The organism is Prauserella rugosa (assembly GCF_000719975.1).
Lineage (GTDB): Bacteria > Actinomycetota > Actinomycetes > Mycobacteriales > Pseudonocardiaceae > Prauserella > Prauserella rugosa.
In genome coordinates this window covers 1-56,422 of sequence record NZ_JOIJ01000017.1, presented here as the reverse complement: position 1 = coordinate 56,422, position 56,422 = coordinate 1, and the positions used below count along the sequence as shown (strand labels likewise).

Sequence of the window (56,422 nt, the reverse complement as noted above, 5' to 3'; positions counted from 1 at the left end):
ATGACCGGCAAGGAGTTCGTGCAGACGGTCGGCACGGAGTTCGGCTGGAACCGCGTACCCACCGGGTGCCGGATGTCCACCTACGACATCCCCGAGTACCGCGAGGCCGCCGAGGCGTACGCACAGCCCACTCTGGACGCCATCAGCGTGGCCGATCAGGACCACACGATGACCAAACCCGTGCCGTACGAGGGGATCCAGTTCCTGAGCATCCCCGAGTTCCAGGACCTGGGGACCCGCGTTTCGCAGCAGCTGTCGGCGGCCATCGCCGGGCAGAAGTCGCCCGACGCGGCGCTGCAGCAGGCGCAGGAGTACGCAGCCACGGTGGGCAAGTCCTATCAGGAGAGTCAGTGATGACCACTCTGGCAGAGGCGCCGCAGGCGCCGGAGAAACCGCCCGCGCGGCCGCGAGCGCAGGAACGTTCGGCGGCGTGGAGGCGCCGCGCGCCGCTGCTGCCCGCGCTGATCTTCACGATCGCCGTCACCCAGATCCCGTTCCTGGTCACGGTGTTCAACTCGTTCCAGTCGTGGAACATGGTGCGGCCCGGGTCGCAGCACTTCGTCGGATTCGACAACTACGTCGACGTCTTCACCGACTCGGTGTTCCTGCAGGCACTGCTGAACACGGTGACGCTCACCGTGGTGTGCGTGTTCGTCGCGATGCTGCTCGGCCTGGGACTGGCGCTCCTGCTCGACCGCGCGTTCCTCGGCCGCGGCATCGTGCGCACCCTGCTGATCACGCCGTTCCTGATCCTTCCCGCCGCCGGTGCGCTGCTGTGGAAGACGACGATGTTCGACCCGTCCTACGGATTGCTGAACTGGGCGCTGGGTATCGAGGTCGACTGGTTGTCGGACTACCCGCTCGCCGCGGTGATGGCCCAGATCACCTGGCAGTGGACACCGTTCATGATGCTGCTGATCCTGGCCGGTCTGCAGGCGCAGTCGCGTGAGGTGCTCGAGGCGGCGCAGGTGGACGGTGCCGGCCGGTGGCGTACGTTCGTGTCGATCACATTGCCGCAACTGTCGCGGTATCTGCAGCTGGCGGTGCTGCTCGGCGCGATCTACATCGTCAACAGTTTCGACGCGATCTACCTCATGACCCAGGGTGGTCCCGGTACGGCGAGCACCAACCTGCCGTACTACATCTACCAACGCGCGTTCGAGGGTTTCGACGTCGGCCAGTCGTCCGCGATGGGTGTCGTCGTGGTGATCATGACGCTGATCGTGGCGACCTTCGCGCTGCGGCTGATGTTCCGGACCTTCGACGTCTCCCGCGGGGTGAAGTGACATGGCAGCCAAGACGAATCGGCTCGGCCGCGGTGCGCTGACCGCGCTCACGTGGGTCATCGCGCTGCTGTTCGTGTTCCCCGTGATCTGGATGGTCGTCACCTCGTTCAAGCACGAGGTGGACGCGGCCACCGATCCGCCGAAGTTCGCGTTCAGCCCCACGCTCGAGCAGTTCACGACGATCCTCGACCGCGGATTCCTGCCCTACCTGGCGAACTCGGCGTTCGTCACCGTGGTCTCGACGCTGCTCGTACTGCTGCTCGGTGTGCCCGCCGCGTATGCACTCTCGCTGGCGCCGATCAAGCAGACGTCCAACGCACTCGGGTTCTTCCTGTCGACGAAGATGCTGCCGATCGTCGCGGCGATCATCCCGCTGTACGTCATCTCGCAGAACCTCGGCATGCTCGACAACGTCTGGGCGCTCGTCGTGTTGTACGCGGGCATGAACCTGCCGCTGGCGGTGTGGATGATGCGCTCGTTCTTCCTCGAGGTGCCCACGGAGATGATCGAGGCGGCGCGGGTGGACGGCGCCACGCTGCCGACGCTGCTGTACCGGGTCGTGCTGCCCGTCGTGGCGCCCGGCATCGCCGCGACGGCGTTGATCTGCGTCATCTTCTCGTGGACCGAGTTCTTCTACGCGGTGAACCTGACCGCGGCCCAGGCCGGTACCGTCCCGGTCTTCCTCGTCGGGTTCATCACCAGCGAGGGCCTGTTCTGGGCGCAGCTGTCCGCCGCCGCCCTGCTCGCCTCACTGCCGGTGATGATCGTCGGCTGGATCGCACAGAACCACCTGGTACGCGGCCTTTCCATGGGCGCGGTCAAGTAAAGGAGTTACCGATGGCGCAAGTGGAGTACGCCGGCGCATCCCGTGTCTACCCGGGTGCGAACGCGGTACGCGCGGTCGACAGCCTGGATCTGTGCGTCGGCGACGGCGAGTTCCTCGTGCTCGTGGGACCGTCCGGGTCGGGCAAGTCGACGGCGTTGCGCATGGCCGCGGGCCTCGAGGACATCGACGAGGGCACGATCTCGATCGGCGACCGCGACGTCACGAACCTGCCCCCGAAGGACAGGGACATCGCCATGGTGTTCCAGTCGTACGCGCTGTACCCGCACATGACCGTCGCGGAAAACATGGCGTTCTCGCTGAAGTTGCGTGGCGTGTCCAAGTCGGACATCAAGGCGAAGGTCGACGAGGCCGCGGCGTTGCTGGACCTGACCAAGTACCTGGACCGCAAGCCCAAGGCGTTGTCCGGCGGCCAGCGTCAACGGGTCGCGATGGGCAGGGCGATCGTGCGCGAGCCCAGCGTGTTCCTCATGGACGAACCGCTGTCCAACCTGGATGCGAAACTGCGCGTCGAGACCCGCGCGGGCATCGCCGCGCTCCAGCAGCGGCTCGGCACGACCACGATCTACGTGACCCACGACCAGGTCGAGGCGATGACGATGGGCGACCGTGTCGCGGTGCTCCGAGACGGCGTCCTCCAGCAGTGCGCCTCCCCGCGCGAGCTCTACGACACGCCGGCGAACGTCTTCGTCGCCGGATTCATCGGTTCGCCCGCCATGAACCTGCTGAACCTTCCCGTCGACGGCGGCAACGTCAAACTCGGCGAGTTGAGCGTCCAGCTGCCGGTGCGCACCGACCTGCCCGAGGTCACGGCCGGTGTCCGCCCGGAGTCGCTGGCGCTCGTCGGACCCGGTGACGACGGTTTCGACCTGCGGGTGGAGCTCGTCGAGGAACTGGGGGCGGACGCCTACGTGCACGGGGCGCTGGCCGGCCACTCCGGTCGGGTGGTCGTTCGTGCCGACGGCCGGACTCCGCCCCGTTTGGGCGAGACGGTGCGGGTCGCCGTGCGGGACACTGGAGAGGTACACGTCTTCGACCCGGAGTCCGGCCTGCGGTTGTCCGGACAGTGAGCATCGGGTCGACGGCCGGAAAGACGAAGGGGCGTTCGACACCGTGAGCGAGCTGGTAGCCGGGGTGGACTCGTCGACACAGTCGACGAAGGTCGTCGTGGTCGATGCAGCCGACGGCCGGGTGGTCCGCACCGGCCAGGCAGCGCATCCCGACACGACCGAGGTCCACCCGTCGGAATGGTGGCGGGCGCTGCGCAGCGCGGGCGACGGGCTGCTCGACGACGTGCGCGCCGTCGCGGTCGCGGGCCAGCAGCACGGCATGGTCACGGTCGACGGGGACGGCGAGGTCGTGCGGGAGGCGTTGCTGTGGAACGACGTCCGCTCGGCGAGCGCCGCCGACGACCTGGTCAGCGAGCTGGGTGGTGGACAGGCGTGGGCCGACGCGGTCGGTTCGGTGCCGTTGATGAGCTTCACGGTCACGAAGCTGCGGTGGTTCGCCGAGCACGAACCGGAGCTGGCCAAGCGCGCCGAGCGCGTGCTGCTTCCGCACGACTGGCTCACGTGGCAGCTGCTCGGTGGGTCCGGCGTGCCCACGACCGACCGCGGTGACGCCTCGGGCACCGGTTACTACTCGGCGGTCGAGGGCCGGTACCGCACCGACCTGCTGGTCACGGCCTTCGGCAGGGAACTCGAACTGCCCACGGTGCTGGGGCCGGCCGAGGTTGCGGGCCACAGCGACGACGGCGTGCTCGTCGCGGCGGGCACGGGCGACAACATGGCGGCGGGCCTCGCACTCGAACTCGCCGACGGCGACGTGGCCGTGTCCCTCGGCACGAGCGGAACCGTCTTCGGTGTAAGCGAGAAGCCGACCGCCGACGGCACCGGCGTCGTCGCCGGATTCGCCGACGCGACCGGGCGGTTCCTGCCGTTGGCGTGCACGCTCAACGCCGCGCGGGTGCTGACGTCGACGGCGGCGATGCTCGGCACCGATCTGGAGGGATTGGACGCACTGGCGCTGTCGGCCGAACCCGGCGCGGGCGGGCTGACGCTGCTGCCCTACCTGGACGGCGAACGCACGCCGAACCTGCCGGACGCGTCCGGATCGCTCGTGGGCCTGCGCCGGTCCAACATGACCCCGGCCAACGTCGCGCGCGCCGCGGTGGAAGGCATGCTGTGCGGGCTGGCCGCGGGCCTCGACGCGCTGCGGGACCACGGCGTGCCCGTGCGCAGGGTGCTGTTGACCGGTGGTGCCTCGCGATCGGCTGCCGTGCGCGCGATCGCGCCGGGCGTGTTCGGCGTGCCCGTGCTGGTGCCGCCGGAGATGGAGCACGTCGCGGTGGGTGCGGCGCGTCAGGCCGCGTGGGCCTTGAGCGGGGCCGCCGAGCCGCCGAGCTGGCGCAGGCCCGACGACGGGATCCACCTCGCGGCCACCTCCGACGAACTCGAGGCGGGCGCAGTGGTGAACGACGCCCACCGTGCAGCGAGGCGGCACCTGCATCCGTAACCAGGCGAACCGGTAGGCCCGGTGCCGTAATTGTCCTTTCTGTACGGTTCGTACGGCGCGTATCACGTCGCGTGCCGCGCAGGACATCGTTGTCCATGCTTAGAATCCCCCGCGGCACGAACGACGTCGGCGTTCTCGGGAGGACTCGTCGTGAACTCGCAGGTGGTACGGCCCCGGTTACTGCGACCGGAGGGGCGTGAACGGTCGGAGGTTGCTCCGATCGAGCTGTTCTTCGACCTGGTGTACGTCTTCGCGATCATCCAGGTCTCGCACACCCTCCTGGACCACCTGACGTGGCTCGGGTTCGTCGAGGTCGCCGTGCTGTTCGGCGCGGTGTGGTGGGCGTGGAACTACTCGGCGTGGGCGATGAACTGGCTCGACCCGCGCAGTGGCCTCGTCCGGGTCCTCAACGGACTGCTCATGCTCGCCTCGCTGGGCATGGCGCTGGCCCTGCCACACGCGTTCACAGAGGACGGACTGCTGTTCGCCGCGTGCTACGTCGCCGCGCAGGTCGGCAGGGCGGCGTTCATGGCGGTCGCGATGCGCGGGCACGTGCTCGCGAAGAACTACACGAACCTGCTCGCGTGGAGCTCGTCCGCAGGCGTGCTGTTCCTCGCCGGTGCGTTCCTGGACACGGTGCCGCGGCTGATCGTCTGGGCGATCGCGTTGCTGATCGACGTCTCGGGGCCGCGGTTCGACTTCCGCTTCCCGGGGCTCGGATCCGCGCCCATGCACACGTGGCCGACCGATGCGGAACATCTCGCCGAGCGCAACCGGCTGGTGTTCATCATCGCGCTCGGCGAGTCGATCCTCATCATGGGCAACACGCTCTACGGCATGGAGGAGATCACTGTCCGCGCCGTGCTCGCCTCGCTGTTCGGGTTCGTGGGCCTGTTCGTCATGTGGTGGGCATACTTCGCGCTCGCCGGCCACGACACGCAGGCCAGCCACGGCGACGAGAGCACCAGTGCGCTGCGGTCGGCGTTCGCGTACGCCCACGCGCTGATGGTCGCGGGCGCGATCGTCGTCGCCGTGTCGATCGAGCTGCGGATCAGCCACGACCACACCGACGCCCCGCTGGTGCTGACCACGGTCGGCGGCCCGCTGATCTACCTGGCAGGCAACATCCTGTTCCTGCGGTCCCGTACCGGCGCGGTGGCGCGCGAACGGTATCTGGCCGCGACGGCACTGCTGATCATCGGCGTGGTGGGACTGGCGGTCGGGCATGCGCTGCCGCCGATCGTGATCGGGCTCGCCGTGGTCGTCGTGATGTCCACATTGGCCGTCGTCACGCAGCTGCGGTCGGAACGTCAGGCATGACGAAGGGGGCGCCTCGCACTACGGCGAGACGCCCCCTTTCTTCCGGGTCAGGTCACTTGGCCTCGTGGTAGGCCTTCTCGATCCGCTGCCCGATCTCGGCGTCGACGTTACGCCAGTACTCGAACGCACGGGACAGCACCGGCTCCTCGACCCCGCCGAGCAACGCACCCGTGACCGTCCGAACGAGACGGTCGCGCTGGGCGTCGTCGAACACCTCGCGCACGAGGTGGCCGGGCTGGGAGAAGTCGTCGTCCTCGGCGTGCAGCTCGTAGGCGCTGCGCACCAGTTCGCCGTCGGACTCCCAGCCGTCCTCGATCGGTCCGGTCTCGTCGGCGTACGGCCTGCCGTACGAGTTCGGTGCGTAGACCGGCGCGGCACCGCTGTGCTCGAACGTCATGTGCCCGTCGAACGTGTACGAGTTCGTCGGCACCACCGGCTTGTTGACCGGAAGCTGCAGGTAGTTCGTGCCGATCCGGGCGCGCTGGGCGTCGGCGTAGGCGAAGACCCGGCCGAGCAGCATCTTGTCCGGCGACACCCCGATGCCGGGGACCAGGTTGGACGGCGCGAACGCGGCCTGCTCGATCTCGGCGAAGAAGTTCTCCGGGTTGCGGTTGAGCGTCATCGTGCCGACCTTGATCAGCGGGTAGTCGGCGTGCGACCACGTCTTGGTCAGGTCGAACGGGTTGATCCGGTACGTCTTCGCGTCGGCGTAGGGCATCACCTGCACGTACAGCGTCCACGACGGGTACTCGCCGCGGGTGATCGCGTCGGCCAGGTCACGGCGGTGGAACTCCGCGTCGGCGCCCGCGAGCCGCTCGGCCTCGGCGTCGGACATGCACTCGATGCCCTGGTCGGTCTTGAAGTGGTACTTCACCCAGAACCGCTCGCCCTCGGCGTTGACCCACATGTAGGTGTGCGAGCCGTAGCCGTTCATGTGCCGCCACGTGCGCGGCAGTCCGCGGTCACCCATCAGGTAGGTGACCTGGTGGGCCGACTCCGGGTTCTGCGTCCAGAAGTCCCACTGCATGTTGTTGTCGCGCAGTCCCGTGTCGGGGGTGCGCTTCTGCGAGCGGATGAAGTGCGGGAACTTCATCGGGTCGCGCACGAAGAACACGGGGGTGTTGTTGCCGACGATGTCGTAGTTGCCCTCGGAGGTGTAGAACTTCAGCGCGAAACCGCGGACGTCGCGCCAGGTGTCGGGCGAGCCCTGCTCACCCGCGACCGTGGAGAACCGCGCGAGCATGTCGGTCCGCGCGCCCTTCTGGAACAGGGCGGCCTTGGTGTAGCGGGAGACGTCCTCGGTGGTCTCGAAGACGCCGAACGCCCCCGCTCCCTTGGCGTGCGGGTTGCGCTCGGGCACGCGCTCCCGGTTGAAGTGTGCGAGGGTCTCGACGAGGCGGACGTCGTGCAGCAGCAGCGGGCCGTTCGCGCCCACGCTCAGCGAGTTGCGGTCCGATGTGGCCGGTGCGCCGTTGTCGAGGGTCGAAGCGGTCTGCGGTTTCTCGGATGTGGTCACGTCGGTCTCCTTCGCGCTCGGGGTGGGCGCCGGAACGGACGTCGCGTCCCGTGGGGCGCCGGTCGCCGGGACGGGCGGCATCGATCGCCGCGGCCGTCCGCACCCTTCAAGGCTACGCCTAATCTTGACTGACTCAAGAAAATGACCCGGTTCGGGTGATGGAGACCTCAGCGGCGGTCACGCGCACAGGGCCGAACCGACCAGGACCAGGCGGAGGGTGCGTTCCGTCGCATCGGTGACCAGTTCGGCGGTGTGGGCCATGGCCTCGGCGAGCGCCACCGGGGCGGCGAGGATTCCCGCGTAGGCGTCGATGCCCGCCTCGTGGGTGGTGCGTGCGCCGCGGCCGATCGTGCCCGCCAACGCGATCACCGGCTTACCCGCGAGCTTCGCCCGCCGCGCGACCTCGGCGGGCACCTTGCCGCGGGGCGTCTGGAAGTCGATGGCCCCCTCCGCCGTCAGCACGAGATCCGCTCCGGCGAGCTTGGCGTCGAGGTCCACGTGGTCGAGCAGCACGTCGAACCGGGGCAGCAGCCGCGCACCCAGCACCCCGGCCAGCCCCGCACCCAGCCCGCCCGACGCGCCACTTCCGGGGGCGGTGCGCAGATCGCGGTCACAGCGGTACTCGACCAGCTTCGCCCACTGCGTGAGCGCCTTCTCGAGCAGACACACCTGCTCCGGCGTGGCTCCCTTCTGCGGGCCGAACACGCGCGCGACACCACGGTCGCCGGTCAGCACGTTGTGCGGGTTGCAGGCGATCAGCATCTCGGTGCCGGCGAGGCGCGGGTCCAGCCCGGACACGTCGAGATCCACGGCATCGGCGAGGGCGTAACCGCCGTCGGCGACCTGCGTCCCGTCCGGCCCGAGCACCCGTGCCCCCAATGCGCGCAGCGCACCGGCGCCGCCGTCGGAGGTACCGGAATCCCCGCAACCCACCAGGATCCGTTCACACCCGGCGTCGAGAGCCGCGCGGATCAGCTCACCCACGCCGTAGGTCGTGGTGAACCCGGGGTCGCGGTCGTCCTGCGGCACGAGGCGGAGCCCGGCCGCCGCGGCCATCTCCACGAACGCCGTGCGCGGGCCGTCTCCGCCGAGCACCGCGAAGTGGGCGTCGACCGGACGGCCCGTCGGGCCGGTCACCGTGGCCGGAACCAGTTCGCCGCCGGTCGCCGCCGCCAGGGTGCGCGCCGATCCCTCTCCACCGTCGACCAACGGCACCGTCTCGATGTGTGCGCCAGGCAGCACCCGGCGCACCCCCGCCGCCATCGCGGCCGCGACCGCCTCGGCCTCCAGCGACTCCTTGAACCCGCTCGGTGCGATGACGAAGCGCATCGGAATGGTCGTGGTCATGAGGGGACTCCCTTCTAGGGGGCCTGCAACGGCAGACCCAGTGCCGGCCACACGGCCAGCGCGAATGTCAGGACGAGGCCGACTGTCAGCGGCCCCAGATACAGCGAGATGCGCAGCAGATCGGACCTGCGGTAGGTCGGCGCCTCGGTGACCGCCGCGAACATCGCGACCGGCTTGGCCGACGACGGCAGCGTGTGGCAGAAGCCCGCGGCCACGGTCGAGGCGAACGCGACGGCGACGGGATCGAGGCCGGCGGCGGTCGCGAGCGGAATGAGCAACGGGATCAGCACCGACGAGCGCGCCGAGCGCGACTGCAGCACCAGGTGGGCCGCGGCACTCACGACGACGACCACGACCAGGAACGCGAGGCCGCCACCGGCCGGGCTCAACAGCGTGTGCCCCAGCCAGTCAGCGGCACCCGACGAGGACAGCGCTATACCCAGCACCGCCGTCGTCACCATGAACAGCAACAGCGACCACGGCACGGTCGACAACGCCTCCGGCAACCGGGTGAGCCCGACCCGTGGAGCCGTGGTGACCAGCGCGCCGAACAGGGCGACCAACGCGGGTGACAGACCGTGCCACGGCTCGGTGCACCACAGCGTCACGACGAAAGTCAGTGCCGCCACGGCGCGCAGCTGCGCCGCCGTCAGTGGGCCGTCGGTGGTGACGTCGACGTGGCCGGCGAGGCCGTGCAGTTCGAGCGGGCGCCTGCGGTCGTCACTGCGCGTCATGACGAGCAGCACCACCTCGGCGGCGAGATGCGAACTCACGACGGCGAACGGGAAACCCAGCAGCAGCCATTGCGCGTAACCGATGCCGTGGCCGGTGCTCTGTTGGAGGAGTTGGCTGGTGACCAGGTGCGCGCCCGCGCCGGTGATCGTCGCGACCGCGGAGAGCAGGATGACGGTGGGAAACAACAGCGCCAGCGCGCGCACGACGGCAGCGCGGTCGGCCAGCGCCGCGGCGAGTGCGAGGAAGACCGGCAAGGCGAGCGCCGCACGCCCCGACGTCGCCGGAACGGCCAGTGAGGTGATCACGAGCGCGGCCGTGATCCGGTGTGCCAGTCCCCGAACGGAGGAAGCCTTGCCGCACAACGCGATCGCGAAACGGGTCGGCAGGCCGGTCCGGGTGAGGGCCGCGGCGAGAACGAACGCGGCGATGAGCAGCCAGATGGTTTCCGAGCCGAGCGCGCCGAAGAACGCCTCGGAGGAAACGATTCCGCCGAACACGAGGAGGGCGGCAGCGGACAGCCCGACGAACGTGTCGTCCATCTTCCCGGTCATCCACGCGATGACCGCGGCCGCGAACACCGCGAGGGTGAACACGCCGCTGCCCGTCAACTCCGCCATGGCATCCAGCGTCTGGCTCAGCGCTGAATCACCGGTGAAGCCGTCGTGAGGGGATTTTCATCGAGTCGGCGGCGGACGGGAGATCGGGCCCGCATGGGAGATCGGCATGCCTGCCCCAGGCATGCCGATCCTTCGTCCCGGAAAAGTGTGGAGGTCCGGTGTTCGACCGCGGCGTGTGAACCCCGGACCTGAATCTAGGGAATGCCGACCGTCAGTGGCTGGCCGACTCGCCCCGGAACGGGGAGAAGCCGCGGCCAACGTCCTGAATCCTGTTCAGCTCGGCGACGTAGCGACGAATCGCGGTGTAGATCACTCGCATCCTGTGACACCTCCTTCCTGAACCGCGCTCGCCGTCCCATTGGCGAGGAACCTCAGCACCTCGGCGCATAACGCTGCCGCACTCGCGAGTTATGGGTGTGCCGGGAGAGGCCCTCGGCGCTGGGGGACGTGGCCCAACGCACTCCCGAATGTGCCACGTCCGCAGGTCGCGACGCCAGTCTCAAAAAGTGCGAAAAGTCGCAGGTCAAAGCTGTAATACGGAGGGGGTTCGCGGCGATTCTCATCCGAGCGTCTTTCCGACCTTCGAACGGCCGGTTCCCCTACCCGTTGGGCGCCACGGGAAACATATCGACATAGCCATCCTACGTTGTGAAACCGGTGCGTGGGGCGAGGCCCGTCGCGGCACGCCGTGGGGGAAGAACGGACGTGCCGCGACGGGCATGGGAGTGACGGGTGCGTGCCCAGGTCGTGTCTGACAATCCCGTCGCCTGCTGCGCGGTGCCAGCGCGGCCCCTCGCTGCGTTGTCGGAAAGCCCGAGTACGACCCGGTACGAGGGCTTCCCTCCGCCTTGCGAGGGACCACGCTGATCCCCGCTCGCGACGGCGGAGGATTATCAGACACGACCTAGTCGTCGCCCTGCCGGCGTCTGCGGGCGAGGACCGTCAGCGCTGCACCGGCCACCAGGAATGCCACCCCGAGTGCGAGCGGGACGCCGATGTCCGCGCCGGTGTCCGACAGTCCGTCGGCGCCGTTGTCGGTCCCGTGTGGACCGTCCCCGGAGCCCGGTCCACCATCACCGGGTCCACCATCACCCGGTCCGCCGTTCCCCGGGCTGCCGGGACCGCCACCACCGGGCGGTGACGGCTGCGGCGGCGCCGTGGGGTCCGTCGGTCCAGAGGACGTGGTCGGGCCCGTCGGCACCGGTGGGTCGGTGGGGTCGGTCGGACTCGGTGGTGTGGTCGGACTCGGGGGTGTGGTCGTACTCGGCGGTGTGGTCGGGTCCGTCGGATCCGGGGGAACCGGCGTTCGCGAGTCGGTGAACGTCGTGGTGTGCGGTTGTCCTGCGTTGCCCTCGTCGATGCTGATCAGCGCGCTCGTGCGGTCGGCAGGCAGGTCGTAACCGTCCGGTGCCGTCCGCTCGTACCAGTAGTAGTCGCCGAAATCGAGTTCGCCGACCTCGCACGTGCCTTCCCCGCTCGTGGTGCAGGTGCCGACCTGTTCGTCGTCGGGATCCGGGGCGCCGTCGGTCATGCCGTCCTCGCCGTCGCCGTCGGTGTCGCGATACAGCTCGAACTCGCCGCCCGCCAGCGGCCGCTCGTCCTCGGCGTCCAGTTTCTCGACCGTCAGCGTGGACAGCAGGCGGTTGACCGCCGTGCAGGTGCTGGTCGCTCCCGGTGGCAGTTGCAGGTTCTGCGGATCGACCTGTCTGGTGCTCCCTTCGCCTCCGGTCGTGCACGTCAGGTCGTGCAGCCGGTACCCGTTCGGGCCGTTGAGCTCGGTCAGCTCGTACGGCTGTTCCGGCCGGACGTGCTGGCTGCCACCGCCGGGGATGTCGTGGGAGTGTCCGCCCGGCGGCACCGGATCCTGCGGCGTGATGCGGAACGTGAAGTCCTCGGGCTGGGCGTCACCGCCCTGCACCTGTTTGTCGACGGTGACGGTCGCCGTCTGGTTCACCGCCGTGCATTCGACGTCCTCGCCGAGCGGGACCGCGATGGCTCCCTCGAGATCGGCCGAGAACGCCCCGCCGCCGGTGCCGCTGGTCTGCGTGCAGCCCCACGAGCCGGTCGACTGCGGGAACTGCAGTGGCGTGCTGCGGTGGTCCTGCTGCACGTAGTGCAGGACGTCGTGGGGTGCGGGCCCGTCCGGCTCGGTCGCGTCGGCCTGCTCGGCCAGTTGGTACACCGCGCCCGGTGTCACCTCGGCCCAGTCGGTCGTGACGCGGCCGCTCGGGCCGGGCAGTGCGTCCTCCGGGCCGCTGCCCTGCAGCTGCCACCACTCCGGGCTGACGTCGCCGCTGGCGACCTCCTTGGTCAGCCGGAGTCTGCTGTGGCACTCGACCTCGTTGGTGATCGTCCACTCGTTGGCTCCCGAGGCCAGCGGCACGCTCGTCGGGGCGCCGGGTGTGATGTCGGTGCCGTTGAGGGAACTGCCGGTGATCTCGCAGTTCGTCGGGTCGGCCGCGGCCTGCTCGGTGACGGCGACCGAGCCGTCGTCCTCGACGCTGTAACCGTCACGGGCCACACCCCACGGCTGGGTGGCCGACGGCGCGCCGCCCGGACCGCCGAGTTCCAGGGACGAGGTCAACCCCGGGGGCTGTTGCCCCTGGGGATAGGTCGTCGTGGTCGTCTCCCCATCGGGTCCGGTGGTGGTCGTGACCTGCCACTGCTTGTCGACGCGCACCGACGCCGAGTCGAAGTCGGGCGCTCTGTTGTAGACGGTGCAGGACAGGAAGGACTGCAGTCCGATGCCTTCGATCGTGAACCGTTCGGGGTTGTCCGGATCGGGGGTGACCTCGACGGGCACGTCCTCACCCGTCGCCTTGTCGACACACGTGGTCTCCTCGGGTAGGGATTCGTACCCGGACTGCTGGGTCTCCTCGATGGCCACGTCCACCGGACCCGGATCGAACTCGAGGTCGAAGTTGGTCGCACCGGTCTGCGGACTGGTCTGCGCCGATTCCGGGTCGACCGTGCCCGCCGTCGTCTCCGCGGAGAACTCCCACGGTGTCTGCGGGGTGTAGGCGTCCTCGGTCGTCCCGTCGTAGGGGACGAGCTGTTTGATCACCGACACCGACGGCGCACATCTGTCGAGAACGAGTCCGCGCAGCGCCTCGCCTGCCTGGGCGTAGTCCTGGGTCTGGAAGTAGTCGGCCTCCCGGATGTTCGTCCCGTCGTAGGCGTCGCGGCCCGAGATGGTGCGCAGGTTGAACGCCGCGCCCTCGCCGTCGACGCCGTCACCCACGCCGACCGCCATGATCCGCGTGCCCTGACTCTTGAGCAGGTTCGCCGAGGCGTTCGCGTTACCCAACTCGCGGAACCGGGTGTAGCCGCTGTTCCGGTCGACCGTGCCGAATCCGGACGTCGGGTTCGGGCCGTACACGGTCGGGTTGCCGTCGGTCAGCATGATCGCCATGTCGAAGCGCTGATCCTCCGGCGCGGCCGCGTTGGTGTCCGCCACGGACGCGAGACCCCGGTCCCACGTAGCCGTTGGCCGGGGAATCCGAGCCGAAGGTGAACAGTGCCGCCTGCGACGGCGTTCCGCGCAGCGACTGCACGAAGCTGTCCAGCGCTCCCTTGATCTCGTCGACGTAGCCCGACATTGAGCTGGACAGGTCGACCACGAGCGCCACCTTCAGCCCGCACGTGTCGGGCAGTTCGGGGTCGCGTCGTGAGATGGGAACGACGCCGCCCGAGGCGGTGCGCCGTTGGAAATCGGGAACGCTGCTGCGCGGACTGGTCTGCAGACCCGGGTCGGTGATCCAGGTACGGCCCTGTCCGTACGACGAGTAGGTCTGCCCCGCCACCAGTTCGGGGGTCTGGAAGACGTGCCGCAACGAGTACGTGTTCTCGGGCGTGGGCGACAACGGAGCGGTCTGCCACTCGGGATTCGCGTACCGCCCATCCGGGGCTCCGGTCGCGGCCATCCACAGCCTGCCGTTGGCCGGCAGCGTCGTGGTGTCCACCTGGAACGTGCACCAGCCGTCGGCCGTCGAGGTGCAGCTGTACATCGGTGTCTCGGCGGTGAAGCCGTCGTGGTTGTCGATCGTTGCGGCGGGGCTGGTGGCGAAGAGGCCGAACGTCGCACCTTCGAGTGGGCCGATCGTGTCCGGTCCGGTGCGGATGTCTCCGATGTAGGCGCGCACGGTCGCCGTCGTCTCCGTCTGGGCGATCGACGGACTCGGGGGTACGAGGAGCATGCCGATGCACGCCAGAACGCCGAAGAGCGCGAGTGGCCCGCGCCGCGTGGTGCGAACGGGATCCCGACCGGCAGATACCTCGCCCGACCCCTTTCCGAGACGAAAACGCCGCACGGAATTCGATTCCGCGAGTCGAATGGCTTGGACCGTTGTAGCACGCAGATGCGGCGCATGCTGGGCGAACATCGCGAGGTGGATCAGCGCCTTCGCATTTATAGGCCGTCCGGGTGAGATTGGTTTGAAACATTCTTCGACGTGTTCCTGGAATTGTCGATCTTCGCCGGAATTCGGGAGTGGTGATCGGCGCTGCGGGCCGCGGGTGCCGTCGTCGTTATCGTGGCGCGGTGCAGAAAGACGGATCGGTGCACGGCGCCTGGTCGATCGACACGCGCCCACCACGCGGCGATCTCCTCCGTGCAGGCGGATGGGCGCTGGCGGCGGTCGTGTTCGGGGTCGTGTTCATCGTGGCGGGCGTGCTGCCCTACGACGGACCGTGGTGGGCGCACGCGCTCGTGATCACGATCGGGGTGCTCATCCTGATCGGCGGCAGGCCGTCGCTGCGGCGGCTGCGACACGGCGTGAAGCCGGCGACGTTGTCGATCGGCCCCAGCGGCATCGAGTACGACGGGCCGCGTGGTAGCACCCTTCACGTCGCCTGGCCGCAGGTGCGGGCCGCGGAGTTGCGCACCGCCCAGCTGGTGTTCGTCACGAAGGGACGTCGGACGAACGGAGCCGTGCTGGCCGGACTCGACCTGCACGTCGACGACGCGGCGGCCGGTGAGCGTGCGCGGAGCCTGCGCCGCGAGGCCGGGGTGTACCAGGTGCGGGTCGGCGGCCGTCCCGAATCGGCCGAACAGGCGCACCAGGCGTTGCTCAGGTACGTCCCCGACCGCTACCGCGGCACTCGGCACGTCGGTGAGGTGCGCGAGTCACGCGAGGACCTGCCGTTGTGAGGACCGGCTGAGCGCCCGGCTCCTGGGGTTGGGCGGCCGGCTGTGTGGACGGCTGTGTGGACGGCTGTGGGGTGGTTTCGTCCCCGTTTTCCGGATTGCGCCGTTTCGGTGAAGAACCGCTGTGCCGGTTGGGTCGTCGCCACGGCTCTCCCATGATCGTCGACTGTCGATCTGGGGGAGGTGGACGTGAGCTGGAGGAATCAGCCACGAGACAGGCAGGGCCGGTGGACCAAGGGCGGAACCGCTGCGGTCGGCGTCGCCGTGGCGGGTGTCGTCCTGTACGGACCGGTGACCGGTGGGGTCTCGACCGGCGCGGGCGGCATGTCGATGCAGGCGGGCATGACGCAGGTGACGAGGCAGGCGTTCACCAAGAGCGTGCAGGCCGCCAAGAAAGGCCGTCCTGCGCAGGCATTGCGTCACCTGAAGTTGAAGCGCACCGGACGAACGGTCGACCGCGCGGTGCAGTGCGGCGCCCGGTCCTACGGCGAGGCGCAGCGGTTCCTGGTGCGCAACCCGTGCCGTTCGCTGAACCGCGTGCTGTTCACCGTCGACGACGAGCGCGGCAATCGCATCGCCGTGTCGGTCTCGTGGGTGCGGATGCCGACGACCGCGCAGGCGAACCGGCTCCGCAGGCTCGCCGACGTGCAGGGCGCCGGCAACGTCTCCCCACTTCCGGGCGCGCTCGTGGGCGCCGGCGACATCGCGTGGACCGGTCACCATTACGACTCGCGGCGCACGGGGCGGACCACGGTGATCGCCGAGACCGAACCCGTGCGCGGCAACGCCGATCCGGAGTACCTCGACAACGTCGCCGAACTCGCGGTCGGTTTCCCCGCCCCGAAACGCTGACCCGCTTCCTTGAGTGCGCAACACGCGCCCCCGAGAGCGCAACACGCGCCCCTGAGTGCGCAACACGCGGCCCCGGAGCCGCAACACGGGTTCAGAGGGTGGTCAGTTTTCTGCGGAGGATCGTGCGTTCGCGGTCGTTGGCGCAGAGTTCGACGGCGCGTTCCAGTTCCGTGCGGGCCTCCGCGGTTCTTCCGAGCCGGATGAGCAGTTCCCCGCGGACGCCGGCCAACTGGTGCGAGCGTGCCAGGCCGTCGACGTCGGCGAGCGTGTCGACGATGGCGAGCGCCTCGGCCGGACCGCGGGCCATCGACACCGCCACCGCCCGGTTCAGCTCGACCACCGGCGACGGCGCCAGCCTGCCGAGCGCCTCGTACAGCACGACGATCCGTTCCCAGTCGGTCTCGGCGACCGAAGGCGCGACCGCGTGGCATTCGGCGATCGCCGCCTGCAGGCCGTAGAAGCCCAGTCCCCTGCCGATCCGCGTCGCCGACGCCAGCGCAGCCCTTCCGCGCCGGATCGCCGAGGCGTCCCACAGCCTGCGGTCCTGGTCCTCGAGCAACACCGGTTCCCCGTCGGCGTCCGTGCGCGCGGGGAACCGGGCCGCGGTCAGTTCCATGAGGGCGAGCAGGCTGTGCACCTCGTGTTCGGCGGGCATGAGCCGTGCCAGTACGCGGCACAGCCGCCGCGCCTCGCGGGCCAGGTCGAAGCGGATCAGCGCATCGCCCGAGCTCGCCGACGATCCCTCGGTGAAGATCACGTAGACGACACTGAGCACGGATCCGAGACGGGTGCCGAGCTCGTCGGCCTGCGGGACCTCGAACGGCACCCGCGCGGCGGCGAGCGTCTTCTTGGCCCGCGTGATCCGTGCCTGGACGGTGGCGGTCGGGGTGAGGAACGCCCGTGCGATCTCGTCGCTCGTGAGCCCGCCGACCACGCGCAGCGTCAGCGCCACCTGCGCCTCGCGCGACAGCACCGGGTGGCACGCGGTGAACATCAGCGCGAGGACGTCGTCGTCGACCTCGCCGGCCTCGTCGGACGTCACGTCGGCGGGGGCGAGTCCGGGCAGGCGGTCGCGCTCGGCCGACCGCGTGCGGAACACGTCGATGGCCCTGCGCCTGCCGGTCGTGAGCAGCCATGCCACGGGATCGCGGGGGACGCCCTCGCGAGGCCAGTTGACCAATGCCTCCGCGAGGGCTTCCTGCGCGACGTCCTCGGCCAGCGCGAAGTCGCCGGTGTAGCGCGTGAGCGCGCCGACGATCCGCGCCGACTCGATCCGCCACAGCGCTTCGATGCTGCGCCGGACCTCGATCCCTTCGGTCACCCGCGGATCACTTCTGGCCGAGCTGTTCCCGCCAGCGGCGCTCCTTCTGCACCCATTCGTTGTCCTGCGGGAACTCGTCGATCTCGGTGACGCGGCGGATCTCCATCTTGCTGCCCGGCCCCTGCATCGGCGCGCGCTTGGCCCACTCGACGGCCTCTTCCTTGGAGCCGACCTCCAGCATCCAAAACCCGTTGAACAGTTCCTTCGTCTCGCCGTAGGGGCCGTCGGTGACGACCGGGGTGTCGGACGAGTAGTCGACGACCACACCGGGGTCCACCGGGTCGAGGCCCTCGCCTGCGAGCAGCACGCCCGCGTCGATCATCTCCTCGTTGAACTTGCCCATGACCGCGAGCATCTCGTCGAAGTCGACGTTCTCGTAGGCGGCGAACGTCTCGTCGGTGGCCCGCATGATCAGCATGAACTTCATCGTCAGCTCCTTCGCCGGTGAAGCCCCCTGGTGGAGCTTCTCACCTCTAGGTCGAACGGGCACCCGCAAGAATCGACACGGCCGCGAAAAACTTCGGAGAAAAGTCCGGAACCGGCCGAGACCTGCCGAGACGGGGCCTCGGCCCGGCGAGCGAGATGAGACCGGGGCGTTCCTTCGCGCGGTGTTCGCGGCATCGCGCTGTCGGTGTTTCGTGGCACTCTTGTCCGGTGACCACAGATGCAGGTGCGCGCATGCGTGAGCTGGCGCTGCTGCGCAGGGTGCGGGACCGGATCGACCGCGAGTACGCCCTGCCGCTCGACGTCGAGGCGCTCGCGCGGGGCGTCCACATGTCGGCGGGCCACCTCAGCAGGCGGTTCCGCGAGGCGTACGGCGAATCGCCCTACGCCTACCTGATGACGCGCCGGATCGAACGCGCGATGACGCTGCTGCGCCGCGGCGACCTGAGCGTCACCGAGATCTGCTTCGCCGTGGGCTGCTCGTCACTGGGCACGTTCAGCACGCGGTTCTCCGAGCTCGTCGGTATGTCGCCGAGCCGGTACCGCGCCGAACAGGCCGGCGCGACCCACGGCATGCCCGCGTGCGTGGCCAAGCAGGTCACCAGACCGATCAGGAATCGAGAAGCGCCCGCGGCGCGCGGGTCCTAGCGTGAAGCCATGACCAGCACAGACCTCACCATCGCCCAGGCCATGCTTCCGCTCACCGACCCCGACGAGGCGCTCGCGTTCTACCGTGACGTGCTCGGTTTCGAGGTCCGCAACCACGTCGAGTACGGCGACATGCACTGGATCACCGTCGGCCCGCCGGGCCAGCCGGAGACCTCCATCGTGCTGTATCCGCCCGCCGCGACGCCGGGACTCACCGACGACGAACGCCGCCTCATCGAGGAGATGATGGCCAAGGGCACGTTCGCCATGATCAATCTGTCGGCTCCGGACGTCGACGCGGCCTTCGCCAAGGTCCAGCAGGGCGACGTCGAGGTCGTCCAGGAACCCATCGACCAGCCGTACGGCATCCGCGACTGCGTGGTGCGCGACCCCGCGGGCACCATGATCCGCATCCAGCAGGCGGGGTGAGCGCGATGGCCACGTATCAGCGCAAGCACAGCAGGCAGTATCCGATCGTGCGGCTCACCCGCCGCTGAGACCGACAACCTGGAGACTCCGATGAGCCCGGAACGACCGGCCGCCGACAGTCATGACCTGATCCGCGTCCAGGGCGCGCGCGAGAACAATCTCGCCGACATCAGTATCGAACTGCCGAAACGGCGCCTGACGGTGTTCACCGGGGTGTCCGGGTCGGGCAAGAGCTCGCTCGTGTTCGCCACGATCGCCGCGGAGTCGCAGCGGCTGATCAACGAGACCTACAGCACCTTCGTCCAGGGGTTCATGCCCACGCTGGCCCGGCCGGACGTCGACGTGCTGGACGGGCTCACCACGGCGATCATCGTCGACCAGGAACGGATGGCCGCCGACCCGCGGTCGACCGTCGGCACCGCGACCGACACCGGCGCGATGCTGCGCATCCTGTTCAGCAAGCTCGGCGAGCCGCACATCGGTTCGCCGAAGGCGTTCTCGTTCAACGTGGCGTCCGTCAGCGGTGCGGGCGCGGTCACGATGGAGCGCGGCGGCAAGAAGGTCAAGGAGAAGCGCACCTTCAGCGTGCTCGGCGGGATGTGTTCGACGTGCGAGGGCACCGGGCGCGTCACCGACTTCGATCTGTCCGCGATGTACGACGACAGCAAGTCGCTGCGCGAGGGTCCGTTCACGATCCCCGGCTGGGGCGCGGAAGGCTGGTACGGGCGCATTTACATCGGCTGCGGATTCTTCGACCCGGACAAGCCGCTGCGCGAGTTCAGCAAGTCCGAACTGGACGACCTGCTGTACAAGGAGCCGACGAAGATCAAGGTGGACGGGATCAACCTCACCTACGAGGGGATCATCCCGAAGTTGCAGAAGTCGATGTTGTCGAAGGACCGCGAGGCGATGCAGCCCCACATCGGAGCGTTCGTCGACAAGGCCATCACGTTCACCGCCTGCCCGGACTGCGACGGCACGAGGCTGAACGAGACGGCGCGATCGTCGAAGATCGACGGGATCAACATCGCGGAGGCCTCGGCGATGCAGATCAGCGATCTCGCCGAATGGGTGCGCGGAATCGACGCGCCCAAGGTTCGTCCGTTGCTGGAGACCTTGCAGTCCACACTGGATTCCTTCGTCGAGATCGGCCTGGGCTATCTGTCCCTCGACCGTCCTTCCGGCACCCTGTCCGGCGGTGAGGCGCAACGCACCAAGCTGATCCGGCACCTCGGCTCGTCGCTCACCGACGTCACCTACGTCTTCGACGAGCCCACCATCGGGCTGCACCCGCACGACATCCAGCGCATGAACGACCTGCTGCTGCGGTTGCGGGACAAGGGAAACACGGTGCTGGTGGTGGAGCACAAACCCGAGACGATCGCGATCGCCGACCACGTCGTCGACCTCGGCCCCGGCGCGGGAAGCGACGGCGGCACGGTGTGTTTCGAGGGCACGGTCGAGGGCCTGCGCGCCAGCGAGACGCTCACCGGCAAACACCTCGACGACCGCGCGGCGCTGAAGCCGTCGGTGCGGACCGGGGACGGAGCGCTCGAGATCCGCGGCGCCGACCTGCACAACCTCACCGGCGTCGACGTCGACATCCCGCTCGGCGTGCTCACGGTCGTCACCGGGGTCGCCGGCTCGGGCAAGAGTTCGCTGATCCACGGTTCGCTCACCGGACGCGACGGCGTGGTGCTCGTGGACCAGGGAGCGATCAAGGGGTCACGACGTTCGAATCCGGCCACCTACACCGGGGCGCTCGAACCCATCCGCAAGGCGTTCGCGAAGGCCAACGGGGTCAAACCCGGGCTGTTCAGCGCCAACTCCGAGGGTGCGTGCCCGAACTGCAACGGCGCCGGGGTGATCTACCTCGACCTGGCGATCATGGCGGGCGTGCCCACCCCGTGCGAGGTGTGCGAGGGCAAGCGGTTCCAGGCCGAGGTGCTGGAGTACACCTTCGGCGGCAAGGACATCAGCCAGGTGCTCGCGATGTCGGTCGCCCACGCCGAGGCGTTCTTCTCCTCCGACGAGGCCAAGGTGCCCGCGGCGCACAAGATCCTCAAGCGGCTCGACGACGTCGGGCTGGGCTACCTGACGTTGGGACAGCCGCTGACGACGTTGTCGGGCGGTGAACGGCAGCGGCTGAAGCTGGCGACGCAGATGACCGACGGGGCCGGGGTGTACGTGCTCGACGAGCCGACGACCGGTCTGCACCTGGCCGACGTCGACCAGTTGCTCGGACTGCTCGACCGGCTCGTCGACTCGGGCAGGACCGTCATCGTCATCGAGCATCACCAGGCGGTGATGGCGCACGCCGACTGGATCATCGACCTCGGCCCCGGCGCGGGCCACGACGGCGGCCGGATCGTCTACGAGGGCACGCCGGCCGACCTGGTCGCCACCCGCGCCACGCTCACCGGCCAGCACCTGGCCGACTACGTAAGCTGAGCCGCCGTGTTGCGGTCTCCGGAGCCCGTGTTGCGGTTTCGGGAACGCGTGTTGCAACCCCAGGGGCCCGTGTTGCAGTTCCAGGGGCCCGTGTTGCAACTCTGGGGATGGACACGGAGCCGCCCCGGTTCGTCGCTCGGGGGTGGGACGAACCGGGGGCGGTATCGGCCGGGCCTCACGGCCGGGCCCGGTATGCACGGACAGCCGGGTTACAAGGGAGGAAGCCGCCCGTGCATACCCCCAGTGGGTCGGGCCCGCGGACGGTCAGTTGCTGCGGCGGTACTCCTCCCACGTCACCTTCTTGACCTTCGGACCGTCGTCCGGCGCGTGGTTGGCCAAGCCGTTCTTGCCGAGGTAGTAGTCGCCCACCTGTGCCTGCGCGGCGGGGGACATGTCGGTGTCGCTGATCGCGATGGCGTGGATGTGCGGCGACCAGTCGCCCTGGTCGGCGGTGCGGTGCCACGCGGCGAAACCGACCTGGCGCAGTGCCTTGGTCGCCTTCGTCGCGTCGATACCGCGGACCGAGATGTCCACGGCGCCGCCGCCGTCGTGCGTGCCTGCCGACCCGGGGTTCGAGCCCGTGTACGACCCCTGCGTGATGGTCATGTCGATGCCCGAACGCTTCTCGGCCTCTTCGAACATGTTCAGCGTGCGGCGGTTCAGCACGTCACCGGAACCGAGCGTCACCTTCCCGCCGACACCGATCTTGTGGTCGACGGCGAACCCGGCTGCCTTGCCGAGCTGGGTCAGCGACCCCTTGCCGGGAAGGCCGCTGGCGGCCAGACCGGAATGACCGAGGGAGCGCTGGTACTTCGCGTACGCGTCCACCGTGGACGTACCGAAGTGGCCGTCGACGTACTTGCCGGCGAGCATTCCCTTGTCCGCCAACGCCTTCTCGACCTTCTTCACCGAGTCGCCGGCACCGGGGGTGATCGACGAGTTCGGCTTGTACGGATCCCACATGGCGGCCTTGACGACCTTCTCCATGTTCACCGAGCCTGCCGCGGTCTGCGGCTGTTCTGCGTGTGCGACGGGGCCGAACGCGGCCGTGGCGACCGCCGCCAGCAGCGCCGTCGCTGCGATCTTGCGCATTGCTGATCTCCTCGTGGTCGGGTTCCCCTGCGTCTGTCGCGTGTGGACAGCCGCCGGTGCGAGCCGCGGTTCTCTTACGAGCCGCAGTGGCCGAACTTGCTGGTGAACGACTTGTCGCCGACCGAGCCGCCCCACTTGACGCACTTGTCGGCCGCGGCCTGCTTGACCGGACCCGCGTAGTAGCTGAACTCGCCCTTGTCGGTCTTGCGGTCACCGCCCTGGACCTCGAGGAAGGTCGAAGCCGGGCTCTTGGTGCCGATCTTCGTGTTCTTGACCGTGGTCACGCAGTTCTTGCCGGTGCCGGAGTTGTACAGCAGGTAGACCCTGCCGTTGCCGTCCAGGCCCTTCTCGTTGATGACCGAGAAGCCGGAACCGCAGATCTCCTTCGGGGTGTACGGGTTTCCGCCGCCGCCACCGCCGCCGCAGTTCTTGCTGGTGAAGTCGGTCTTGCCGTAGTAGGGCACGGCCTTGCCGTCGACGACGACCTTCTGGTCGGCACCGTTGAGGCGCTGTTCGTAGTGCAGGTGGGGTCCGGAGACTCCGCCCGTCGCGCCTGCCGCGCCGATCTTCGTTCCGGTGCTGACCTTCTGGCCCTGGCTGACCGACTGCGAGGACAGGTGCGCGTAGCGTGTGGTCCAGCCACCGCCGTGGTCAATCTCGATCCACTTGCCGTAGCTGGTGCCGCCGGTGTCGGCCACCCGGGTCACGGTGCCGCCCGCCGAAGCGACGACCGTGTCGCCGGTGATGCCGGACTTCTGCCAGTCGACGGACAGTTCGGGGCTGTGCCCCTGCCACGTGGCGGCCGTGGCCGTGTAGCCGCATTCGAACGGCATCTTGAACGCCGGGGCGGCCGAGGCCTGTCCGGCTCCCGCCGACAACAGGGCGGTACCTGCGGTGACCGCGACGGCTCCCACCGCGGCGGCGATCCTGCGGAATCTCATGGTTCTCCCTCTCTCGAAAAATGCGGTACTCGAAGAAATGTGGGTCCCGGAATCGTCCGGAACTCGGACGTGGTCAGAAGTCGATGCGTACGGTTCTGTTCGTCATGGCGATCGCTGGTATCCCTCCCAGGTCGTGATCGGTTCGACCTTCGGTCCGTCGTCGGGCAGATCGTTGGCGAGGCCGTTCTTGCCCAGGTAGTAGTCGCCGGTCTGGGCGCGGGCCGGTTCGGACAGGTCCGGGTCGGCGAGTGCGACGGCGTGGATGTGCGGTCCCCAGTCGCCCTGCGCGGGCGAGCGGTACCAGGCGGCGAAGCCGACCTTCCGCAGCTGGCGCACGACGTGGGTGCGCTTCTTCGGGCTGATGCCGTCGACGTAGAGGTCGACCGCGCCGCCACCGTCGTGCGTGCCGGCCGACGTCGGGTCGCCGCCCGGGTTGTACGAACCCTGTTCGACGTCGAACGTCACCCCGGACAGCCGCTGCGCCTCCCGCAGCATGTTCGCGGTGCGCTGGTTGAACGTCGCGCCGTCGAACGTGGTGCGGGCTCCCGGGCTCACGACACGGGTGACGTCGAAGGTGCCGTCGCCGAGGCTCGTCAGCGACCGCTTGCCGGGGATGCCGTTCGCGGCGAGTCCGGTGTAGCCCAGTGAGCGCTGGTAGTCGGCGTAGGCCTTCAGGGTGGTCGTGCCGTAGTGCCCATCGACGTACTCGCGATCGAGTAGTCCGCGGTCGGCGAGCTCGCGTTCGACCTTCCTGACGTGCGGGGCGGCGCCGTCGGTCAGCGTCTGGTCGGGCCGTTGCGGGTCGATCTGCGCCGCCTTCAGCACCGCTTCCATGTTGACCTCGGGAAGCGCCTGCGCGGCGGTCCCCGCGTCCGGCGAACTCGCCGACGCGGCGAGTGGACCGCTCGCCAGCACGGCCGTCGCCGCGAGGCCGGTGGCGGCTTTCGCGGCCAACCGCCCGGTCCGGCTTTTCGGTGTCATCGGTTCCTCTTCCGCTGCTGGAATGTCTGCGAGAAGAACAGTGGCGAACCGCAGCGGTGTCCGGAACGTGTTTGACAGTTCTTCGGACACCGTTTGACAGCGTCAGACAGGGACGCCACCCGTCCCGGCGACGATGGACGCCCAGGTCAGTCGCGGTTCACCGCGGCGATGTCGGCCCGGATTGCCTCACTACGTCGGGTGACGCCGCGGGCCGGGCGCGTGACAATGCGAGGACTATTTCTGACGTGGCGGCAACCGCGGCCCGATCGGCAGCGTCGAAGTCGCAGCACGCCCAGAAGGAGGCCGAACAGTCGTGTCCGATTCCGAAGGTGAGCAGAAACCGGCCGCGCTCGAAGAATTCACGGCGGGGCTGAGGCAGTTGCGGAGCGAGGCCGGCGATCCCTCGTTCCGGAGGATGGCGGAAAGGTCCGGAGCCGTTTCCCATGCGACGCTCCACCTGACCGTGAAGGGCCGCAGGTTGCAGCCGTGGGAGACGGTCCGGGAATTCGTCCGTGCCTGCGGCGGGGACGAGGCCGAGTGGTCCGCGCGCTACGCCAGGACGAAGGCGATCCTGTCCGGTGAGATCCCGCCGGACGCCCCGGCCACCGCCGACTCGGGCACGGCCGGATCCACGACCGGCTCGACCAGCACCGAGTCGAACAACACCGACACAGACAGCGCTCAGCCGACGAGCACCGAACCGGCCAGCACCGAACCGACGGGCACCGAACCGGCCAGCACCGGGGGCGGCACGCGGCACTCGGCGACCGACCCGCGGGTCGACGTCTGGGACGGGGTGGTCGCACTTCCGGAGCAGCGCTCGTCGGAGGGGACGCGGCGCAGCTGGGCGAAGGCGTGGCTCGTGGCGCCACTCGTGGTGTTGATCGCCGCCGCGGCGGTGCTCGGCTTCCGGCTCGGCGACGACGAGGAACCGCGGCAGGCCCACGCCCGGTCCGGCTCGGCAGGGGAGGCCGACACCGTCGCGTTGACCGAACCGGTGCACCCCGGCGACGACAGCGCGCTCGCGGCCGATCTCGGCATCCAGGACGGTGCGGTCGTCGCACCGAACCAGCAGTTCACCAGGACGTTCGAACTGCTCAACGCGGGCAGTGTGCACTGGAAGGACCGGTTCCTGCAGCGCATGGAGAACGCCACCGGGCCGCGGTTCTGCGACACGCCCCCGCGGGTGGAGATCCCGGATACCGCGCCCGGCGACACCGTGAAGGTTCCCGTCACCGCGCGCGCCGCGCAGGAACCGACCACGTGCAAGGTGCGCTGGAAGATGGTCGACGAGAACGGACGGCAGCTGCTGCCCGAGAAGCGGCCCGTCTACTTCATGGTGCACGTCCGGCCGGACGCGTGACGAGAGCCCCGGTGTGGACCGCGGCCCACACCGGGGTCGATCACGGTTTGCGGGCGACTCCGCCGAACATCACGTCGTCGAGTTCGGTCAGCGCCGGCGGTCCGGACGGCCACCACTCGGCGGTGCGGACGAGTCCCGGCGGCACCATCTCGAGGCCGTCGAAGTAAGACAGCACGTGGTCGTAATTGCGCCAGTATCCGGAGTCCATGCCGAGTTCGCGGATGCGGCCACGGATCTCGTCGCAGATCTCGGCGGCCCTGCCCGTCGGGTCGTTCTCCGGCCGCGGGTAGGTGATGTGCGTGAGGGCCAGATAGCTGCCGCTCGGGAACGCCGCCATGTACTCGTCGAGGATGTCCTTGACCGGGCGCGGCTCGTCGGGGAAGTGGTGCAGCGAGAAGCAGTGGATCATCGCGACCGGCTCGTCGAAGTCGATCAGCCGCTGCACCTCGGGCGAGTTCAGCACCTTCTGCGGGTCGCGGAAGTCCTCTCCCACGAATGCGGTGTGCTCGTTCTCGGCCAGCAGGGCGCGGCCGTAGGCGAGCACCGTCGGGTCGTTGTCGTTGTAGACCACGCGCGCCTGTGGGTTGTAGCGCTGCGCGACCTCGTGCACGTTCTCCGCCTCCGGCATACCCGAGCCGCAGTCGAGGAACTGGTTGATACCCCGCGTCGAGCTCAGCCAGCGCACCACGCGGATGAGCCACTGCCGGTTCGTGCGCGCGGCGGTCTGCGGGTCACCGAAGGCGTGCTCGAGCGCCGCGACGATCTTGCGGTCGCTCTCGTAGACGTCCTTGCCGCCCAGCAGCGCGCTGTAGGCTCTCGCCGTGCTCGGCACGTTCGGGTCGATGACCGGACTGTCCGAACTGATGTCGCGGCTCTCCGGCCGGCCTGGGCGGCCGCCGGTGGTGCTGGCAGTGCTGGAAGTGCTGCCGTCGGACGACATGGGGACCCCTACCTACGTTCCACACGGTGTTCGCATCGTCACGGGACGTGGGCCACCCTACTCCTACCGGTCAGTAGTGTCATGGGGGCCGTTCAGTCGCGGAAACGGGCCGCGACCTGCTCGAGTTTCGCGACGTAGGCCGGCCAGCCACCGTCGTTGTCGTCCCACTGCGGCAGATTCGTGGCTGACGGCGTGTAACCGGCGGCGCCGTCGATCCCCTCGCGCAGGATGTCGGCGTGCCCTGCGTGCCGGTGGGTCTCCGCGACGAGGTGGACGAGGATCTGCTGGAACGTCACCGGGTTGCGCGCGTCGGGCCAGTGCGGCACGCGTCCCACGGTGTCCAGGGTCAGCTCCGCGATCGCCGCGTCGGTGTTCGCCCATGCGGTGCGGTACAGCGCGACGACGTCCTCGCGCGTTTCGTCGGGACGTGCCCACATGTCGACCTGTGGGTCGGGATCGGAGCCGTCGAGCCACCCGGGTGCACCCTCGCCGTAGCCGAACACCTCCGACAGGTATCCGAACTCGACCCCTGCGACGTGCTTGACCAGGCCCAGCAGGTTCGTCCCCGTCGGGGTCAACGGCCTGCGGGCGTCGTACTCGGTCACGCCGTCGAGCTTCCACAGCATCGCCTCGCGCGCCTGCTGCAGGTAACGGCGCAGCGTGGCCTTCGCGGACTCCGGTGCTCCGCTGGAGGTGGTGCTCACGGCGTTCATGGCGCGTGAGCTTAGAAGGATCGGGTAGTTTTGCCGAGTGGATTCCTCCCGACGACGGTTGGCCGCCCGCGTTCTCCTGCCCGCCGTGGCGATCCTCGGCTGGCTGGTCGTCGGTGGGATCGGCGGTCCGTACGCGGGCAAGTTGAGCGAGGTGGCCCGGACCGACAACACCTCGTTCCTGCCCGCCTCCGCCGAGTCCACGGCCGTCTCGGAGCTGTTGCCCCGGTTCGGCGGCGAAGGGGCCGGCGTCCCGGCGATCGTGGTCGCCGAACGCGGCGGCGGGATGCCCCTGACGGCGGTAGACCGCGGGTTCCTCGACGACCTGCGCGGGCAGGGCGCCACGCCGCTGATCACCTCCCCGGACGGCGGGGCGGCGCAGTTCGTCGTCCCCGTGGCGGGTGAGCCGGATGCTGCCGTCGAGGCGCTGCGCCAGCAGGCGGACTCGGATCGTCCGGGCGGGCTCGAGGTGTACGTGACCGGGCCGGCGGGGCAGGCCGCGGACCTCGGGGAGGCGTTCGGCGGTATCGACGGACTGCTGTTGCTGGTCGCAGGCGCCGTCGTCGCGGTGATCCTGCTGGTGGTCTATCGCTCGCCGCTGTTACCGCTGATGGTGCTGGTCTCGGCGGTCCTCGCGCTCGGGCTGGCCAGCCTCGTCGTCTATCTGCTGGCCGATGCCGATGTGCTCGCCCTCAACGGCCAGAGCCAGGGAATTCTGTTCATCCTCGTGTTCGGCGCCGCGACCGACTATGCGCTGCTACTCGTCGCGCGCTACCGGGAACAGCTGGCTGACGGGCATGACCGGTTCTCCGCGATGCGGCGAGCATGGCGGGCGACCGTCGAGCCCGTCGGCGCCTCGGCCGGCACCGTCATCCTGGGCGTGCTATGTCTGTTGCTGAGCGACCTGAACTCCAACAAGGGCCTCGGTCCGGTCGCGGCCATCGGCGTCGGCGCGGCGCTGCTCGCGTCGATGACGTTCCTGCCGTTCGTCCTGGCAGTGGCTGGACGGGCCGCGTTCTGGCCGTTCCGGCCCACGACGTCGCGCGGCCGGGCAGGCGTGTGGAACCGCATCGCCCGGTTCGTCGACGGGCGGCCCCGTGCGATCTGGATCGGCTCGGCGCTGGTGTTGGCCGTCGGGGCCGGGTTCATCGGCCAGCTGCAGGCGAGCGGGACGGCGCAGTCGGACGTGTTCCTCACCGAGGTCGACTCGGTCGCCGGTCAGGAGGCCTTGGGCAGGCACTTCCCTGGCGGCACCGGTGCCCCGACGATCGTGATGACGAACGCGGCCGATGCTCGGTCGGTCGTATCCGTCGTCGGCGGAGTCGACGGTGTGGCGTCCGTGCGGCCTGCGGGAACCGCGGGTGAGTTGGTGCGCATCGACGCCGTGCTCGAGCCGCCGCCCGATTCCGAACAGGCCATCGGCATCGTGCGCGACATCCGGGCCGCCCTGACGGACCGGCCGGGCGTCGACGCCGAGGTCGGTGGCGAGACCGCGGTCCTGCTCGACACCCAGGACACCTCGCAGCGCGATCGCACGGTGATCATCCCCGTGGTGCTCGTCGTCGTGCTCGGCGTGCTGTGCCTGCTGTTGCGGTCGATCCTCGCGCCGTTGCTGTTGGTGGGCACGGTCGTGCTGTCGTTCGCGGCGACCATGGGTGTGTCCGCGCTGGTGTTCAACCACGTCCTGGGCTTTCCCGGCGCGGATCCGGTGGTTCCGCTGTTCGGGTTCGTGTTCCTCGTGGCCCTCGGGATCGACTACAACATCTTCCTCATGACGCGGGCCCGCGAGGAGGCGTTCACACTCGGCACGCGGGACGGCACGCTTCGGGCGCTCACGGTGACCGGTGGGGTGATCACGTCGGCAGGCGTGGTCCTGGCGGCGACGTTCGCGGCGCTGGCCGTGCTGCCGATCCTGTTCCTCGCCCAGCTCGCCTTCATCGTCGCGTTCGGCGTCCTGCTCGACACGCTGCTGGTGCGTTCGCTGCTCGTGCCCGCACTGGCGGTGGACATCGGGCGGCGCATCTGGTGGCCCTCGCGGTTGGCCCGGTCGTCCCGCCCGGTTCGCTGATCCGCCACGTTTTCCTCCGACACATGCGGGAACGTCTATGCGTGTCCGCAGCCGATGCGAAGGAGCGAGCCATGGCGACCTGCGAAGTCTGTGGAAACGACTACGACCTGACGTTCGAGATCCGCACGCGCGGCGGCGGGGTGCACGTCTTCGACTCGTTCGAATGCGCCATCCACCAGTTGGCGCCCGTGTGTGAGCACTGCGGATGCCGCGTGATCGGACACGGCGTCTCGGCCGACGGCCGGTTCTTCTGCTGCGCCCACTGCGCCCGCACGGCCACCGAAGCAGGCGCCGAACTCCAGGACGCCGTCGGCACTGCCTGACCTCGCGCACCTCACTCACGAGCCCGATCACAGGCCCTGTCCACCGCCCGCGCGATCCCGTACCCTCCCGGCCACGTGGAGGTCCGCGGATCTGCGGCCGAGCGTGTCCGGGAGCCCTCGGCGTCGCGTCGGACCGGCACAGGAGTGACGAGGAGGTCGCGTGGGTGACCCGCAGCCGGGCTTGACGTGGGGACTGAAACGCAGCTTCGTGGCGTACGTGGCCAGACTGCGCGACGGCGGATGCGGCGCCAAGGACGGCGGCAGTGTCGTCGACGGCAGCTACTTCCACTTCGAGCCTGCCGAGCCCGTCGAGACTGCCGGGTCCGATGAGTCCGTGCGGGCGGACCCGAATGTCCTGCGGTACCGCGGTGACGTGCGCCTCGTCGGGCACGCCGGCCTGCTGTACGTGATGCTCTACGACCCGTGGATCGAGTTCACCGACGGCGGGGCACGCCTGACCGTCGTCGACATCGAGCACTGGCCGGACACCACGCGGCGCACGCCGCTCGCCGAACTCGCACCCGCCGAACCGGTGGTCGAGGCCGGTCTGCGGGTGTGGCGGGACGTGCCCGCCGTGCTCACCGAAGACGGCCGTGAGCTGTTCAACGAGCAGTACGAGACGGGCCAGCCGCTCGACCCCGTCACCTTCGCCGTAGCCGGAGTGAACCATCCGTGATCAGCGCAGAGAGCACCGTCACCAGCGCGGCAGAGCGCCGAAAGGGTCACAAGCCGCACCCGCCGGCCCGCCGGTCATGGTTGAATTTCCGGTGGACACACGGCGAAAGGGTGGACGTGGCGAAGCTGGGTGAACTGGAGCGCGCGGTGATGGAAGTGCTCTGGGCGCGGGCCGAACCCGCCACTGTGCGCGCCGTCCACGAGGAGCTGTCCGACCGGGACCTGGCGTACACGACGGTGATGACGGTACTGACCCGGCTGGCGGCGAAGGGCGTGGTGCGCAGGAAGCGTTCCGGTCGCGCATGGCTGTACGCACCGGCCGCGACGCGGGAGGAGTACGTCGCCGAGCTGATGCTCGAGGCGTTGGAGATGACCGGTGACCGCGACTCCGCACTGGTGCGGTTCGCGCAGTCGGTGACCAACGACGAGGCCGACGCCCTCCGCAAGGCGCTCGAGCGGGGCGAGTCGCCGTGACCCTCGCCGCGCACCACCTCGTTGCGGGTACGACGGCCGTGCTCGTGTCGCTCTGGCTTCTGCGCGGCCGCTGGACCCACTGCCACCCGCGGGCTGCGCTCGTGCTGTGGCAGATCAGTTCCCTGACCCTGGTCGTCTCGCTCGTCGGAGCGTTGTTGTCGTTCGGGCTCGAACCGTACGGCCGCGGTCTGCTGCCCGCGCTCGTCGACCTGCCGTGGCGGTTCCGTGAGCTCGACGTCTGGCACCTCGGTGCCGTGGCGCTGGGCCTTGCCGTCGGCGGCTGGGTGCTGGTCAACCAACTGCTGTGCCTGCGCAGCACCGCACGCGCACGGGCGCGGCACCGGTTGCTCCTGCAGCTCGTGGCGCGCCAGGACACCGGCGCGCTCGTGGTGGACCACCCGGTCGCCGTGGCGTACTGCCTGCCGGGACGTACGCCGCACATCGTCGTCAGCGCGGGTGCTCGGCAGCTGCTCACCGACGAGGAACTCGACGCCGTGCTCGCCCACGAGCGCGCCCACGCCCGCGAACGGCACCACCTCGTGGTCGCCCCGTTCCAGGCGTTGCGGCGGCTGTTGCCGGGCAGTGCGTTGTTGACGCGGGTGTGTTCGACGATCGAGCTGCTCGTCGAGATGTGCGCCGACGACCGCGCGGTGCATTCCAGGGGCAGGGAGCCGCTGGCCAGCGCGTTGGAGCGGTTCCGGGCGAACGGTAACGGCGCGGGGACGCCCGCAGGCGCCATGCCGGTGGCCGACGCCCCGGTGCAGGCGCGTATCCAGCGGTTGCGGGCGCCGGAGGGGCAGCGGCTCCCGCTGGCCTGGCCGCTGGCGTGCCTCATCGCCGCGGGTGCGCTCGTGACCTCGGTGTCGTTGTTCGCGGTGCCCCTGTAGGTGCCCGGTGGCCGACGGTTCGTCCCGTCCGCCCCTTTTCTACGACGGCATGTAGTAAAGTCCGTGCATGGACATCGTCTACAACCTTCTCGTCGTGTTGCACCTGCTGGGCATGGCCCTGTTGGTGAGCGGCATCGTCACGCGCTGGCTCGGACCGGCCGAGCAGTCCGGCAAGATCATGCTCTGGGGAGCGAGCGCTCAGGTCGTCACGGGACTGGCACTGGCCGGGCTGGCCTCGGCCGGGGTCGCCGGTGGTGGCGTCATCCACATGAAGATCGGCGTCAAGCTCCTCATCGCGGTCGTCGTCCTCGTGCTCGCGCACATCCTGTGGCGCAGGCCGGACACGGGCCGCGGCATCTTCCACGCACTCGCGGGAGCGACGCTGGTCAACGTCGTGATCGCGTCGATGTGGGTGTGATCGGGGGCGTGATCAGGCCGGCCGCGTCCTGCGCAGCCACAGCAACCCGATCACCGGCAGCACCAGCGGAATGAACAGATAGCCCATGCCGTAGTTCGACCACACCGCGGCGTCGGGGAAGGCGGCGCGGTCGAACACGCTCAACGTGCCCACCACGAGCACGCCCGCGAGTTCGACCGAGCACGCCACGAGTGCGACCTGCCACCACGCCTTGCCGGTGCGGGCGAGCGCGAACGTCGCGAGCAGGTACACGACGGCCGCGAACGCAGACAGCACGTAGGGAATCGGCGCCTCGTCGAAGCGGGTCGCGATCTGCACGGCGGCGCGGGAGGTCGCGGCGACGGCGAAGATCGCGTAGACCGCGATCAGTACGCGTCCCGGCCCGCTGGCCGTGGCTGGGCGCTCCGGTGCGGGCTGTCCGGCCCGTTCGGTCCGTTCGTCAGGCACTGGCGCCACCCCACACCTCGACCATCCGCAACAACAGGACCGGCACGGTCAGGCACGCGATGCCGAGGACGGCCGTGCTGGACCTGGTGCGTTCGGCCAGCGCCCACACCGTGCCGAGCGGCAGCACCAGCAGCGCGCCGAACAGGTAGGCCAGGAACGTGATCATGCTGCCCGGCCGTCCGCCGCCGACCATCATCACGACGGACACGACGACCTGGATCGCGAGCAGTGCCTCGACCCCGCCGATGCCCATCAGGAGGGGTTTCTCCGGTGCGCGGTTCAGCACGACGAGGACGAACGCCCAGATCGCGACACCGGCCGCGCAGGCCGACACCGCGATCGCATAGCCAGTGATCACCGGACCTCCACAGTTACTACCGACCGTAGTCTACGACCTGCGGCGAACCCGCTCGCGTGGGAGCGTCACCCGGCCGTCGCACCCGGGCACGCGCGGCCCGCACGCTGCGTCCACCGGCGCGAGTGGCGTTCCGCGGCGGCTGCGTGAGGTGAATTCGGCGTCATGGCCAGGCAGGGACAACTCCGGTAGCGTCGGTGGTAGACGGCCGGGCACCCAGCCATGACGACCCCGATAGATCGGAGCCCCCACAGCCCGGCGCTTTCCGCCCGCGTCGACCGCGTCGACGGGCCTGTCATCGCAGCCGAGTGGGGGTCGGCTCGCCTCTCGAATCCCGTCCGAAACCGATTCTTCCGAACTTCAGAACCCACCGCGCAGGGCGGCAGGCGTATCGACGCGTCGGCGTGAAGGCCGACGCCCGAGGTGGACGCTGCCGGCGCCCGCCGCGGTCGTAACCGACACGAGGTGTGCATGTCCGCTACCCAGACAGCTGAGGAAACCGAGCATTCCGGTGGTACTCGCCGTCCCAAACCCATCATCTCCGGGCGTACGTCGCTGCCCGAACACATCACCGTCAAGATCTTCGTCCTCGCGCCGCTGCTCGCCATCGCCGTCGCGGTCCCGTTCGCATGGGGATGGGGCCTGAGCTGGGTCGACATCGCGCTCGGCGCGGCGTTCTTCGTCGTCAGCGGGCTCGGCGTGACCGCGGGGTACCACCGGTTGTTCACGCACGGCTCTTACAAGGCCAACCGTCCGCTGCGGATCGCACTCGCGATCGCGGGCAGCTTCTCCGCGCAGGGGCCGGTGACCACGTGGGTCGCCGATCACCGCAGGCACCACGCGTTCTCCGACCGTGCAGGCGATCCACACTCCCCGTGGCTGTTCGGCACCTCGCCCGCCGCGCTGGCGAAGGGCTTCTGGCACGCCCACATGGGGTGGCTGTTCGAGCGGGAGATCACGAACGTCGACCGGTTCGCCCCCGACCTGGCGCAGGACCGCGACATCCGCACGGTGGACCGGCTGTTCCCGCTGTGGGTCGTCGCCAGCTTCCTGTTGCCCGCGGTGCTGGGCGGGCTGATCACCTGGTCGGTCTGGGGTGGCGTGACGGCGTTGTTTTGGGCCGGGCTCGTCCGGATCGGACTGCTGCACCACGTGACGTGGTCGGTCAACTCGATCTGTCACATGCTCGGCGAGCGGCCGTTCACGAGCAGGGACAAGGCGGCCAACTTCTGGCCGCTGGCGATCTTCTCCTTCGGCGAGGCCTGGCACAACCTGCATCACGCCGACCCGACCTGTGCCCGCCACGGCGTGCTGCGCGGTCAGATCGACATCTCGGCCAGGTTGATCTGGATCTTCGAGAAGCTCGGCTGGGCAACCAAGGTGCGCTGGCCGACCGCATCGCGCCTCACCCGCCTGACCGCACGCGCGTGAGACAGGCCTGAACCACCCGTTCGGACGAGCCCCAGGGCTCTCGTGGCCGCCGCCCAGGCGGCCGCGGGGTCCTGGGGCTTTTTCGTCGGCGGGCGTGCGCGGGACAGCCACACCTCCGGGGAGCCTTGCGGACACGGTCCGTCATCGGGGATCGGCGGTTCGGGTGGACGTGAGCTGCGGGCCGTGCCTCGCGTGATACGACTTGCCCACAATCTTCGTCTGTTGTGCCGGTCTGTGACCTGTGCCGGGGGCGGCTCGGCTACGGTCGGGCGCGGCAGGCGAACTGGGTGGAGGGACGATGACGAGCACCGTGACGCGTCACGGTCCGGCGGGCCAGCAGGCCGAACCCGAGCCGGAACCGACGGGGGAGCCGCGTGCGGGCCGGTCCGGATTCGCCTGGCTGGTCAAACTGCCGGGTGCCGCGGTCGAGGGGTTGCGCCGCTCGGCGGCGACGACGCCGGGCAGGTTGACACTGATCAGCGCCGGGCTGGCCGTGCTGGCGCTGCTCGTCGGCGTGGTCGCCACCGCCGAGCTCGGCGGGCGTAAGTCGACGATCGACGGACTCGTCGACCACCGCGAGCCGCTGGCCGCCGCCGCACAGGAGGTCTACCGCTCGCTGTCCGACGCCGACGCCACCGCGGCCAGCACGCTGCTCAACACGGGCAACGAGGAAGGCGCGCTCCAGGAACGCTACGACGTCGACATCGCAAGGGCTGGTGCCGCGCTCGCCAAGGCCGCAGGCGATTCCGCGGGAAATCCCGAAGCCGTCACCCAGGTCGACGTGCTGTCGCGGCAGCTGCCCGTCTACACGGGCCTGGTCGAGACGGCGCGCACCAACAACCGGCAGGGCAACCCGATCGGCGCGGCCTACCTCGCCGAGGCCTCGGAACTGATGCGCTCGGAGATCCTGCCCGCGGCCCACAGTCTCTACCAGATCGACGCCGACCGGCTCGTCGAGGAACAGGACGACGCCGCCTCGGTGCCGTGGGCGACTGCCCTGCTGTCGCTCGGTCTGCTCGGCGCACTCATCGCGACGCAGATCTACCTCAAACGCCGCACCAACCGGGTGTTCAACGTCGGCCTCGCCGTCGCCACCGCCGCGGTGGGGCTGGCCGTGCTGTGGACGGCCGTGGCGGTCACGGTGCAGAGCGTCCTCGTCTCGAGCGGGGAGTCCGACGGTTCGGAGCAGGCGGACGTGCTCGTGCGTGCGCGCATCGTGGCGTTGCAGGCGCGCGCCGACGAGACGTTGACGCTGCTGGCTCGCGGCAGCGGTACCGCACACGAGGAGGAGTACCGCAAGCTGATCAGCGAGCTGTCCGGTTCGGACGGTGAGAGTGGACTCCTCGGGAAGGCCAAGGAAGGCACGGAGGGACTGCCGTCGGCCGAACACGTCGACGCGGCGATCCGCAGCGCGTCGGCGTGGAGCGAGGTTCACACGCAGGTGCGCAACCTCGACAACGGCGGCAGGTACGAGGAGGCCGTCGACCTCGCCATCGAGACGAAGGAGGACCGCGGCGCGACGGCCGCGTTCACGCGCCTCGACGACGACCTCGCCAAGGGGATCACGGAGAGCAGGAAGGTGTTCCTCGACGACACCACGAACGCCTCGGCCACACTGACCCTGCTCGCCCCCGGCTTCGGCGTGCTCGCACTGGTGGCGATGTTCGGCACGATCCTCGGCATCCGGGAACGTCTTCGGGAGTATCGCTGATGAAACGCTGGAGCTGGCTCGTCCCGGTGCTCGCGGCAACCCTCGTCGCCGGGTGCGGTTCAGCGGGCATGCCCGTCGACCCCGCACCCGTCGGTTCGGTCGAACGGCCGATGCCCGCAGGCACGGACCTGTCCGGGAAGGTGGAGCAGGGCGGTGCGGCGGCGCCGGACTGCAATCCGCGCGCGAGTCTGCGTCCCGACGACTCGATCACTCCGGGGTCCACAATGGACGACATCGTCAAGCGTGGCTACCTCATCGCGGGCGTCGACCAGAGCACGAACCTGTGGGGCTTCCGTAATCCGCACACCGGCGAGCTGCAGGGCTTCGACATCGACATCGCCAAGGAGATCGCCAAGGACATCTTCGGCCAGGAGAACCCGCCGATCCGGTTCAAGGCGATCAACTCGGGACAGCGCGAGGAAGTGCTGAAGAACGGTGACGTCGACATCGTCGTGCGGACCTATTCGATCACCTGCGAACGTCTGCAGGAGGTCGCGTTCTCGACCGTCTATTTCGAAGCGGCCCAGCGCGTGTTGGTGACCGAGAAGTCCGGCATCCGCAGCATCGCCGAGCTCGGCGGAAAGCGCGTCTGTGCGGCGGAGAACTCGACCTCGGTGGACAACCTCACGGAGGCCCGCCCGCGGCCGAGGCCGGTGCAGGCGGCCAACTGGACCGACTGCCTCGTGTTGCTGCAGCAGGGCCAAGTGGACGCGGTGTCGACGGACAACACGATCCTGGCCGGGATGGCCGCCGAGGACCCGTCGACGCGCGTGGTCGGCCCGCCGCTGTCGCAGGAGCTGTACGGCGTCGGTATCCCCAAGCAGAACGAGGACATGGTGCGCTTCGTCAACGCCAGTCTCGAAGGGGTGCGCAAGGACGTGTGGAAGCAGCGGTTCGCGCACTGGCGGCTCGAAGCAGTGCTCGGAAACATGAACCCGCCGCGGCCGGAGTACCGGTGAGCGCAGGGCGAGGAGGCAAGCAGTGACCGACGAGCCACGCCGTCCTCGGCACGCGGCGCCGGACGAGGACGAGAGTCAGCAGCGGACCCAGTACGTCGCGCCGGTGCGTCCGGACGCGGCGCCCCGGCACGCCGCGTCTCGGCCGTCCGAAGTGGAGGGCGGTGACGGAGTCGGGGTCGATCCCGGTGCTCCGCGGATTCTTCCCGACACGGGAACGGTCCGGCCTGCCTGGCAGGACGAGCCGCGCAACGCTCCCCCGCAACCCGGCCAGCCCGGCCAGCAACCCGGCCAGCCTGGACAGCAGGCGGGGCCGAGGTCCGGCCAACAGCCCGGGCAGTCCGGACAGCAGCCCGCGCAGCAGGGGCCGCAGCAGCAGGTGGCCGGGCAACACCCTGGACGGCAGACACCGCAGCAGGTGCAGACACCGCAGCAGGTGCAATCCGGGCAGGACCGGGCGACTCCGTCCGAATCGGACGTGCAGGAACCGATGGCGACCAGCGTGCTCGACCACGCGCCCGGCACCGAGCTCGTCATGCCGCCGAAGCGGCCCGAGGCGGAACCGGAGCCCTCGAGCGGTCCGATGAGCGCGCCGAGCGCCTACACGCACGGACCGGGCAGCGCGCCCTCCAGCGGGCCGGGAAGCGGCTCGGGCAGTGGTCCGGGCAGCGCGGGCACCGGCGGCAGCACGGGCAGCGGGACAGGTTCCGGCACGGGATCGGGCACCGGACGGGGCACGTCGTCGCGCACCTCGCGGCGTACGTCGTCGCGGACGTCGCGGCGAGGCCGGCTGGGTGCGGGTCTGGTCGAGGTGCCGCAGGTGCCGTATCGCGACCCGGCCGAGGCGGTGCTGACCAATCCCGTCGTCTCGGAGTCGAAACGGTTCTGCAGCAGCTGCAACGCGAAGGTCGGGCGCGGCACCGACGGTCGTCCAGGCGAGCCGCAGGGCACCTGCGACAAATGCGGCACGCCGTTCTCGTTCGTGCCCAAGCTCCAGCCCGGCAACCTCGTCGGTGGTCAGTACGAGGTGCTGGGCGCGCTCGCCTACGGCGGCATCGGCTGGATCTACCTCGCCAGGGACCTCAACGTCGACGGCAGGTGGGTCGTCCTCAAAGGACTGATCAACACCGGCGACGCGACCGCCATGGCCGCCGCGGTCAACGAGAAGCGGTTCCTCGCCGAGGTCGAGCACCCGCACATCGTCAAGATCTACAACTTCGTCCAGCACCCGGATCCGGACACCGGCAGGCCGGTCGACTACATCGTCATGGAGTACGTGGGCGGGCAGTCGTTGCGGCAGCTCGCGCTCAACCACCACAGGGAGAGCGGCCGCGCCGAACCGCTGCCGATCGCCCAGGTCATCGCCTACGGCCTGGAGATCCTTCCCGCGCTGGGATACCTGCACAACCAGGGCCTGCTGTACTGCGACCTCAAGCCCGACAACGTGATCCAGACCGGAGAGCAGCTCAAGCTGATCGACCTGGGCGCCGTCCGGCGCATGGACGACTACACGAGCCCGCTGTTCTTCACCAGCGGTTACAGCGCGCCCGAACTCGCCACGGACGGTGCGTCGGTGGCCTCGGACCTGTTCACGGTCGGCCGCACGCTCGCGGTGCTGAGCTTCGAGTTCACCGGTTACACCACGAAGTACAAGACGACGCTGCCCAGCCAGGACGACGTTCCGCTGTTCAAGCTGTTCGGCTCGTACTACCGGTTCCTGCGCAGGGCGACGCACGCCGACCCGGCACGCCGGTTCGTCTCCGCCGAGGAGATGGCCGACCAGCTGACCGGCGTCTTGCGCGAGATCCTGGCGCTGGGCACCGGCAAGCAGCGACCGGGCCAGTCCACCGTGTTCGGGCCGGAGACGAACACGTTCGGCGTCGACATGGTGGTGCCCGAGCGCGGGCAGGACGTGCCCTTGCCGGATCCCGTCGAGGTCGTCTCGGGCCTCCCGGTTCCGCAGGTCGACACCGACGACGTCGGCGCGGGCGTGCTGGCCACGACGCTGGGTGCGGATCCGCGCACGGCGATCGAGGCGCTGGCGGTCGCCCCGCGCGAGTCGATCGAGGTTCGCCTGCGTGTGGTGCGCGCCCGCATCGAGCTCGGTGAGCTGTCGGAGGCCAACCGTCAGTTGCAGGCCGCGCAGTACCTGGCGATCAAGGCGGGCTTCCCGCACGACTGGCGGATCGACTGGTACCGCGGGCTGATCGAGCTCGCGGGCGGGCGTGCGCGCGTGGCGCACGTGGCGTTCGACTCGGTGTACGACGAACTGCCCGGCGAGATCGCCCCGAAGCTGGCGATGGCGTTCAGTGCCGAGGCCGTCGGCGAGTACTTCACGGCCTCGCGACTGTACGAGATGGTGTGGCGCACCGACCGCTCGTACGTCAGCGCGGCGTTCGGGCTGGCGCGCGTGTACCTCGCCCAGGGCGCGCGCGAGAGTGCGATCGAGGTGCTCGAATCGGTACCCGCGTCGTCGACGCACCACGTCGCGGCGCAGGTGGCCGCGACGAAGGTCAAGATCACGCCGATGGCGTCGAAGCCCGTGTCCGAGGCCGATCTCGTCGACGCGAGCGGCAGGCTGGAACGGCTGAACCTCGACGCCGAACGCCACACCCGCCTGTCGATCGACGTGCTGGAGGCAGCGCTGGCGTGGGTCTCGTCGAACGGTGAGTCACCCGGCTCGCGCGTACTGGGCTGTGCGTTGACCGACCGCGAGCTGCGATTCGGCCTCGAAGGCAGGTACCGCTCGCTCGCCCGGTTGGCCACCACCACGAAGGACCGGATCGCGCTCGTCGACAAGGCCAACGAGCTTCGGCCCCGCACCCTGACCTGACCCGCCTGCCAGGGCGGATCAGGCCGGACGCAGTTCGACGACGGAGATGTCCGGCGGAGCCCCGACGCGCACCGGCGGTCCCCAGAAGCCGGCGCCGCGGGTGACGTACATGCGCGTGTCGCCGACCTCGTAGGCGCCGGCCACCGCGCCCTGCTGCAGGGTCACGAGCATCTCGAACGGCGAGAGCTGCCCGCCGTGCGTGTGCCCTGCCAGCAGCAGGTCGACGCCGTGTGCGGCCGCCTCGCCGACGTCGCGCGGCTGGTGGGCGAGCATCACGAGCGCCTGTTCGGGGTCCCTGCCCCGCACCGCGGCCTCGACGTCACCGGGGTCCTGGAACTGGTAGGCGGTGTGGTCGTTGATGCCGGCCAGGTGGAAGGCGGCGCCGCCGTGCCGGATGTCGACGTGTTCGTTGCGCAGCGGCCGCACGCCCAGCCTCGGCAGGTAGTCCACCCACGCGCGGTAGCCGGAGTAGTACTCGTGATTGCCCGTCACGAAGAACGTGCCGTGGGTGCTGCGCAGCTCGGCCAGTGGGGCGGCGGCGTCGGCGAGGTCCTCGACGGTGCCGTCGACGAGGTCACCGGCGATGGCCACGAGGTCGGGCTGCTGGTCGTTCACGAGGTCGACGATGCGCTGCACGTACGACCGGCCGATGATCGGACCGAGGTGGACGTCGCTGATCAGCGCGATGCGGAACCCCGCGACGCGCGGGTCGAGCCTGCGCACCCGCATCGGTACGTGCGTGACGGTCGGCGGGCCCATCGCCACGGACACGCCGTAACCGGTGACGCCGACCGCGACCACCCCGGCGGCGACCGCCGAACCCCTGGTGAGCAGCGCTCTACGGGACACGCCCGCGCGGGGGTCGGTCTCGTCGGCGCGCACCCAACGGAGCAACGCCAGGCGCGGGATCTCCAGCACCAGCAGGACCAGCACCAGGTAGAAGAACACCGCGAGCCACAGGTATCCCGGCCAGGCCAGCCACTGGGCGACGGCCGGGTCGATGCTCGTACCGGTCGCGAGTCCGGCGATCATCACCAGCGGGAGCAGGACGAACAGCGTGTTGCCGATCCGCCTGCCGCGGCTCCCACGGGTGGTGTTGTCGACGACGATCCGCTTCCACGGATAGAGGTGCAGCACGCCGACGACGAGGGAGACGACGACGATGAACATCAGGGATTGACGTCCCAGTCCCTGTCCTCGGCCTGTCCCGCTTCCTTCGTCTGCCGGAACTTGGCGAGCGCGTCGGGGTCGCCGTGGGTGGTGAAGTGGTCGACCCCGACGGTGACGAACAGCCCCCTGGCGCGCAGGGCGACCGGTCCGTCCGCCGCGTCGAGCCTGCCTTCGGCGCTCACATATGTCTTGCGACCGCTCCTGCCGTCCAGCTTCGCCGCGATGTGCAGCGTCGAGCCGACCGGAACGGGCCGCACGAAGTCGGTTTCGAGGCGCGCGGTGACGGTGGGCGTGCGCAGCAGGTTGCCGACCGTCGAGCCGAGCGCCTCGTCGAACGCGCACGCCAGCAGACCGCCGTGCGCCAGTCCCGGCGCGCCCTGGTGATCCTTCTTGACGGTGAACGTCGAGACGACGGACATGTCGTCCGACACCGTCGAACGCAGGTGCAGGCCCGACTCGACCTCGTGCCCGCAGCCGAAGCACTCGGAGTAGTGCTCGCCGAGCTGCGTGCCGGGGGCAGGGGCGTCCGGATGCGGTTCGACGGCTTCGGCGTCCTGCGGCGGCCAGTTCTCGATGCGTGTGCTCACCTGGTCAAGCTATCCGGCGTGGTGAGCGGGGCCCGCGCCGGTTCCGGCGTCGTGTGGCCTTCGACGCGCGTGCGCCGTCAGCGTTGCAACGCCGACATCGACGTCCACTCGCCCCACGAGTACGTCCAGTCGTGATAGTTGCCGTCCCGCGGACCCAGCGGCTGACTGCTGCCGCTGATCTCGAACGGGTCGCCGGTCTGCGCCAATTCGTAGTACTCGAGCGCGTTCTCCGGCGAGAGGTTGACGCATCCGTGGCTGACGTTCGTGTAGCCCTGATCGCCGATCGACCAGGGCGCCGAATGCGTGAACTCGCCGTTGTTCGAGATCCGCACCGCCCAGTTGACCTCGAAGTCCTCGTAGTCGTAGGCCGGGTTGTTCATGAAGTACGTCGGATGCTTGCTCATCACGACGTGTGTGCCGCTGCGCGTGACGCGTCCGGGGTCGGAGTCGAGCCCGAAACTCGCGGGATAGTCGGCGGTCTGCTTGCCGTCGACGAACACCTTCATCCGGTGCGTCTGCGTGTTGGCGCGCACGATCTGGGAGCGGCCGATGGAGAACTCGGACGTCAGGTCGTTCTCGCCGTACGCACCGTCGCCGAGGTCGAGTCCGTACAGGTCGGCCTTGACCGACACGTCGGTGCCGGGCGGCCAGTACTCCTTCGGCCGCCAGTGCACGGCCGTGTCGAGCTCGAGCCACGCCCACGAGCCCTCGACGTCGGTCGAGGTCTCCACCGACAGCGCACGTTCGACCGCGGCCTTGTTGCGGACGGGGGCGTCGAAGGTGATGGAGATCGGCATCGCGATGCCGTACGTCTGGCCGTCGCCGACGTTCATCGAGGCTCCGAGCGTGCGGGCGGGTGCCACGGTGCGGAACGACCCCTCGACCGGCGTAGTCCGGCCCTCGCTGTTCGTCGCCGTGCCCGACCACGTGTACGTCTTGCCGTAACCGAGCGGTTCGGTGACCCGCCACGACCGCGAGTCCTCGGCCAGCTCCCCCTTCACCTGCTTGCCCTGGCCGTTGGTCAACGCCACGTCGGTGAGCGTGCCGTCGCGGACGGTGACGGCGACGTCGTCCCGCGGCTTCACCTCGGCGGTGCCGTCTCCCGGTTGGAGCGAGACCTTCGCCGGGGGCGCCGGTTCCGGCGTCGGCTGCGGTTCCTGCCCGGCTTCGCCGGTGCACGCCGTGAGGGCGAGCAGCATCGCGATGAGCAGCGCGACCGGTCGCCTGCGCGAGAGCGTCTTGTTTCCCGACACGTAAACCCGCCCCTTCGTTCCCCGACGTGGGCTCGGCGGGCACAGCCGCCGTCCCCGAGAATAGTGATGGCAATCACGTTCCGCCGGTTGGTTCGAACGTCGTCGGAGGGCCGACGGATGCGTCCGCACGCGGCGTGGGCGGGCAAATCCGCCTTACAGACGTCATCGCCGGTGTGGACCGGTTCGAAACACCGGCGCGTGGCGATCCGCCCGGTCGGACCAACCGGCGCCGCGGGGCTGGCCAAACGGCGCCAGACAGGTAGGCTGCGAGGTGGCCGTTGTTTTGCGTGTTCGTGGCTTCACACTCGCGGAACTTCTAACGCGGGGCGTGAGACGGACATGCGCTCTTTCGCAGAACCTCGTTGGAACCGCCCGGAGCGGCCGGGATCTCGCCTCGGCGGGGTCCAGCTCAACAGCAACGAGGAGTAAACGGTGGCGCAAGGCACTGTGAAGTGGTTCAACGCCGAAAAGGGCTTCGGCTTCATCGCCCAGGACGGCGGAGAGGGCGACGTGTTCGTCCACTACTCGGAGATCGAGGGGCGTGGCTTCCGCACCCTCGAGGAGAACCAGCGAGTGGAGTTCGAGGTCGGCCAGGGTCAGAAGGGCCCCCAGGCTCAGAAGGTTCGCGCTCTCTGAGGGCGTTCGTCACCGACTGACTTTCACTGACTGACGAGCGAGCCCCCGGCGACATGGTCGCCGGGGGCTCGCTTGCGTGCGGGGTCGGTCAGCGCCGGGGTTCGTCCCAGCCGGTGCGGTCGAAGTAGTGCTCGTCGGTGCGCGCCTCGGCGGGCACCTCGTCGGCGGCCCGGCCGTGGGGTGCGGCGCCGTACGGCGCGGCGCTGTCACTGAAGCCGTCACCGAAGCCTGCGTCGCCGTAGCCCGTGCCGTACGCGTCCAGGGCGCCGTCGTCGGGGAAGCGACGGCCGGAACGGGCGGGGACCGGCCGCTGGTGCGGGTCGGTGTGCTCCTCCGGTCGAGGCTCGTCGGCCTGTGGCGGCTCCGCGGGCGCCGATCCGGCTTCCCACGCGAGGCGTTCGAGTACCCATTCGAGCGCGAGGGCCTGCGGCGACGTGCCGCGTGCTGCGGCGACCTCGCTGAGCTGTTCGCCCGCGGCGTGGGTCATGCGCAGTTGGTAGACCTGGGCGTCACCGAAGCGCCTGCCGGAGCCGGTGCTCTCGATGTCGTTGTCGGGGGACAGCGCCTTCAGGTAGCTCGAGAGCTCCTGGTCTTCGGCGCCGTCGTCGGGGGTGTCGGGGGCGGCCGGCGCGGAGCCGGTACGCGGCGGTGCGTCGTCGTCCCGGCGTCTGTTGCCGGGCTTGCCGCGGCCCGCGAGCCGTCCGAAAGATGGTTTAGGCACGGCGGCCACGATAACGGTTGTGTTTCTGCGGCGACGGTCGACGTGGCTGTCGACACGTCGTGTGACGGCATCTCGCGGCGCGCATTCTGCTGTTCGGAGTAGTCATCCACCGTTCGTGTGGGCATAACCGTTGTGGATGTTCCCGCGCCGGCACGGATAGTGATTCCGATGATCGTCAGCATTCTCGGCAGACGGGAATGAGTGCGCCGGAGTTCATGATCGAAAAGCGCCCAGAGCTGGGGATTCGTCGTTCCCGGAAAAGGGAGAGGCCCCCGCGCCAGGGGGAGGAACGCGGGGGCCGGAGGGGATCTCCACAGGCGCTGACCGGGGGTGTGTCAGCACGTCGATTGTTACATGATTCGGCGCCGGGTGGCGAGGTTTGCGTACGAAAAATACCGCCGGACCGTCATCGGAGGGTGGCGCCGAGTTCACGTTCGGCATTGTCGATCACGAACCGGTTGACATTCCGTGTTCGGCGGGGCATCAGGCTTCGCGGAGTGGGTGAGTTCGTTGCGTGACGGCGAGTTCACTCTCCGGGGGGCTGGGGTGGAGATCGTCGCGTGGTTAGCCTCGGCGCCGAGGTCACACCTCGATCCGGCGGGTCGCTGGTCCGCCGAGATCCGGCGCAGCCCCTTTGGAGGAGCCATGAGCGGATCTGTGGAAGTGCGGCAGTTTCTCCTTCGGCAGGACGGAGGAGGGCAGCTGTCCGGTGTGGGCGGGCTGCCGGGGCAGCGCTCGGGGCACGCGGATGCGCCGAGGGTGTCCGACGATCAGGTCCGCAGGGCGCGGATCGCCGTGGCGAGTGGGGCGCAGGACGCCGAGGACTGTGCCCAGCTGCTCGACATGCTCGGCCTGACTCCCGACGACGAGGGGAACACGCCGGTTCAGCGCTAGGCGCGTGTCCGGATTCGGGAGGCGGGGAAGTGTCGCTGTCCAGGTGCACACCCCCTGGTCGTGCACCTGGACAGCACGTAGTCAAGCTAGTTGCAGACCGCATGTCCAGGCAAACGGTTGCGGAGGCGTTGACCCGGGTGCCAGCGGTACTTCGGTTGCCGTTCACCTGACGATGCGTGAGCGTGCCGAACCGGTTGCGCAGCGTGGCCCTCGGCCGGTCGGTGCGTCCGGTTCGGTGACTCGCGGTGGAGGGGATCATGAGGAGGGTGGTCGGGTGAGGCTGCTGAACCGCGTGATCGGCCGTCGTCGCAGGTCACAGGAAAAATGACCCCCGGTGTATCGGGGGTGTGGGAGGTGCCCTAAACTAGTCATCGCTCCCGGGGCAAGCGACCTGGAGAGCGTGGTCGGTCGGTAAGCCGAAACCGGCCGGGCTCCCATCGTCCAGCGGCCTAGGACTCCGCCCTTTCAAGGCGGCAACGCGGGTTCGAATCCCGTTGGGAGTACTGCGGTACGATGAGTACCGAGGACAACAACACAACATGGCCCTGTGGCGCAGATGGTTAGCGCGTCGCCCTGTCACGGCGAAGGTCGCGGGTTCAAGTCCCGTCAGGGTCGCAGAAGGAAGCGGGTCCGTCAGTCATGGCGGACCCGCTTTTTCGTGTGCGACCGTCGTTGCCGGCGTGCGGACCCCAGCGCAACAGCACATGTGCACATGCGCTAGTGTGTACACCCAACGGCCAGGTAGCTCAGTTGGTACGAGCGTCCGCCTGAAAAGCGGAAGGTCGCCGGTTCGACCCCGGCCCTGGCCACCCACGAAGAAGCCGCCTTGACCCAGGTCAGGGCGGCTTTTTCGCGTACAGAGACTTCGGCGACGTCGGCCGTGGTTGACCGCTGTTTACCGCCTCTGGCCGTTGCTAAGGGCACGCAGAGGGCACGGAAGATCCGGCCCGGACTCCCCCGCCCCCTTCGTCCGTGCCGCTGCTGTGCGCCGTGGTGGCCGGGTCAAAGGTGAGCGGTAGCTCATCGCGTAGCGACGCCGTAGCCGCCCTTGAGGCGGTCGGCGCGGTGTCAGACGATCTGACGGGCGTGAAGGGGTCGGCTCGTGGTGAGTGGCGGTTGACGGGTTGCTCTGAGAGCAGGTGGCGTCCTTCGTTGTGCGAGCCGGGGCCGCCGGCCGGGAGCGCCAGCGGAAGGCCGGGCGTGCCCCGGCGGCGGCGCGCAAAGCGCGCCGCCCTTGATCTCTTAGAGGGCAACTCGGCAGTACCGGCGCCTCAGCGCCGGTGATCGTGGTTCCGTTGATGGGCGGTTCTGCACATGGACGGGCGCAACTAGACGGGTGCCGTGGGTCCAAACTGGCGAAGATGATGACCTAGGGAAACACGTCTACTACGATCTGTGCACGGTTTCAAACTCTGTGGTGGGGGAGCCAATGGAGGGTCGACACTCGGAAGGGTCGCCTGTGGGTGGGAGGCCCACACGTGTTCGCGTGCTGGCGCCCGAGGAAATCGGGGAACACGCACCCCAGGGGGTGTTCACCTTGATTACCGGGGTCGCGCCAGACAGTGCCATCGAATTGTGGGAACTGCCTACCGGGCAGCTGGTCGTTGTGAGTTACTCGACGTTTACAGCGTTGGCTGCTTCGTGTGGAGCTGGGCAGCCTTTTCGGCACATGGCACCATCCGAAGTGGTTGAGGTGTGTGCGGAGGCTCATGCGCAGGCTCTGCTGGACGAACTATTGCCTGTCGCGCCGCGCTATCCAAAACTCGATCCCAGAGAGCAACCAGATCTGCCAATGCTAGATGACGCGGCGGTCGAGGGCGAACACGTCTACATCCCCTCGCGTCGAACGAAGCGCGGAGATCGTGTTGTAGGAGTGGAGCTGCAGCCGTACAAGGGCAAGACGACGTTGCTCGCATACACCACACCGCAAGCTCTCACGAAGGGGTGCGGTCCGTACCAACCCTACGTGGTTGTGCCACGGGACTTCCTTGAAACGATCATGCTCGAAAGTGGTGCCGAGCAGGTTCTTTTCAACGCGACCCTGTCTGAAGAGGCCCGCTATTCACGTCCGGTTCTTGATTGGTCGAGTAGGTCGACAATGGGAGGTGAATGGAATTTCTGAGGGTGGATACAAGTATAATGGTGACGCGCTCACGCGGATCAGCAACAAATGGCGAAATGGATCCAGTGAGATTGATAAAATTTCGAACATGGATGCCACGCCGCCCGACGCCGGGGCTTCCTCGGCAATAGTAGGGGGTGCGGTTGCCGCGCTACTCGAAGGGCTCCGTGGAGCAGCCCACGCAATGGATCAAACCGCTGACCGAGTCAACGCTGCAAATGGATCTTACGGAGACATCGAGAACACAAACAAGGGTGAGATCATCGCCCGAGATCGCTACGGAGAGGGCGTCGGAAACCGCCTTCCGTCTGACAGGCCGAAGCCGCGTAGCGGAAGCGGAACCGTCGGAGGGCTTGACTCGTCGGATAAGCCGAACAGTCCCCGTAGTGGCGGTGGAATCGTCGGGGGTCCTCGTTGACGTACGTCGACAGTGGACGTATGTGAAAACTCTAAGTGACACGGTTTTCGGCTTCTAGCCTGGAGGGGATATAGCGTATGGGGCAGACGCTAAATACGCTCGTCAATGGCAGTGGCGCGAGCTGTCGGGCGGCCGCTAGCTTTCTCGAAAAGGTATCTAAAGCGGCGGGAAGTGCTGCCGATGAAGCACAGAAGGCGCGCACTACTGGCGAAGCAGACTGGTGGGGTCCTGCGCACGATGCTTATCAGGCGAGCACTCGTAGCTATGGGCGCTCAATCGACCAATTGGGCACCAAGGCTGGGAAAATAGCTGGCGCCCTGAATGACTTTGCCGACGAACTCGACGGAGTCATCCGACGTATGTCCAGCGCTCAAAACAAGGCGAAATCAGGAAACCTTAGGACCGAAGGGCCCTTTATTTTTGCGCCGGAGCGCCCCGTGGCACCGAATATGACGCCGACGGGACCGTGTGACAGTAAACAGGCTCGAGATGTTATGTCCGGAAATCAACAGGCAGCGCGAGAGCACCAGGCAGCTGTCAACGATTACAATGCGAAGGCTGCCGTATACAACGAGTGCAAATCGATCGTTTCTGACGCTCGAACCAGGGAGGGGAATGCTCACGATAAACTCCAGCAATCCCTTTTAGAGGCCGAACCAAAAGAGATAGACTACGTTTCCCTTGGTTTCACGACCACCTCCCATGTTCGCGGGTTTATTGGAAGCATGGAGAACACCAGGGCTGAGCACATGAATATGGCCAACCGGTTCAGGAGTACGGGGGCAGACTTCGCCAATTTTGCATTAGGAAACCTCAATCGACTTCCGGAAAACTTCAGCAAGACTCTGCTGACATATGCATCTGCGATGAATGTAGGCGCGGAGCAGTATGAGTCGAAAGCCAAGGACGCCGGGCGATTTGTCGATAAGATCCCACAGCGCACGAGGGATGCATTGGCTGCATATCCGGGTAAGGGTACGCTGTCTGACTTGCCTTCAGATGCAAGCAAAATTCTACAAGATAGTCGCAGCTTCATTAAAGGTTTCGCCTATTCCGGGGCATTGCTGACCGGGGTTAATGAAGCAGTTGGCGCAATTAAAGGAGAGCAGTCATGGGGAAAGGCATTGACGGACACTGGTGTAGTGATGGCCGGCTCGGCTGCCGGTAGTGTTGGGGCAGGCTGGGTGTATGGAAGTTTGGTCGGTTCAGCGGGTGGACCTGTCGGGGCGTTTGTCACCGGCCTTGCTGGCGGCGTACTGGGAGGCATCGGTGGACAGTGGGTCGCGGATATGGTCAATCCGGAGTAGTGAACGGATGGGGTCGATATGATGCCTGATTCTCCACGTGCTGGTGGTGAGGGGCTACCCCCTCGACCTGACCCGGAAACGGGCAGGCCGTTTCCCCCGCATGCTCCCGGCTTCACTGGGAGTGATAAGGCACCGGAGCGCGATCCCCTCCGAGAGAGTGCGCTGTCTCGAAAGCCGAAACCGCCGCCGGGCATGGGGCCGACGTTAGTCTGGTGGCGTGACAGCCCCAAGGCTGGCCTGGCGCGCGCGGTGTCGGCAGCCGTAATCCTCGTTGTCGGCACTGCCGTAATATCATTGGCTAACGACTTTGGCCTTGAAGCGTTCAAGCATTGGCAGATTTGGCTTATTATTGCGGCCGGTTCATATTTGATGTCAAACCCATTTAATGTGGACACGATTTCTGCGGGTGCGGACTGGGTGCAGTGGCGACGCAGCAGGCTCCGTAAGGCGAATTACCTGAAGCTCTATGAGCTGACGAAGATCCGCACCTCTTATGGTGGCGCCGATCTGCATCTTGCTCTTTACGACGACGAGCGTGGCATGGACCGCACCTTCGCGGAATGGCACCGGGATCGACGGATCTGGGACCTCGTTTACAACGGCATCGCCCACTCGGTGGCGAACGGTGCGGATATCCGGCCCAGCGACCTCGGCGTGCTCAAGCTCCACAAACAACGCATGCGAAACAACCCGCCCGACTGAGAACTACGAGGGCTCGCGGGGCACGCCAAGTGCGCGCGTACCGGTCACTTCCACCAGCTAGTGCCGGGTGCGACGTTGTACTTCGCGGCGTCGCCGGCTTGTGCTTCGAAGTTGCGCACTGGTGTCGGCTGGCCGTTGACGTTGAGGCCGACGCGGGACAGGGCCTGGATGCGCTGAAGGGCGATGGTCCGGCCGGTCTGGCTGTGCAGTCGCGACATGTCGGTCTTGTGGGTCTGCTGCTCGTGGATGCGGTAGAGCCAGGTGACGGCCTCGTCGTTGTAGCCGGCGGCCAGCTCGGACAGTGCGGCGAACATGATGATGTCCTCGTCGATCGGCGAGGCTGCCCAGCCGCCGGCTGCTCGGACGAGGTCGGTGCGCATCATCAGCGCTGCGCAGTGCACGGGCCAGTTGGCCTCGTGGTCGATGGCCCACGAGTTGACCGCGCCGGCGCCGATGGTTCCGAACGGCATCGCGGATTCGTAGCTCGTGCGCGTGCCGTCGGGCAGTAGGTCGTCGGCCTGTCCGCATGCCCACCCCACCTGGGGGTTGTCGAAGTGCGGGATGAGGGTGCGCAGGGCGTGCGGTAGGAGCACGTCGTCGTGGTCGAGCACCTGCACCAGCTCGACAAGCTGGTCGAGCACATCACGCCGCGGTATCGCGCGGCGGTGCTGCTAGCGGCGTGGTGTGGGCTGCGACGAGGGGAGATCTGCGGACTGCGGGTCGATGATGTTGACCTCGTCGGTGGTGTGGTCATCGTTCGTAAGAACCGGGTCGAACTTCTGGAGAGTCCGCGCAAGTTCGACAAGGACCCTAAGACCGATGCCGGCCGTCGGGAGGTCGCGTATCCGCCGCACGTCAAGCCGTACCTAGTGGAGCACAGGAAGCAGTGGGCCGGGCCAGGAGCGGTTCTTCGTGGGTCGCGACGGCAAGCCGATGCGTGGCAATGCGCTCTATCAGGCGTTCGTGCGTGCGCGGGAGCAGGTCGGTCTGAAGATCGCGTTTCACGACCTGCGGCACACCGGTCAGACGTTGGCCGCGAGTACCGGCGCGACGATGGCGGATTTGAAGCAACGCATGGGCCACGCGTCGGCGGCTGCTGCGCTTCGTTACATGCACGCCGTTGAGGGACGGGACAAGGAGTTAGCAGGGGAGCTGAGCAAGCTCGCGGGTCGGAGGGACGCAGTGAAGCTGCCCGAGACGATCTACGTGAAGCGCTGATGCGGAGGGCACGCGCGGTGCACGAGACGACCGCAAGGACCGTGTGAGCTGCGGAGATTCCTCCGCCTGAAAAGCGGAAGGTCGCCGGTTCGACCCCGGCCCTGGCCACCCACGAAGAAGCCGCCTTGACCCAAGGTCAGGGCGGCCTTTTCGTGTTTGGGGCGCGGAGCGGGCGCCGTCGGGATTACGGCGCTCCTTCACTGCCCGTCGAGCGTTCCGCTCGGCTCGGAACGGCTGCGGTCCTGCGGTACCGGACGAGGTAGCCGACGGAGGCCGCGCCGAGAAGCGGCGGCCAGAGCGCCGCCACCAGGTAACAGCCGGCGCAGAGCCAAGCCCACCCGTCGTAGTCGGTACCGCTGAACGGGTCCACCTTGTCCCACGCGATCACCGACATTGTGACCAGCAGGGAGAGAACAAGTGCTCCGGCCGTGCCCGCCGCTCCCACGAAGGTGGGGACGAGACGTCCTCCCCGGCGCCCACGCAACCAACGTGGGGTCAGCCGTGCCGGATCGACCGTCAACGCGAACATGCATGCAATGGCCGCGAGCTGGACCAGCGACAGTCCGAGCAGGTACCACGTTCCCGTGCCAGGGATCTGTTGCTCATGGCGCCATGCCTCCGGGGTGCCCAGCGGGAACCCGGCAGCCACCGGCACCCGCCACAGCGCGGTCGGCAGCGCCACGGCCATGCCCGCGTACGCGCACCACGTAACCAGGTCGGGCGTGTTCGGGCGAGCGGTCATCAGGCACCTCCCTGTCGACGTCCTCGGTCTGCGGATCGCGCGGCCTGCTCGGCGAGACGTTCCAATCGAAGCGCCGGCAGCGAGTGGAGAGCACCGCCGAGAAGGTAGGTCAGATCTCCCCGCAGGCCGCGGATCACCTCGAGCTCGTACCTCGCGCCGCGCGACGCCAACGGGGGTCCGGTGACCCGGACGAAGGCGGGATTCCATTCGGGTAGCCGTGGCGCGTCGAGCAGCGTGGTCCGAAGCCGCTCGACGGGCGCGTCGATGAGGGCGCTCTGCGTTGCGGTCACCATGACTCAGCCCTGAAGCGGGACGTCGCCGGAGGTGCCGGGCCAGGAGAGGACGGCGGTGGCGTGGGCGTCGAGTACGGCGAGCCCGCGGTCGATCGTCGCCGGTTGCCTGCCTGCGGTGACGCCGACCTGCTCGCACCGGCACGGCCCCACATCTGCGGGCATGGCAACGGGGACAGGGCTGGCAGTCTTGTTGATCAGCAGGACCCTGCGGTCACCGGCGGTGCTCACGTATCCCTGGGCATGCACGCGCGGGTCGGGGTGGCCGTGTGCCGCGGTCACGGCGGTGGAGACGAGCGTGTCGCCGGGGCTGAAGTGCCGGACCAGCAGCGCGAGAGCGTCGTATCGTGCGTTCGGTTCCCCGGTTTCCCAGTCGAGAAGGCTGATGCCCGGATTCATCCCGGGATAGTCGATGAACTCCGCGATGCCGACCAGGTCGATGCCGAGCTCGACTAGCTTGGCCCAAAGGTAGGACTGGACTGAACCACTCAGCACCCAGTACTCCGCCGGGAAGTCGGGACGCGGATCCATCGGTGCCGGCGGGAAGGTGCCGAGTTCATTGATGTGGGTGGCGGCGGCGGGCGCGAGTCGTCGTCGGACGGCGTCGATGTGCCGGACCTGGTCGAGGAAGGCGTCCGCCTGGGCGAAGAAGATGTCCCGCCAGTGTTGGTACGGCGCGTTCCCGGTAAGCCCGAACGGGTTGACGATCTCCGGCTGGGCGTAGAAGTGGTACGAGAACGCGTCGATCGGAACCCCGTCGGCGTGGTTGTCCGCGTCGAGGAAGTGCCAGTAGTACTCCGGCTGTGGATGCACGTGGCTCAGCGACAGCCCGACGAACTTCATCTCCGGGTCGAGCGGCGCGAGCCGGGCGACCACCGCGTCGTAGAGGCGGGTGTAGGTCTCGGGCGAGAGCCGGTGTCCGACGTCGGGTTCGCACAGCACCTCCCAGTAGGCGAACCGATAACGGTGACCCGACTCGTGCCACACCCCCAGCTCGTCGGTGAAACCGCCCGCGATGTACCAGCTGGCCAATCGGTGGAAGTAGTCGGCGACCTCGGTGCAGGTGGGGTCGCGCAGCTCGGTTCCCTGTTCGTAGTCCCAGTGGATCTCGTCGGGGTCGTCGGAGACCGGCACCGGTTCGGGAGTGACGAACATCCAGGTGGGGATCGTCGCGAAGTTCGCCACGACCGGTCTTCCCTCCGCGGCGGCCATGAAGTCCTCGACGAAGGGATCCAGCAGTTCGAAGTTCCACGATGTCGTGTCGCCGCTGGGTGGGGTCAGTTCGGGAACCGCCAGCCGCGGATGACTGAACCACGGCAGGAATCGAGCGAGGTCGACGCGAAGGTCGCGCAGGGCCTCGAAGGCCTTGTCGTGGATCGGCGAATCGCGGCGTAGCTGCGGGGCCGTCCACAGGTGCGTGGTGAGGGTGGTTTGCGATCTGCCGGTCGCGACGTCCCAATCGACGTGCAGCGTGGTGGGCGGGTGCGTCGCGGTCTCCGGCGGCGTTGAGGTCATGTCGGTGGTCCTTTCTCCAGTGAGCGTGGGTGGCCGAGCGCGGGCAGGATCGCCTCGTCGACGATCGCGGCGAGCTCGTTCGGGGCGGGCAGTTCCCCGGTGTCCAGCTGGTGCTTGAGCACCAGCGCTTCGCCGAGGTCGGCGACGACCGGGGTGATCAATCGCGGGTCGACGTCCCCGCGCACGGCGTAGTGCTCCATGACGGTGCGGGTGAACCGACTGCCGTGGGTTTCGAAAACCCGTGCGTAGAGGGCTTCCACGAGGTCGGGCCGCCGCCGGCGTTCGGCCAGGATCGCGGCCACGGCGGGAGCGTGCGGACCGCCGAGCCATCCCACGAGCTGCTCGAGCGAGCGCAGCAGGTCCGAACGGAGCGCATTGCCGTGTACCGACACCTGTTCGACGGGCATGGCGTCGGCCAGCGCGTCGAGGAGCAGGTCCTCGACCGACGAGAAGTGTCGATAGATCGAGGTCTTGGCGACGTCGGCGCGCCGGGCGACCCCTTCGATCGAAAGCCTGCCCAATCCTTGATCCGTGACCTCGGCGATGACTGCCGCTCGGCAGGCTTCGCGTACGTCGGCCTTGGAGCGTCGCCGGGTCGCATGTCGCGGAGTGAGGTCCATGTAGTGAATTTAGATACGGTGAGGTAGCTACGCAACCGTATCTATACTGTAGAGCGTTCCGGTGACCGTCGGAAGTGTGGCCATGTGGGCCGTTGACCGGGAGATTTGCCGGGGCGCTCGATCGCGGCAGGCGTGACGGCGGTCCCGGATTTGTCGGTTTTGCCCTCGCGCAGTGCCTGAACCGCTACGCTAGGCTTCCGCTGCAGCTGTGCGCGGACACTGACGGGGGAGGTCAGGCGATGAGCGACGACGCAGGCGTCGGCAAGGCCGGTTCGGGCGTGTGGGACGGCCTGTCGTTCGCCGTGAAGGGCGACAAGGGCACCGCCACGGAAGACGGTTGGCTGAATGACGTCATGGCACCTGGTGCGGGCGTGGGTGGCAGGTTCGAGCTGGATCCGGAAAGTGCGCAGTCTATCGTCGAGAAGGCCAACTGGGCCGCCCTCGAGCTGCAGCGCCAGGCCCAGAAGGCTTTGGCACTCACCAACACCCAGCCGCCAGCTGATGATCCGGGAAGTAGGAGTTTCAACGAGGTGGGGCTCACCTTGCTGCGGCTGGGCGCCGACCACATTCACGCCGAGTGGCTGCAGCATCGGGAGTTGGCGGAGAAACTGGCGAAGGCCCTCGACGTGTACAAGCAAAGCGACGAGCAGGCCGGCACTGACGTGGAGAATGCGGGTGGCGACACCTCCGGTGGAGGCATGATCTGATGAAGCGTGCCGTGATCGCGGTATTCACAGGGGCTGCGCTCGTGATGACCGGTTGTTCCGGCGAGTCCGAGGGTACGGCTATATCTGACCTTGGCCAGGAGGGAGAGTCGCAGGCTGCTCCTAGTTCGGAACCGTCCGATGATAGTCCCGATCTTCCACACAGTGGCGCTCCTGATGTGAGCAACCCGTTGCCGAAGTCTGTCCTGTCCGGCGACCCATGCAGAATCCTGGACGAGAAGCAGGTGCAGGAGGCGCTGGGTGAGGACGCCACGCAAGGAAGAAGGGCAGACGAGAATTCCTTGGGGCCGGCCTGTGAATGGGAGAACGCATCAACCCTGGGTTCCTTCATGGTGAACTATTACACCGAGGGCGGAGAAGGTCTCAGCGCTTCCTACGCCAACTCGAAGCCGCAGGTCGAGGTGTTCAATGAAACGGGTCCAATCGAGGGCTACCCGGCTGTGTCCTTCAAGGAGAAGAGTTCTGATCCAATGTGCGCCGTCGTCGTCGGTATTGCCAACGAGTATGCGGTAGGTGCCGTCGTCACGCTTAGCACGGATAAGGCCGGCCAGGGGGCTGACCCGTGCGAACCTGCCGAGTGGGTGTCGGAGCAGGTTGTCCGGAATCTCAAGGCGGAAGCCTGAAATGTGCCGTGATGGGGGCGGCACAGTGAGTGCCGTTGGAGGGGGTATCTGATGGGGAACCTGTTCGGTGGCGGCGACCTCGGCGAAGCCAAGGCGCAGCTCGTTTTCGAGCAGATGAAGTCGGCACTGTTTGGAAATTCTCTACCCATCCACGAACTCGTTCGGCGTGTGCGTGAGGGTGACTCCTCGAAATGGCACACCGCCGTCAGTGGAATGTCCGGCGTCTCAGGCGGGCATACCGAGGTTTCCAACGCGCACCGGGAGATCCTGCAGGCCCTGGAGAGTTCCTGGTCTGGCGATGGCGCCGAGGCCGCGGCCCAGGCGATCCAGAAGAGTGCGAAGGTCTCCCAGTTCACCGGCGAGACGTACCAGAAGAACTCGGAGTACTACGCCACGAATGCTTCGGCGTTCGAGAACATCAAGAACTCGTTGCCGGATGTTCCTGCGCAGGAGCCGGAGACTGGTTTTTGGGACAGTGTGGCTCCGTGGGAGACCGATGCTGAGGCGGAAGCGCGGCGGTACAAGGCCCAGGTTGATCAGGCTCGTGAGATCTACTCCGGTTATGAGAACAACGTGGTGCAGGCTGCTTATGACATGGAGGGGGATTTCGGTCAGCTCGGTAAGAGTGGTGGTGATTTCGGGAGTATTGAGCGGGATCCGGCGTCGATGGTGAAGGACGCGGGTACCGGGGTGATCGACATCGACGAGCCGCGTGGTGGTTCCGGGGGCGGTCCGGTCGGTGGTGGGCCGGTTGGTTCTGGTGGGCCGGTGTCGGGTGGCGGTCCGGTGGGTGTGAGTGGTGGT

At 68.3% G+C, this 56,422-nt stretch carries 52 protein-coding genes, 4 tRNA genes and 3 pseudogenes (1 of these 59 cut by a window edge); 36 read left to right on the top strand and 23 right to left on the bottom strand.

Translation table 11 applies throughout. The features are described 5' to 3' along the window. From IF64_RS0120225 to IF64_RS0120200, 6 genes are all read left to right on the top strand, one after another. Positions 1–354, top strand: partial view of an ABC transporter substrate-binding protein gene (locus IF64_RS0120225; RefSeq protein ID WP_051758025.1) — the end only. Its footprint begins 1,026 nt before the window's first position; the window shows 354 of its 1,380 coding nt (coding positions 1,027–1,380); its start codon lies off the left edge, out of view; it ends in the stop codon at positions 352–354. Further along, positions 354–1,286 carry a carbohydrate ABC transporter permease gene (locus IF64_RS0120220; RefSeq protein ID WP_030533724.1) on the top strand — a complete coding sequence of 311 codons (933 nt, stop codon included), beginning with the start codon at positions 354–356 and terminating at the stop codon, positions 1,284–1,286. Before IF64_RS0120225 ends, IF64_RS0120220 begins: the two co-directional genes overlap by 1 nt. Before the next feature lies 1 nt (position 1,287). After that, entirely contained in the window at positions 1,288–2,112 is an 825-nt protein-coding gene (locus IF64_RS0120215) for a carbohydrate ABC transporter permease (protein ID WP_030533723.1), read from the top strand. An 11-nt stretch (positions 2,113–2,123) separates the two neighbouring features. Continuing rightward, the gene (locus IF64_RS0120210) at positions 2,124–3,200 is read left to right on the top strand and encodes an ABC transporter ATP-binding protein (protein WP_030533722.1); all 1,077 of its coding nucleotides are present in this window, start codon (positions 2,124–2,126) and stop codon (positions 3,198–3,200) included. 43 nt (positions 3,201–3,243) lie between these two features. Next, entirely contained in the window at positions 3,244–4,644 is a 1,401-nt protein-coding gene (gene xylB, locus IF64_RS0120205) for a xylulokinase (RefSeq protein WP_030533721.1), read from the top strand. 150 nt (positions 4,645–4,794) lie between these two features. Then, positions 4,795–5,964 (top strand): low temperature requirement protein A, encoded by a 1,170-nt coding sequence (locus tag IF64_RS0120200; protein WP_030533720.1) that lies wholly within the window; start codon positions 4,795–4,797, stop codon positions 5,962–5,964. Between the two features lie 52 nt (positions 5,965–6,016). Here IF64_RS0120200 and IF64_RS0120195 read toward each other — a convergent pair whose 3' ends face one another. The 5 genes from IF64_RS0120195 to IF64_RS27545 form a co-directional block, all read right to left on the bottom strand. Then, entirely contained in the window at positions 6,017–7,480 is a 1,464-nt protein-coding gene (locus IF64_RS0120195; RefSeq protein WP_030533719.1) for a catalase, read from the bottom strand. Positions 7,481–7,657: 177 nt separating this feature from the next. Beyond that, positions 7,658–8,827 carry a glycerate kinase family protein gene (locus IF64_RS0120190; protein WP_030533718.1) on the bottom strand — a complete coding sequence of 390 codons (1,170 nt, stop codon included), beginning with the start codon at positions 8,825–8,827 and terminating at the stop codon, positions 7,658–7,660. A gap of 14 nt (positions 8,828–8,841) precedes the next feature. Next, the gene (locus tag IF64_RS0120185; RefSeq protein ID WP_051758024.1) at positions 8,842–10,179 is read right to left on the bottom strand and encodes an SLC13 family permease; all 1,338 of its coding nucleotides are present in this window, start codon (positions 10,177–10,179) and stop codon (positions 8,842–8,844) included. Positions 10,180–11,083: 904 nt separating this feature from the next. Further along, the gene (locus IF64_RS0120175) at positions 11,084–13,591 is read right to left on the bottom strand and encodes a SpaA isopeptide-forming pilin-related protein (RefSeq protein WP_169741962.1); all 2,508 of its coding nucleotides are present in this window, start codon (positions 13,589–13,591) and stop codon (positions 11,084–11,086) included. Continuing rightward, positions 13,479–14,375 carry a vWA domain-containing protein gene (locus IF64_RS27545; protein ID WP_030533715.1) on the bottom strand — a complete coding sequence of 299 codons (897 nt, stop codon included), beginning with the start codon at positions 14,373–14,375 and terminating at the stop codon, positions 13,479–13,481. The genes IF64_RS0120175 and IF64_RS27545 overlap by 113 nt, the downstream gene beginning before the upstream one ends. A 344-nt stretch (positions 14,376–14,719) precedes the next feature. On the opposite strand from IF64_RS27545, the gene IF64_RS0120165 reads away from it, so the two are divergent. Both IF64_RS0120165 and IF64_RS0120160 read left to right on the top strand, forming a co-directional pair. Next, a complete protein-coding gene (locus tag IF64_RS0120165) occupies positions 14,720–15,328 on the top strand; it encodes a hypothetical protein (RefSeq protein ID WP_030533714.1) in 609 nt (202 codons plus the stop codon). A 186-nt stretch (positions 15,329–15,514) separates the two neighbouring features. Next, positions 15,515–16,177, top strand: a complete 663-nt coding sequence (locus IF64_RS0120160) for a hypothetical protein (protein ID WP_030533713.1) — start codon at positions 15,515–15,517, stop codon at positions 16,175–16,177. A 91-nt stretch (positions 16,178–16,268) separates the two neighbouring features. Here the strand turns inward: IF64_RS0120160 and IF64_RS0120155 are convergent, their stop codons facing one another. Both IF64_RS0120155 and IF64_RS0120150 read right to left on the bottom strand, forming a co-directional pair. Beyond that, positions 16,269–17,498 carry an RNA polymerase sigma factor gene (locus IF64_RS0120155; RefSeq protein ID WP_084705982.1) on the bottom strand — a complete coding sequence of 410 codons (1,230 nt, stop codon included), beginning with the start codon at positions 17,496–17,498 and terminating at the stop codon, positions 16,269–16,271. A 7-nt stretch (positions 17,499–17,505) separates the two neighbouring features. Continuing rightward, positions 17,506–17,925 (bottom strand): YciI family protein, encoded by a 420-nt coding sequence (locus IF64_RS0120150; protein ID WP_030533711.1) that lies wholly within the window; start codon positions 17,923–17,925, stop codon positions 17,506–17,508. A gap of 251 nt (positions 17,926–18,176) precedes the next feature. Here IF64_RS0120150 and IF64_RS0120145 point away from each other — a divergent pair, with 251 nt between their 5' ends. From IF64_RS0120145 to IF64_RS0120135, 3 genes are all read left to right on the top strand, one after another. Next, on the top strand, positions 18,177–18,590 hold the full coding sequence (locus tag IF64_RS0120145; protein WP_030533710.1) for a helix-turn-helix transcriptional regulator: 414 nt from the start codon (positions 18,177–18,179) through the stop codon (positions 18,588–18,590). 9 nt (positions 18,591–18,599) lie between these two features. Next, entirely contained in the window at positions 18,600–19,019 is a 420-nt protein-coding gene (locus IF64_RS0120140; protein ID WP_030533709.1) for a VOC family protein, read from the top strand. A 90-nt stretch (positions 19,020–19,109) separates the two neighbouring features. Further along, positions 19,110–21,470, top strand: coding sequence for an ATP-binding cassette domain-containing protein (locus tag IF64_RS0120135; RefSeq protein ID WP_030533708.1), 2,361 nt, complete (start codon positions 19,110–19,112; stop codon positions 21,468–21,470). 264 nt (positions 21,471–21,734) lie between these two features. Here IF64_RS0120135 and IF64_RS0120130 read toward each other — a convergent pair whose 3' ends face one another. The 3 genes from IF64_RS0120130 to IF64_RS0120120 form a co-directional block, all read right to left on the bottom strand. Continuing rightward, a complete protein-coding gene (locus IF64_RS0120130) occupies positions 21,735–22,562 on the bottom strand; it encodes a peptidoglycan-binding domain-containing protein (RefSeq protein ID WP_030533707.1) in 828 nt (275 codons plus the stop codon). Between the two features lie 74 nt (positions 22,563–22,636). After that, complete coding sequence (locus IF64_RS0120125; RefSeq protein ID WP_030533706.1) at positions 22,637–23,503, bottom strand: M23 family metallopeptidase; 867 nt, start codon at positions 23,501–23,503, stop codon at positions 22,637–22,639. Positions 23,504–23,605: 102 nt separating this feature from the next. After that, complete coding sequence (locus IF64_RS0120120; RefSeq protein ID WP_051758023.1) at positions 23,606–24,484, bottom strand: peptidoglycan-binding domain-containing protein; 879 nt, start codon at positions 24,482–24,484, stop codon at positions 23,606–23,608. A gap of 313 nt (positions 24,485–24,797) precedes the next feature. Between IF64_RS0120120 and IF64_RS0120115 the strand changes: the two genes are divergently transcribed. After that, on the top strand, positions 24,798–25,847 hold the full coding sequence (locus IF64_RS0120115) for an NBR1-Ig-like domain-containing protein (RefSeq protein WP_030533704.1): 1,050 nt from the start codon (positions 24,798–24,800) through the stop codon (positions 25,845–25,847). A 40-nt stretch (positions 25,848–25,887) separates the two neighbouring features. Here IF64_RS0120115 and IF64_RS0120110 read toward each other — a convergent pair whose 3' ends face one another. Both IF64_RS0120110 and IF64_RS0120105 read right to left on the bottom strand, forming a co-directional pair. Further along, complete coding sequence (locus IF64_RS0120110) at positions 25,888–26,691, bottom strand: SAM-dependent methyltransferase (protein WP_281292288.1); 804 nt, start codon at positions 26,689–26,691, stop codon at positions 25,888–25,890. A gap of 188 nt (positions 26,692–26,879) precedes the next feature. Beyond that, positions 26,880–27,500, bottom strand: a complete 621-nt coding sequence (locus tag IF64_RS0120105) for a DinB family protein (protein ID WP_036877296.1) — start codon at positions 27,498–27,500, stop codon at positions 26,880–26,882. Between the two features lie 37 nt (positions 27,501–27,537). Between IF64_RS0120105 and IF64_RS0120100 the strand changes: the two genes are divergently transcribed. The 6 genes from IF64_RS0120100 to IF64_RS0120075 all read left to right on the top strand — a co-directional run bounded on the left by IF64_RS0120100 (position 27,538) and on the right by IF64_RS0120075 (position 32,342). Further along, positions 27,538–29,565 carry an MMPL family transporter gene (locus IF64_RS0120100; RefSeq protein ID WP_030533701.1) on the top strand — a complete coding sequence of 676 codons (2,028 nt, stop codon included), beginning with the start codon at positions 27,538–27,540 and terminating at the stop codon, positions 29,563–29,565. A 71-nt stretch (positions 29,566–29,636) separates the two neighbouring features. Next, positions 29,637–29,888 (top strand): hypothetical protein, encoded by a 252-nt coding sequence (locus IF64_RS0120095; RefSeq protein WP_030533700.1) that lies wholly within the window; start codon positions 29,637–29,639, stop codon positions 29,886–29,888. A gap of 160 nt (positions 29,889–30,048) precedes the next feature. Beyond that, a complete protein-coding gene (locus IF64_RS26255) occupies positions 30,049–30,564 on the top strand; it encodes an HtaA domain-containing protein (protein ID WP_051758022.1) in 516 nt (171 codons plus the stop codon). 110 nt (positions 30,565–30,674) lie between these two features. Continuing rightward, positions 30,675–31,037, top strand: coding sequence for a BlaI/MecI/CopY family transcriptional regulator (locus IF64_RS0120085; RefSeq protein WP_036877294.1), 363 nt, complete (start codon positions 30,675–30,677; stop codon positions 31,035–31,037). Further along, on the top strand, positions 31,034–31,924 hold the full coding sequence (locus tag IF64_RS0120080; protein WP_030533697.1) for a M56 family metallopeptidase: 891 nt from the start codon (positions 31,034–31,036) through the stop codon (positions 31,922–31,924). Before IF64_RS0120085 ends, IF64_RS0120080 begins: the two co-directional genes overlap by 4 nt. A 67-nt stretch (positions 31,925–31,991) precedes the next feature. Beyond that, positions 31,992–32,342, top strand: coding sequence for a hypothetical protein (locus tag IF64_RS0120075; RefSeq protein WP_030533696.1), 351 nt, complete (start codon positions 31,992–31,994; stop codon positions 32,340–32,342). 12 nt (positions 32,343–32,354) lie between these two features. Here IF64_RS0120075 and IF64_RS0120070 read toward each other — a convergent pair whose 3' ends face one another. Continuing rightward, a complete protein-coding gene (locus tag IF64_RS0120070; protein WP_030533695.1) occupies positions 32,355–32,789 on the bottom strand; it encodes a hypothetical protein in 435 nt (144 codons plus the stop codon). Further along, complete coding sequence (locus tag IF64_RS0120065; protein ID WP_030533694.1) at positions 32,782–33,147, bottom strand: hypothetical protein; 366 nt, start codon at positions 33,145–33,147, stop codon at positions 32,782–32,784. The genes IF64_RS0120070 and IF64_RS0120065 overlap by 8 nt, the downstream gene beginning before the upstream one ends. 468 nt (positions 33,148–33,615) lie before the next feature. On the opposite strand from IF64_RS0120065, the gene IF64_RS0120060 reads away from it, so the two are divergent. The 4 genes from IF64_RS0120060 (at position 33,616) to IF64_RS0120045 (ending at position 40,075) form a co-directional block, all read left to right on the top strand. Continuing rightward, positions 33,616–34,575 carry an acyl-CoA desaturase gene (locus tag IF64_RS0120060; protein WP_030533693.1) on the top strand — a complete coding sequence of 320 codons (960 nt, stop codon included), beginning with the start codon at positions 33,616–33,618 and terminating at the stop codon, positions 34,573–34,575. 298 nt (positions 34,576–34,873) lie between these two features. Further along, positions 34,874–36,286 carry a hypothetical protein gene (locus tag IF64_RS0120055; RefSeq protein ID WP_030533692.1) on the top strand — a complete coding sequence of 471 codons (1,413 nt, stop codon included), beginning with the start codon at positions 34,874–34,876 and terminating at the stop codon, positions 36,284–36,286. After that, positions 36,286–37,245, top strand: a complete 960-nt coding sequence (locus IF64_RS0120050) for a glutamate ABC transporter substrate-binding protein (RefSeq protein ID WP_030533691.1) — start codon at positions 36,286–36,288, stop codon at positions 37,243–37,245. Before IF64_RS0120055 ends, IF64_RS0120050 begins: the two co-directional genes overlap by 1 nt. A 487-nt stretch (positions 37,246–37,732) precedes the next feature. Beyond that, positions 37,733–40,075: a serine/threonine-protein kinase gene (locus tag IF64_RS0120045; protein ID WP_246134915.1), complete on the top strand. Its 2,343-nt coding sequence runs from the start codon at positions 37,733–37,735 to the stop codon at positions 40,073–40,075. 18 nt (positions 40,076–40,093) lie between these two features. On the opposite strand, the gene IF64_RS0120040 is transcribed toward IF64_RS0120045, so the two are convergent. The 3 genes from IF64_RS0120040 to IF64_RS0120030 all read right to left on the bottom strand — a co-directional run bounded on the left by IF64_RS0120040 (position 40,094) and on the right by IF64_RS0120030 (position 43,031). Continuing rightward, on the bottom strand, positions 40,094–41,245 hold the full coding sequence (locus IF64_RS0120040) for a metallophosphoesterase (protein ID WP_030533689.1): 1,152 nt from the start codon (positions 41,243–41,245) through the stop codon (positions 40,094–40,096). Further along, on the bottom strand, positions 41,245–41,832 hold the full coding sequence (locus IF64_RS0120035) for a PaaI family thioesterase (protein ID WP_030533688.1): 588 nt from the start codon (positions 41,830–41,832) through the stop codon (positions 41,245–41,247). Before IF64_RS0120035 ends, IF64_RS0120040 begins: the two co-directional genes overlap by 1 nt. 77 nt (positions 41,833–41,909) lie before the next feature. Beyond that, positions 41,910–43,031: a L,D-transpeptidase gene (locus IF64_RS0120030; RefSeq protein WP_051758028.1), complete on the bottom strand. Its 1,122-nt coding sequence runs from the start codon at positions 43,029–43,031 to the stop codon at positions 41,910–41,912. 486 nt (positions 43,032–43,517) lie between these two features. On the opposite strand from IF64_RS0120030, the gene IF64_RS0120025 reads away from it, so the two are divergent. Next, complete coding sequence (locus tag IF64_RS0120025) at positions 43,518–43,721, top strand: cold-shock protein (protein ID WP_009156738.1); 204 nt, start codon at positions 43,518–43,520, stop codon at positions 43,719–43,721. A gap of 88 nt (positions 43,722–43,809) precedes the next feature. Here the strand turns inward: IF64_RS0120025 and IF64_RS28260 are convergent, their stop codons facing one another. Further along, positions 43,810–44,442 (bottom strand): hypothetical protein, encoded by a 633-nt coding sequence (locus IF64_RS28260; protein WP_036877314.1) that lies wholly within the window; start codon positions 44,440–44,442, stop codon positions 43,810–43,812. A gap of 645 nt (positions 44,443–45,087) precedes the next feature. Between IF64_RS28260 and IF64_RS0120015 the strand changes: the two genes are divergently transcribed. From IF64_RS0120015 to IF64_RS27255, 7 genes are all read left to right on the top strand, one after another. Next, positions 45,088–45,336, top strand: a complete 249-nt coding sequence (locus IF64_RS0120015; protein ID WP_030533685.1) for a hypothetical protein — start codon at positions 45,088–45,090, stop codon at positions 45,334–45,336. A 430-nt stretch (positions 45,337–45,766) separates the two neighbouring features. After that, positions 45,767–45,839, top strand: a tRNA-Glu gene (locus IF64_RS0120010). 38 nt (positions 45,840–45,877) lie between these two features. Further along, positions 45,878–45,951: transfer RNA gene (locus tag IF64_RS0120005), tRNA-Asp, on the top strand. A gap of 120 nt (positions 45,952–46,071) precedes the next feature. Further along, positions 46,072–46,145 (top strand) — tRNA-Phe (locus tag IF64_RS0120000). A gap of 677 nt (positions 46,146–46,822) precedes the next feature. After that, entirely contained in the window at positions 46,823–47,458 is a 636-nt protein-coding gene (locus tag IF64_RS27265) for an SAV_915 family protein (protein ID WP_145600502.1), read from the top strand. 495 nt (positions 47,459–47,953) lie between these two features. Continuing rightward, the gene (locus IF64_RS27260; RefSeq protein ID WP_145600500.1) at positions 47,954–49,183 is read left to right on the top strand and encodes a hypothetical protein; all 1,230 of its coding nucleotides are present in this window, start codon (positions 47,954–47,956) and stop codon (positions 49,181–49,183) included. A gap of 294 nt (positions 49,184–49,477) precedes the next feature. Continuing rightward, the gene (locus IF64_RS27255) at positions 49,478–49,885 is read left to right on the top strand and encodes a hypothetical protein (protein WP_145600499.1); all 408 of its coding nucleotides are present in this window, start codon (positions 49,478–49,480) and stop codon (positions 49,883–49,885) included. Between the two features lie 44 nt (positions 49,886–49,929). On the opposite strand, the gene IF64_RS26245 is transcribed toward IF64_RS27255, so the two are convergent. Next, positions 49,930–50,526 (bottom strand): glycosyltransferase family 2 protein, encoded by a 597-nt coding sequence (locus IF64_RS26245; RefSeq protein WP_048807515.1) that lies wholly within the window; start codon positions 50,524–50,526, stop codon positions 49,930–49,932. On the opposite strand from IF64_RS26245, the pseudogene IF64_RS28255 reads away from it, so the two are divergent. The 3 genes and pseudogenes from IF64_RS28255 to IF64_RS0119975 form a co-directional block, all read left to right on the top strand. Next, positions 50,485–50,595, top strand: a pseudogene (locus IF64_RS28255) (hypothetical protein); the annotation flags it as partial. The gene IF64_RS26245 and the pseudogene IF64_RS28255 overlap by 42 nt on opposite strands. 190 nt (positions 50,596–50,785) lie before the next feature. Beyond that, positions 50,786–51,103: pseudogene (locus IF64_RS28070) on the top strand (tyrosine-type recombinase/integrase); the annotation flags it as partial. Between the two features lie 43 nt (positions 51,104–51,146). After that, positions 51,147–51,211, top strand: a tRNA-OTHER gene (locus IF64_RS0119975). A gap of 76 nt (positions 51,212–51,287) precedes the next feature. On the opposite strand, the gene IF64_RS0119970 is transcribed toward IF64_RS0119975, so the two are convergent. The 4 genes from IF64_RS0119970 to IF64_RS0119955 are packed head-to-tail and all read right to left on the bottom strand — an operon-like array spanning position 51,288 to position 54,171. After that, entirely contained in the window at positions 51,288–51,845 is a 558-nt protein-coding gene (locus tag IF64_RS0119970) for a hypothetical protein (protein WP_030533681.1), read from the bottom strand. Further along, on the bottom strand, positions 51,845–52,138 hold the full coding sequence (locus tag IF64_RS0119965; RefSeq protein ID WP_030533680.1) for an SRPBCC family protein: 294 nt from the start codon (positions 52,136–52,138) through the stop codon (positions 51,845–51,847). Before IF64_RS0119965 ends, IF64_RS0119970 begins: the two co-directional genes overlap by 1 nt. Positions 52,139–52,141: 3 nt before the next feature. Further along, a complete protein-coding gene (locus tag IF64_RS26240; protein WP_051758020.1) occupies positions 52,142–53,650 on the bottom strand; it encodes a hypothetical protein in 1,509 nt (502 codons plus the stop codon). Continuing rightward, positions 53,647–54,171 (bottom strand): TetR/AcrR family transcriptional regulator, encoded by a 525-nt coding sequence (locus IF64_RS0119955; protein ID WP_246134798.1) that lies wholly within the window; start codon positions 54,169–54,171, stop codon positions 53,647–53,649. The genes IF64_RS26240 and IF64_RS0119955 overlap by 4 nt, the downstream gene beginning before the upstream one ends. 338 nt (positions 54,172–54,509) lie before the next feature. On the opposite strand from IF64_RS0119955, the gene IF64_RS0119950 reads away from it, so the two are divergent. The 3 genes and pseudogenes from IF64_RS0119950 to IF64_RS0119940 all read left to right on the top strand — a co-directional run. After that, on the top strand, positions 54,510–54,977 hold the full coding sequence (locus tag IF64_RS0119950) for a hypothetical protein (protein ID WP_030533677.1): 468 nt from the start codon (positions 54,510–54,512) through the stop codon (positions 54,975–54,977). Beyond that, positions 54,977–55,618, top strand: a complete 642-nt coding sequence (locus IF64_RS0119945) for a DUF3558 domain-containing protein (protein ID WP_030533676.1) — start codon at positions 54,977–54,979, stop codon at positions 55,616–55,618. Before IF64_RS0119950 ends, IF64_RS0119945 begins: the two co-directional genes overlap by 1 nt. Before the next feature lie 51 nt (positions 55,619–55,669). Then, positions 55,670–56,422 (top strand): annotated as a pseudogene (locus tag IF64_RS0119940) (hypothetical protein); the annotation flags it as partial.

Coding starts and splice junctions, on each gene's coding strand:
- IF64_RS0120220 (WP_030533724.1), top strand. CDS start 354: ATGACCACTCTGGCAGAGGCGCCGCAGGCGCCGGAGAAACCGCCCGCG.
- IF64_RS0120215 (WP_030533723.1), top strand. CDS start 1,288: ATGGCAGCCAAGACGAATCGGCTCGGCCGCGGTGCGCTGACCGCGCTC.
- IF64_RS0120210 (WP_030533722.1), top strand. CDS start 2,124: ATGGCGCAAGTGGAGTACGCCGGCGCATCCCGTGTCTACCCGGGTGCG.
- IF64_RS0120190 (WP_030533718.1), bottom strand. CDS start 8,827: ATGACCACGACCATTCCGATGCGCTTCGTCATCGCACCGAGCGGGTTC.
- IF64_RS0120185 (WP_051758024.1), bottom strand. CDS start 10,179: ATGGCGGAGTTGACGGGCAGCGGCGTGTTCACCCTCGCGGTGTTCGCG.
- IF64_RS0120175 (WP_169741962.1), bottom strand. CDS start 13,591: ATGGCGATCATGCTGACCGACGGCAACCCGACCGTGTACGGCCCGAAC.
- IF64_RS27545 (WP_030533715.1), bottom strand. CDS start 14,375: ATGCTCCTCGTACCCCCGAGTCCGTCGATCGCCCAGACGGAGACGACG.
- IF64_RS0120150 (WP_030533711.1), bottom strand. CDS start 17,925: ATGAAGTTCATGCTGATCATGCGGGCCACCGACGAGACGTTCGCCGCC.
- IF64_RS0120145 (WP_030533710.1), top strand. CDS start 18,177: ATGCGTGAGCTGGCGCTGCTGCGCAGGGTGCGGGACCGGATCGACCGC.
- IF64_RS0120140 (WP_030533709.1), top strand. CDS start 18,600: ATGACCAGCACAGACCTCACCATCGCCCAGGCCATGCTTCCGCTCACC.
- IF64_RS0120135 (WP_030533708.1), top strand. CDS start 19,110: ATGAGCCCGGAACGACCGGCCGCCGACAGTCATGACCTGATCCGCGTC.
- IF64_RS0120130 (WP_030533707.1), bottom strand. CDS start 22,562: ATGCGCAAGATCGCAGCGACGGCGCTGCTGGCGGCGGTCGCCACGGCC.
- IF64_RS0120125 (WP_030533706.1), bottom strand. CDS start 23,503: ATGAGATTCCGCAGGATCGCCGCCGCGGTGGGAGCCGTCGCGGTCACC.
- IF64_RS0120120 (WP_051758023.1), bottom strand. CDS start 24,484: ATGACACCGAAAAGCCGGACCGGGCGGTTGGCCGCGAAAGCCGCCACC.
- IF64_RS0120105 (WP_036877296.1), bottom strand. CDS start 27,500: ATGAACGCCGTGAGCACCACCTCCAGCGGAGCACCGGAGTCCGCGAAG.
- IF64_RS0120095 (WP_030533700.1), top strand. CDS start 29,637: ATGGCGACCTGCGAAGTCTGTGGAAACGACTACGACCTGACGTTCGAG.
- IF64_RS0120075 (WP_030533696.1), top strand. CDS start 31,992: ATGGACATCGTCTACAACCTTCTCGTCGTGTTGCACCTGCTGGGCATG.
- IF64_RS0120060 (WP_030533693.1), top strand. CDS start 33,616: ATGTCCGCTACCCAGACAGCTGAGGAAACCGAGCATTCCGGTGGTACT.
- IF64_RS0120055 (WP_030533692.1), top strand. CDS start 34,874: ATGACGAGCACCGTGACGCGTCACGGTCCGGCGGGCCAGCAGGCCGAA.
- IF64_RS0120050 (WP_030533691.1), top strand. CDS start 36,286: ATGAAACGCTGGAGCTGGCTCGTCCCGGTGCTCGCGGCAACCCTCGTC.
- IF64_RS0120045 (WP_246134915.1), top strand. CDS start 37,733: ATGGCGACCAGCGTGCTCGACCACGCGCCCGGCACCGAGCTCGTCATG.
- IF64_RS0120040 (WP_030533689.1), bottom strand. CDS start 41,245: ATGTTCATCGTCGTCGTCTCCCTCGTCGTCGGCGTGCTGCACCTCTAT.
- IF64_RS0120030 (WP_051758028.1), bottom strand. CDS start 43,031: ATGCTGCTCGCCCTCACGGCGTGCACCGGCGAAGCCGGGCAGGAACCG.
- IF64_RS0120015 (WP_030533685.1), top strand. CDS start 45,088: ATGAGCGGATCTGTGGAAGTGCGGCAGTTTCTCCTTCGGCAGGACGGA.
- IF64_RS27260 (WP_145600500.1), top strand. CDS start 47,954: ATGGGGCAGACGCTAAATACGCTCGTCAATGGCAGTGGCGCGAGCTGT.
- IF64_RS0119970 (WP_030533681.1), bottom strand. CDS start 51,845: ATGACCGCTCGCCCGAACACGCCCGACCTGGTTACGTGGTGCGCGTAC.
- IF64_RS0119965 (WP_030533680.1), bottom strand. CDS start 52,138: ATGGTGACCGCAACGCAGAGCGCCCTCATCGACGCGCCCGTCGAGCGG.
- IF64_RS26240 (WP_051758020.1), bottom strand. CDS start 53,650: ATGACCTCAACGCCGCCGGAGACCGCGACGCACCCGCCCACCACGCTG.
- IF64_RS0119950 (WP_030533677.1), top strand. CDS start 54,510: ATGAGCGACGACGCAGGCGTCGGCAAGGCCGGTTCGGGCGTGTGGGAC.
- IF64_RS0119945 (WP_030533676.1), top strand. CDS start 54,977: ATGAAGCGTGCCGTGATCGCGGTATTCACAGGGGCTGCGCTCGTGATG.